This is a genomic window from Collinsella sp. CLA-AA-H302, from assembly GCF_040093305.1.
Lineage (GTDB): Bacteria > Actinomycetota > Coriobacteriia > Coriobacteriales > Coriobacteriaceae > Collinsella.
Window position 1 is genome coordinate 1 of the sequence record NZ_JBBNJW010000013.1, and the last position, 52,391, is coordinate 52,391.

A 52,391-nucleotide genomic window follows, 5' to 3' on the forward strand; every position below is an offset into this window, starting at 1 on the left:
CCGGTTCTCAAGGTGCACGCCTTCGCGGGTTCCCGGTCCGACCGGGCCGCGCGGCAAGGAGATATATTGCCAGACCGGAGGGGCGCCGGGGGCGGGAATCTGGGCGTACACATTTCCTACATATCTTGTGATCCGACTAACGTTTGCCAGCCGTTACCTACCGCTCGCCGAGCATCTCTTTATATAAGGCAGTCTCATGGTTAAAGCGGATACGTCCCCCTAGCTAAAGCACAGCCAGCATCGAGCAACTCATCACGTTCTTCCACCGAGAACCCCTCGGCGTAGACGCGCACCACTGGTTCGGTCCCGCTAGGACGGACCAGCAGCCACGTGTCATCCTCGAATGACAGACGCAAGCCGTCCATATGACTAACGTTTTGCGGCACCTTGCCACAAATAGACTTGGGGTTTACGCCCGGCAGCAGGGTTCGTAACGTTTCGGCATCTTCGGCCTCAAGGCGCAAATCGCGTCGACCGTAACTCGTCTTACCAAAACTGTCCTCGAGTTGGTCGACCAGAACGCCCAAAGGCGCGTCCGTCTTTGCCATAAGCTCGCACAGAATCAGACAGGCGAGGATTCCATCGCGCTCGGGCATATGCGCGGCGATGCCGATACCACCGGCTTCTTCGCCGCCCATGAGGACGCCGCCCTTCTTCATCTCCGCCGCTATATATTTGAAACCGACTGGTTTGACGGTCACGCGGCAGCCAAGCGCCTCGGCAATGCGACGCACGAGCGTCGAGCATGAAAGATTGACAACGACGCGCCCCTCCAAATTACGAAATTGAACCAAGTCGCCCAAAACGAGCGCCATGATCTGATGCGGATGTATATATCTGCCGCGCTCGTCAACCGCGCCGATACGGTCGGCGTCGCCGTCGGTCACCAGGCCAGCGCAAGCTCCGTCCTCGATAACCGTGCGCTCGCAAGCGTCCACCCACGGCTCAACGGGGTCGGGGCAGATATCTTCTTGGTCAGGTGCCTGCCCGGCATGAATCTCGTGCACCTCAACGCCAAGCTCGCGCAGCAAGTCGGCTAGATAGCCCTGGGCTGCGCCGCCCATGGGATCGACAACCACGCGCAGGTGCGCGGCGCGGATGGCTTCGGCATCAACAAACGATGCCACCGCCTGCATATAGTCAGGAATGATATCCGCGGTGCGATATTGCCCCTCGATCCCCATTGGCTCGGGAGCCATGGTCTCTTCGAGCTCTTCGATGACATCCTGGTTGGCGGTCGAGCCGTCACCCATGCGAATCTTGAGGCACAGATAACCCTGCGGATGATGGGACCCCGTCACCATGAGCGCGCCGCACGCCTCACCGTCATAAGCCGCCGCCCACGTAAGGGCAGGGGTCGGAACAGGTCGCGAAGCGAGCACGGCGTCTAGCCCGTGCGCTGCTAGCACACCCGCCGCAAGCTCAGCGAACTCGCGCGCCAGGGGCCGAGTGTCGAACCCTATATATACCGTTTTGCCCGGATTGGTCTTCTGCCACAACTCGCCGACGGCATCGGCGATACGGGCAACGTTATCGGCAGTGAAATCCTCATCGACGCGAGCGCGCCAACCGTCAGTTCCAAAATGAATTATCGCGCACACGCGCAGACACCTCACAGTGTTTGGATCATGGTACGCATGAGGTATACCCGCGATACACACTCGGCAACCTGCCGGCACCAGCATTCACCATTTGGGCAAATGCTGCCGAGGACATGCAAGCAATAAAAAAAACCGCCCCGTATGGAGCGGTTCTGCCCTTTATATATCGAGCGCCTCGGCCATCGCTGCCGTAGTGATTGCCGTGGTTCCACAGCAACTGCCCACCATTGCGGCACCGGCATGTCTCCATTCGATGCATGCGCGCGCGAAAGCCTCGGGGTTCTCGTGCCATACGGGGCCATCCTGAGTCTGGACCGGATCGCCCACGTTGGGACGCACCGTGACGGGAGTAGTCGCCGATGCAACCATCCTGGGCACTGCCGCGTTCGCAGCCGCAAGCGAACAGCAATTAACACCAACCGAGTTTGCGCCGTGTTTTTCGGCGTACAAAACGGCTGCCTCGATGTTGAGGCCATCGCCCAACAGGTCGCCTTTATCGTCAACGACAAAACTCACCAGGACAGGCATGCCGTCGGCGGCATCTCGGGCGCCGGCAAGCATGGGCTGCAAATTACGGATAGACGTCACCGTCTCGATCAGCAGACCGTCAACACCAGCATTGAGCAAGGCGTGCGCCTGTTCGCGCGCAATGCCTCGGATTTCACGATACTCGGCAGAGTCTTCGGCAAACCACTCAATACCGATCGGGCCCATCGAGCCCAGTAGCAGCTGAGGGTGCGCCTGGCGGGCATCGTCGACGGCTCCGCGATTGACCTCCGCCACGGACGGCGCAATCTGATCGTGCTTGAGGGCATAGCTTGATGCCTGAAAGGTGTTGGTAATGAGCACCTGCGCGCCGGCGGCGACATACAAGCGATGAATACGAGAAACGGTCTGCGGCTCTGCCAGATTCCAAAACGCCGGTGGAATGTCGGCGGCATCGTACTCACTCAACAGAACACTGCCCATGGGACCCTGCGCCAACAAGGTCTCGCTCGACAAGCGGCGCGTAAGCTCCTCGGCACCAAAGCGGTTGTAATAACTCGTATCCATATATATCCCGCTATTCCTCGACGCTGATTCCCTGCTTTTCGAGATAGGCGAGCCATCGGTTCATCGTGTCCTCGGAAAGCGCATGTTCCATCATGCAGGCCTCGGAATCGGCTCGCTCAAATTCGACACCGAGCTCCTGAACCAAAAACGTGCGGATGAGGCGATGACGGTACCAGATAGCCGTACCAACCTCGCGGCCGCGATCGGTCAGGACTACCTTGCCGTAGTGCGATTGCTCGACAAGTTCGGATGCCTTGAGCGCCGAAACCGCTTTATTGACCGATGCCTTGGAGACGCCAAGGCGCTGCGCGATGTCGACCGATCGCACGCCGTTGGTTTCCCCCTCTTCGCTTTCAATGCGAACCATGCACTCCAAGTAGTCTTCGTTCGCCACCGTCAGATGTAGTTCGCGCGAGCTATTTATCGTATCCATGATCTTCCGTCCCTTCTGCATTCATTGGCTGATTCTACCCCATCCAAGCGTCGCGGTATGCCGCGGCATACCGTGCTAGAGTTCTTGTTGCACACGACGACCAAGATTGGAGCGGTCTTTATGGAAAACACCACCACGAACCCCGATGTCCTCGAGCGCTTTTTGCGCTACGTCCAGATCAACACGCAGTCCGAGGATGCAAACTGCGACCAGGTACCCTCGAGCGCTGTTCAGTTTGATCTTGCCAACGTACTGGCTGAAGAACTGCGCGAGCTTGGTGCGGAAGATGCCCACGTGACCGAGCACGCCTATGTCTGCGCGCATATCCCCGCAAGTGCGGGCGCTGAGGACAAGCCCGCCCTGGGCCTGATCGCCCATCTCGACACCACCGAAGTTGCACCGGGCGCCGGCGTGAAACCGCACATCGTACACTACGAAGGCGGCGACCTGGTCTGCGGCACGGTTGACGGTAAGCCCGTTGCCATGAGTACCGCCAAGCTTCCCGCCCTGAACGACCTCGCGGGTGAGGACCTGGTCTGCAGCGATGGCACCACGCTGCTGGGCGCAGATGACAAGGCAGGCGTCGCCGAGATCATGTCGCTTGTCGCGCGTATCGCTCAGGACCCTTCTCTGCCCCATCCCGCACTCGGCATTTGCTTTTGCCCGGACGAGGAAATCGGCCACGGCGCCGAGCTGTTGGACATCGACGCTTTTGGCTGCAAGTACGCCTACACGGTCGACGGCGGCCCCATCGGCGAGCTTGAGTGGGAGTGCTTCAACGCCGCCGAGGCAACCGTTAGCTTTGAGGGCCAGTCCATCCACCCGGGCGACGCCAAGGGCCGCATGGTTAACGCGGGCAATCTGTTCTGCGACTTCAATGCCCTGCTCCCCTACGTGCAGCGCCCGGAATACACCGAGGGCTACGAGGGCTTCTATCACCTTGAGGGCGTGTCTGCTACCGTCGACCACGCTACGGCGCGCTATATCGTCCGCGACCACGACGCGGCGAAGTTCCAGCAGAAACTCGATCTGATTGATTCCGCCGCCGCCATGCTCAACCAGCGTTTGGGCGAGGAGCGCGTGACCGTGGAGATTAAGCAGCAGTACCGCAACATGGCCGAGATCGTATGCGATTACCCCGAGCTGATCGACGTCGCCAAGGAAGCCTACCTTGCTTGCGACGTTGAGCCTCAGGTGCTGCCGATTCGCGGTGGCACCGACGGTGCGCAGCTGTCGTTCCGCGGCCTGCCCTGCCCCAACCTTTCCATGGGCGGTTACTGCTACCACGGCGTTAACGAGTTTGTCCCGGTCAGCTCGCTCGTCAAGATGACCGACGTGCTCCAGGAGCTCGTCACCCGCTTTGCATAAGCCTGGCTGCACAAGTCCAAAAGACGAATCGCCCCGTCCTCAACCGAGAACGGGGCAATTTTTTTGCTGCAATGAGAACAGGTTGACGCACGCCAGCCTCTTAACGCAAGGAGTGTCCCAAACTGCCGGCACAAAAGGAACGTCCCCAAGTGCCGCAAAATGACGACATCCACTCTCGCTTTGTGGGTAGTCATTGGGGACGTTCTTGTTTGACTAGTCGTTTAAAAACGTCCCCAATGACTACCCAACGACTAGTCCGGACCAAGGCAACGCCGATGTTTTGGCAACGACAGCGAAAACCCGCCAGAGCGAGCAAGGTGCCTTTAAATGAGAGGGCGCTGACCTTCTGGTCGCGCCCTTGAAGTTGAACGTCAGATTGTCCAAATGCGGCCCGCGCAGCGTCGAGCCGTTACGGCGTTTGGCAAAACGCCGTAACTTAGTAGTTGGCTTCGTAGCCGTTACCGTCGCCGGTCGGCTCTTCGTAGTAGTCCGAATCGCTCGAATCGCTTGAGCCATCGGAATCGTCAGAGCTGACCGATGAGGTTGCGGTACCGTTTGCGTAGTCGTCAGACGTGTTGTTGTTCAGGTCGCCGATCGTAGAGCTGGAACCGTCGGAAAGACCCATGGTGTTTGGACCCTTGGGATCCTTGCCGGCATCGACGCGCTCCATCATTTCCTTGAGCTCGTCCTCGTAGACAAAGACGTAGCTCACACCGTCGATCATGGTGCTGTCGTCGGCGTACGAGGGCAGGTTGGCCGAGTAGATACCGTCGACATCCATACCGCGCATGGCGTTGACCGTAGAGACGATATCCTGAACGCTCATATCGGTTACGAGCATATCGGACAGCGAATTAACCAGACCAAAGATCTTCGTGGCATCGAAGTTATTGAGAATCTGGTTGGCAAGGGCGCCAAGCACCTGACGCTGGTGGCGCATGCGCGTGTAATCGCCGTCGGCATAGGTGTAGCGGCAGCGGGCATAGGTAAGGGCGGTGGCGCCGTCCATATGCTGCTGACCAGCGGTAATCTTAATATCCAGGTGCTCGGGGTCGTCAACATCATCGGTTGCGTTAATGTCGATACCGCCAACCGAATCAATCAGCGCCTGCATACCGTCGAAGCTGACCTCGGCATAGTGGGAAATCTGAACACCGCACAGCTCGTTGACCGCCTCGACCATGGCCTCGGCGCCGCCAACGGTATGGCAGGCGTTGATCTTCATGGTCTCGCCCTTGTACACGACCTTGGTGTCGCGCGGAACGGAAATGAGCGTCGCCTGCTTTTGCGTGGGGTCGATGCGTGCCAGGATAATCGAGTCGGCACGATACGTATCCTCGCCCGGACGGCCGTCGGTGCCAAGAAGCAGCACGTAGAACGGATCCTTTGCCTCATCGGTGTCAACCAGAACCCGACGCAGATTGTCGGTAATGACATTAGAATCGCCGAGCTTGCCCATAATGGTGGCAAACCACAGGCCGGCAGCGGTAGTGGCACTCAGCAGCACGCCAAGCACGACAATGAGCGCGACGTGACGAATCGTGTGGCTACGACGACGTTGGCGAGCGCGCTCGGAATAGCGAGCCACGTTATCGCGACTGTAGATCTTGGCCTGCGCACCAGTTGAGGGTCTTCGGGTGGTGGTATCCGCGAGGGGCTTTTTATTAAACATAGGCAACCTGTATTAGTAGATGACGGGATCGGGGACGGTAGCATGCTCGACATGCGCGCCGAGCGCCTGCAGCTTTTCGACAAACTGCTCGTAGCCGCGCTTGATGTGATGGATAGCCGAAACCTCGGTCGTCCCGTCGGCGATCAAGCCCGCTACGACGAGGGCCGCTCCGCCACGCAGATCGGGCGAGGTAACCTGTGCGCCCGAGAAGCCCTTGACGCCATGAATCATGGCATGATGGCTCTCGATACGAATGTCGGCACCCATGCGCACCAGCTCAGAGGCAAACATAAAGCGATTCTCGAAGATGTTTTCGGTAATAACGGAACTGCCGTCGGAGAGGGCGGAGAGCACCATAATCTGCGCCTGCATGTCGGTCGGGAAGCCGGGGAACGGAAGCGTCTGGATGTCGACCGGCTTGATATGCTCGGCACGGTTCACATGGACGCCATCCTCGACGCGCTCGCAGTCGATACCCATGAGCTCCATCTTCTTGAGCACCATGCCCAAGTGAATGGGGCAAAAGCCCGTGACATCGACACCGCGATCGTCTGCCATCAACGCACCGGCGACGATAAAGGTACCGGCCTCGATGCGGTCGCCCACTACGCGATGGGTAACAGGATGCAGCTCTTCCACGCCCTCGATGGTCACGACAGGCGTACCGGCGCCAACAATCTTGGCGCCCATTTCGTTGAGCATGTTGGCGAGATCGACGATCTCGGGCTCGCGGGCGGCATTGTCGATAACCGTGGTGCCCTGCGCGCGCACGGAGGCCATGATGAGGTTCTCGGTCGCACCGACGCTGGCGAACTCGAGCGTGACGGTGGTGCCGCGCAGGCCCTGAGGCGCGCTGGCGTTGATATAGCCGTGGGCGGTATCAAACTCGACGCCCAGGGCCTCAAGACCAAGAATGTGCATATCGATCTTGCGAGCACCCAGATTGCAGCCGCCCGGCATGGCGATCTTGGCGCGATGGAAGCGACCCAGCAGGGGCCCCATGACGGCGGTGGAAGCACGCATCTTGGCAACGAGCTCGTAGGGGGCCTCCCAGGAATCGACCTGAGAGGTATCAATCTCGAGCGTGTGCTCGTCGAGAACATCGATCGTAGCGCCCATGCCCTTGAGCACCTTGCCCATCACGTGGACATCGGAAATATCGGGCACGTTCTGCAGCGTCGTCTTGCCCGGCGCCAGAAGCGTTGCCGCCATGAGTTTGAGCGCAGAGTTCTTAGCACCCGAGACGGGCACGGAGCCTCCGATGGCGTGGCCACCCTCAACGCGGATAATATCCAAGGTCTACCCTTTCAAAAAGCATGCCCGGGGTGGCTAGGCCATCCCGGGCATGATGTGTTCGCAAATGGTCGAACGCTAAATCGTTTGACTATTGGGCAAGCTTGAGCTTACACCATGCGATTTCATTATAGAGGTAGGCGCGGCGTGCATCATCCTCCGACAAATTACCCAGCTTCTCTTCAAAACCTTGAATATCAGCTTTAACCTTGTCGGCATCGACGGTCGCCAAATCGCAAGCGCGCTCGGCGAGGACGGTCACGACATCGTCCGCAACCTGGGCATAGCCGCCGGCCACGGCAAACGTGTGGTCGACAGTGCCCATGGCCTTATCGGAAACGCGAACGTAACCGCGGTCGATCGTGCAGATCTCGCTGGAGTGAGCAGGCAGAACGCCAAACTCGCCATCCGTGGACGGAATCGACACAAACGCAGCGTCGCCCTCATAGGCGCAGCTCACGGGGCACACGATGCGGATACGCATAACCTACTTCTCCCCCATCTTGCGGGCGCGCTCGCGCACGTCCTCAATCGTGGAAGCATAGCGGAAAGCCTGCTCGGGCAGGTCATCGGCCTTGCCGTCGACAATCTCGGCGAAAGAGCGGACGGTATCCTCGACGCGGACGTAGACACCGGGGTTACCGGTGAACTTCTCTGCGACGTGGAAGGACTGCGAGAGGAACTGCTGAATCTTACGGGCACGGTTGACCGTAAGGCGCTGCTCCTCGGACAGCTCGTCCATACCCAGAATGGCGATGATGTCCTGAAGGTCGGAGTACTCCTGCAGGAGCTCCTGGACCTTGACGGCGACACGGTAGTGCTCCTCGCCGACGATCGAGGGATCGAGAGCGTCGGAGGAAGATGCGAGCGGGTCGATAGCCGGGAACAGGCCGAGCGACGAAATGCTACGCGAAAGAACCGTGGTGGCGTCGAGGTGCGTAAACGTCGTGGCAGGCGCCGGGTCGGTCAGGTCGTCTGCGGGGACGTAAACAGCCTGGACGGAGGTAATGGAGCCCGTCTTGGTCGAGGTAATGCGCTCCTGGAGGTCGCCCATCTCGGTTGCCAGCGTGGGCTGGTAACCAACGGCGGACGGCATACGGCCCAGCAGTGCGGAAACCTCGGAACCGGCCTGGGAGAAGCGGAAGATGTTGTCGATGAACAGCAGAACGTCCTGGCCGCGATCACGGAAATACTCAGCGGTGGTAAGGCCAGCCAGACCGATGCGCAGACGCGCTCCGGGCGGCTCGTTCATCTGACCATAGACCAAGCAGGTCTTGTCGATAACGCCAGACTCGCTCATCTCGAGGAACAGGTCGGTGCCCTCGCGGGTACGCTCGCCGACGCCGGTGAACACCGAGGTGCCGCCGTGCTCCTGGGCGAGGTTGTTGATGAGCTCCTGAATCAGAACGGTCTTGCCGACGCCGGCGCCGCCGAACAGGCCCGTCTTGCCGCCACGGATGTAGGGCTCGAGCAGGTCAACGGCCTTGATGCCGGTCTCGAAGATCTCGGTCTTGGTGGTGAGCTCGTCAAAGCGGGGCGCTGCATGGTGGATGGGGTAGAACTCCTCCACCTCGGGCATGGGCTTGCCGTCGACGGGCTTGCCCATAACGTTCCAGATTCGGCCGAGCGTCTTGGGGCCAACGGGCATCTTCATGGGCTCACCGGTATCGGTGGCGATGAGGCCGCGCTGCAGGCCGTCGGTCGAGGACATGGCGACCGTGCGGACGACGCCGCCCGGAAGCTGGCTCTCGACCTCGAGGATCGTGCTCAGATGACCGATCGGGGTCTCGGCCTCGACCGTGAGCGCGTTGTAGATCGGGGGCACCGCGCCGTCAAACTTGACGTCGACGACAGGGCCGATGATTCGCACGATGCGACCATCACCGGCAGTCGTCTTCTTGGTGGCTTCCTCGACCGCAAGCTTTACGGTGTTATTAGCCATTACTGTTCCTCCAATGCTGAGGCTCCGCCGACGATCTCGTTGATCTCGGTCGTGATCGAAGCCTGGCGCACGCGACTATACGTGCGGGTAAGGGTCGAGATGATCGCGGTGGCGTTTTCCGTTGCGGAGTGCATGGCCTTGCGGCGTGCACCCTGCTCGGCGGCCGCCGAATCGATCAGGGCCTGGTAGATGACCGTCAGGATATACGACGGTACAAGCTTGCCGAGAACATGCTCGGGAGAGGGCACGAACTCGAACGTGGACGAGATGCGCTTAGGGGCGTCGGTCTCGTTCTTACGCGGACCGTGGGCCATAGCGATCATCTCGGGATCGAGCGGCAGCAAGTGCTCGACGCGAAGCTCCTGATCCACGCGGTTCTTGGCGTGGTGGTAGACAAGCTCGACACGGTCAAGCTCACCGGCACGATACGCATCGCAGATATGAGAGGAAATCATGCGAGCCTGATTGAAATCGGGCTCGGAGGAATTGCCCTCAAAGTGCATGATGACGTTTGCGCGGTCGCGGAAATACGTGGCCGGCTTGCGTCCGCACGCGATGATCTCGCACTCGATGCCGTCGTTCGCCCAAGAAGCGGCGAGCTTTTCGGCTGTGCGCTCCACCGTCGTATTGAAACCGCCGGCAAGGCCGCGGTCCGAGGCAATGACGACAATCAGGCCACGCTTAACGCTCTCATGCTTCTGCAGCATGGGATCGGTGCCCGAACAGGAGGCGTCGCCGGCGACCGTCAACATGACGTCGGTCAGCGCCTCCTTATAGGGCTCGGCCTGCTTGGAGCGATCGAGGGCACGACGGATCTTGGCCGTAGAGACCATCTCCATCGTGCGCGTGATCTGCTTGGTCGTGGTAACCGAGGAGATTCGCTTCTTAATGTCGCGAAGGTTGGCCATAGGGCTTAGTTCTCCTCTGATCCAGTCGTATCGGCATGGTGCTTGGCCATGAACTGCTGCTTAAAGTCACCGATGACGCGCAGGAGCTCAGCCTTGGTGTCATCGTCGATCTTCTTGGCGCGAACCTTGTCGAGCAGCGAACCAAAGCCATTGTCCATGTACTCGATGAGCTCGGCACGGAAGGGCAGCACGTCGGCGATCTCCAGGTCATCCAGGAAGCCCTCGTTGCCAGCGAACAGCGTAACGATCTGCTCGCCAACCTCAAACGGCTTGTAACGCGGCTGCTTCAGGAGCTCGGTCATGCGAGCACCATGGGTCAGCTGCTTCTGAGTAGCCTCGTCGAGGTCGGAGCCGAACTGCGTAAAGCCAGCGAGCTCCTGGTACGAAGCGAGGTCCAGACGGAGGTTGCCGGCGACCTGCTTCATGGCCTTGGTCTGCGCATCGCCACCGACGCGGGACACGGAGATGCCCACGTCGACTGCCGGGCGCTGACCCTGGAAGAAGAGCTCGGACTGCAGGTAGATCTGACCATCGGTAATGGAAATGACGTTGGTCGGAATGTAGGCCGAGACGTCGCCGTCCTGGGTCTCGATGATCGGCAGTGCCGTCATGGAGCCGTAACCGTTCTTCTTGGACATCTTGACGGCACGCTCGAGCAGACGAGAGTGCAGGTAGAAGATGTCGCCAGGATAGGCCTCGCGTCCGGGCGGACGATGCAGCGTCAGCGACATCTGACGGTAGGCCACAGCCTGCTTGGACAGGTCGTCGTAGATGACGAGCACGTGACCGCCGGGGTTGGTCTCGCTGGCGGGCTTGCCGTCCTCGCCATTGTACATGAAGAACTCGCCGATAGCGGCACCGGCCATAGGCGCGATGTACTGCATAGGGGCGGAATCGGCAGCCGTGGCCGAAACGATGATGGTGTAGTCGAGCGCACCGTGCTGAGCGAGGGTCTCGCGGATGTTGGCAACCGTAGAGGCCTTCTGGCCGATGGCGACATAGATGCAGACCATGCCCTTGCCGCGCTGATTGAGGATAGCGTCGATGGCAATGGCGGTCTTACCGGTCTTACGGTCGCCGATGATGAGCTCACGCTGACCGCGGCCAATAGGCACCATGGAGTCGATAGCGAGCAGACCGGTCTGAACCGGCTCGCACACCGGGGTACGGTCGATGACGCCGGGGGCCTTGAACTCGATGGGGCGACGGTGCGTAGCGACGATGTCGCCTAGGCCGTCGATGGGCTGGCCGAGCGGATTGACGACGCGGCCGAGCATGGCGCGGCTCACGGGGATATCCATAATGCGGCCAGTGGTGCGGCACTCGTCGCCTTCCTTGATGGAGTCGACGGCACCGAACAGAACGGCGCCGACCTCGTCACGGTCAAGGTTCTGGGCAAGGCCGAAGACGGTCTCACCGGTATCGGAGCTCTTGAACTCCAGAAGCTCGCCTGCCATGGCGCTCTTGAGGCCGGAGACGCGCGCGATGCCGTCGCCTACCTCGTCGACCGTTGAAACCTCATGCGTATCGACCGTCGCGGAGAGGCTCGTGAGCTGCTCCTGCAGTTTCTTGGCGATATCCTGGGCATTGAGGGTTTCGGACATTAGGCTTCACCTCCGTACGAATTAGCAGAGTTTGCGAGGGTCTCCTGCGCGATGCGCAGCTGCGTCTTGACGGAAATGTCACGACGCTCGCCGCGGGCCTCGAGCACCAGGCCGCCCACGATAGACGGGTCGACCTGCTCGATAAGGAATACCTTGCGGCCGAAGTCCTGCTCGCATTTCTTAGTGATGGTTTGACGCAGCTCGTCGTCGAGCGGGATCGCCGTGGTGACGGTCACGCCCACTACATCCTCGTCTTCCTCGGCAACATACTTAAAGGCAGCTGCCACCTTGGGAAGAAGGTCGAGCTGGTCGCGCTTGGACATGGTGTCGAGCACGGCGATGATCTCGGGGCTGGCAGAAGCCAGGCGCTCGATCATCTCGAGGTCCTCGAACACATGGTTCTCGGCCTTAGCGGCTTCCAGAAGGGAGCGCGCGTAGGTCTCGAGCACCTTGTCCTGATAGCGGCTAGTCGGCATTCAGGCTACCTGCTTCCTGGATGTAGCGCTCGATGAGCTTCTTCTGCTCGGCATCGTCCTCGAGTGCCTCGCCCACGATCTTGGTGGCGACGGCAACGGACAGGTCGGCGATGGAGCTCGCGGCACCGGCGTAAATGGACTTGCGCTCGTCCTCGACGGTCGTATGGGCCTTGGCGATGATCTCCTCGGCCTCCTTGTGAGCAGCCTCGATGATACGGGCGCGCTCGGACTCGGCGTCCTTACGGGCCTCGAGGACGATGTCGGCAGCCTGACGACGGGCGTCGGTGACGATCGAGTCGGACTCAGCGCGCTTGGCGATAGCCTCCTGCTTGGTCTTCTCGGCCTCGTCGAGGCTCTCCTCGATCTTCTTGCCGCGCTCCTCCATGGTTTTCATGATGCCCGGCAGGGCGACCTTGGCCAGCACGATCCAGATAATCAGGAAGGCGATAAGCGCCGGGATGAACTCCGCCATCTTAGGGATGAGGATGTCCGCACCGGCGGCGCCGTCCTCGGCGAACGCGGAAACCGGCATGAGCAGCGCGGCCGCGGACGCGGAGAGTGCAATCGCGCTCTTCTGGGATGAAAGATTCATACTTGACGCTCCGTGCTATTTAACGATCAGCGCGACAACGAAGCCGATCAGAGCCAGAGCCTCGCCGAAGGCGGAGCCCATGATGAAGACGGTGAACACGCGGCCCTGGACCTCAGGCTGACGGGCCATAGCACCCGTAGCACCCAGAGCAGACAGGCCGATAGCAAGACCAGCGCCGATAACACCGAGACCGTAACCGATAACTCCCACGATTCCTCCTTTGTCGTGCGTGTCTTATTTCACGCAGGATAACCTTTTTATAACTGCCGGGCTCCATGGGTACGGGCACCGGCGGTTTAACGAATTGCTTACCTTTAAGGCGCGAACGGAAGACTACTCCTCCTCCGCGACCTCCTCTGCCTCGGAGACATACACGGCGGTAAGGACCGTGAAGACGTAAGCCTGGATGGCGCCGACCACAAGCTCGATCGCATAGATCAGGATGAGGATGGCAAGCCAGGCCAGCGAAGGCAGAGCGCCGACGGCGTGGGCCGCGGAAACCTGCTGAAGCAGCGGCTGCATGAACATGCTCGCCATGATGGCGAACGAACCCATGACCACGTGTCCTGCGAACATGTTGCAGAACAGACGGACGGCGAGCGTGATGAGGCGCAGGAAGGTCGAGAAGAGCTCGACGACCCACACGAGCACGTTCATCGGGAAGCTCACGCCCTGCGGGGCGAGGCTCTTGATGTAGCCGATCACGCCATGAGCCTTGCATCCGTAGTAGATGAAGTACACGAAGGCGAAGATGGCGAGCGCGGCGGTGGAGCCGATTGCGCCGGTGCCGGGCTTCATTCCCGGGATCAGGCCGATCATGTTATTGATCAGGATGAACAGGAAAAGCGAGCACAGGAACGGGAAGTGCTTCTTCCAGTTCTCACCCACGACGCCCTTGCCGATATCGTTCTCGACGTACTCGATGATGTACTCGAAACCGTTGACGAAGAAGCCCTTGGGAACCAGGGTCTGCTTCTTCTTGAACACGGCCAGGACGATCAGGAGCACGATCGTGGAGACGATCAGCCAAAACGAGTACTGCGTGATGCCGCAGCTCAGATCGCCCACGACAGGGGTGGAGCTGAACTCGCTGACCAGATGATTAATCTCATCAGGCAGCTTTTCAAAAATTTCCACGACTTACCTTTCGACCTCATGAGGATCTCGCAGCGCCTTGGCGACACGAACCGTGCAGGCGGCCATAAAGGCCACGAAGCCGATCGCCTCGCCCAGGAGGAACATGCGAAACGCCTCTCCGAACAACACAAACACAACCAAGGTAAAGACGAGCAGGGCGATTGCCGAGACCGCCAGACTCACCATACCCTTGAGCATGTCCGCATTCTGCTTATCGTCAAGAACCGGCTTGAGCGTAAAGACAAAGGGAAGAAAGGCAATCGCGCCCGCGATGGCGCCTGCAACGATAGCGAGCAGATCGGCTATCTGAAACACTGGCGTCCTCACTTTCCTTTTTTAACGCTTCCCAGAACAGTTCCCGCCAAACATTGGTGACTATTGTACGAGCCAATCGCTAAAGTACAACCGAAAAAGCATCGGTTAATACGCACCTGTTCGTTTTCTTAAGGCCTTCTTTATGCCGCAGGTAGGTAATACGTTTTTCTCGAACCCTGCAGGGCAAAACGTCCGTTAACAGGAGTGCGCGTGGACGTCTTTTGCTCGCCCGCGCGCACCATTTCTTCGTATTTGTGACCGTAGCCGACAAGGCCCGACGACTAGAGCGTGCCGTAGATGCGGTCGCCGGCGTCGCCCAGGCCGGGAACGATGTAGGCGGCCTTGTTGAGATGGTCATCGATGGCGCACGTATAAATATGTACGTCAGGATCCTTCTCGGTCAGCGACTTGAGGCCCTCGGGCGCGGCGACGATGCACAGCATGCGGATGTCCTTGACACCGCGCTCGCGCAGGTAGCTGATAGCCATCTCGGCCGAACCGCCCGTGGCGAGCATGGGGTCGGCAACCAGGCAGATACGCTGGTCGATATCCTTGGGCATCTTGCAGTAATACTCATGCGGCTCGTGGGTGACCTCGTCGCGCTCCATGCCGATATGGCCCACGCGGGCAGAGGGTACCAGGTCGAGGATGCCGTCGACCATGCCAAGACCCGCACGCAGGATGGGAACGATGGCGAGCTTCTTGCCGGCAAGCTGCTTAAACGTGGCGGTGGTGATGGGGGTCTCGACTTCGACGTCTTCCATGGGCAGGTCGCGCATGGCCTCGTAGCCGTCAAAGAGCGCAAGCTCGCGCACGAGCTGGCGGAACTGGTTGGTGCCGGTGTTTTTATCGCGCAGGATCGACAGCTTGTGCTGAACGAGCGGGTGATCGACAAGCGTCACACGGGACGCATCATAGGTGACGGTCATGGGTTGATTGCCCCTTTCGTTGCGGCCGCAAAACGGCCTTGCTGACAAGGCGCGCAGCAATGTCGCCACCGCACGCCATGCATTAGTTTAGCGGTTTGTTGTATCGAGCAGCCCATCGCGGCTCTACTGTGCAGTACTGAGCGAGCGCTTGACTGCATCACGCCAGCCCGTAAGGTTTTGCTCGCGGCGCGCGGCGGACATGTGGGGAAGGAAGGTCCTAACGATCTGGGCATTTTGCTCCAGCTCTTCCAGATCTTCCCAATAGCCGACGGCAAGACCCGCCAAGTACGCGGCACCGATTGCCGTGGTCTCCACCGTCTCACATTGCAGCACGGGGATATCCAGCAGGTCGGCCTGGAATTGCATGATGAACTCGTTGCGCGAGGCACCGCCATCGACAGACAGGCGCTCGATCGAAAGCCCCACGTCCTGCTCCATGGCGCGCAGCACGTCGTAGCTCTGATATGCCATGGATTCGCAGGCGGCGCGTACGATGGTCGCACGGCTCGAGGCGCCGGTCAGACCGCACACGATACCGCGGGCATGCGGGTCCCACCAGGGAGCGCCCAAACCCGCAAAGGCGGGAACGAAGTAGCAGCCCTCGTTGTCGCTAATCGAAGCGGCGAGTTGTGCCGACTCGCTCACGCTCGAGATGATGCCCATGTTGTTGCGAAGCCAGTTCATGGTGGAGCCGGCAGCAAAGATGGAGCCCTCGAGTGCATAGCTGATCTTCCCGTTCGCAGCGATACCGATGGTGGAAACCAAGCCGTTCTTGGATTCGACGATCTCGTCGCCGGTGTTCATGAGCATAAAGCAACCCGTGCCATAGGTGTTTTTGGTCTGGCCGGGACGGAAGCAGCAGTGGCCGAACAGCGACGCCTGCTGGTCGCCCGCCACGCCCATGATGGGCGGCATGTTGGTCATGATGTCGCTCGCGACGCGGCCGTAGTCACCCGAGCTCCAGCGAACCTCGGGCATCATGGAACGTGGAACGTCAAAGAGCGCCAGCAGGTCGTCGTCCCAATCGAGCGTATGGATATTAAAGAGCGCCGTGCGGCTGGCATTGGTGTAGTCGGTGGCAAAGACCTGGCCGCCAGTGAGGTTGTAGATGAGCCAAGTGTCGATGGTGCCAAACATGAGGTCGCCCGCCGCCGCGCTCTCGCGTGCGCCGTCGACGTTGTCGAGAATCCACTGCACCTTGGAGGCCGAGAAATACGGGTCGAGCGTGAGTCCCGTGCGGGAGCGCACCAGCTCTTCTGCGCCCTGCTCGACCAGCTCGTCGATCAGAGGTGCGGTGCGACGGCATTGCCACACGATGGCGTTATAGATGGGTTGGCCGCTTATGCGGTCCCACACCACCGTGGTCTCGCGCTGGTTGGAGATGCCGATGGCGGCAATGCGGTCGGAGTGGATACCGCTCTTAAACTGGACTTCCATCATGACGGCGATTTGACTGGCAAGGACCGCCATGGGGTCTTGCTCTACCCAACCGGGACGCGGAAAACTGGTTTTGACGCTGCGACGTGCCTGCGCGACGATGCATCCGTACTCGTCGACGATGGTCGCAAGTACCGAGGTGGTGCCGCAGTCGAGCGCCATGATGTAGGAACCGCCAAAGTTAAACGAGGCATCTTCCATGCCCAGGCTGCCCAGATTCAACGACATCGCTTACACCTTTCTATTGCATCGGGTCGGACAGGACCCGTTCGATCTCTGATGCGGGAAGTGCGCCTTGGCGCAGGATCTGGAGCCCGCCGTGCTGGAACGACACGATGGTCGAGGCGTCGCGACACGGGGTCTCACCGGCGTCGACGGCAACATCGACACCCTCCAGGATGCGACCCTCGACGGCGGCAAAGCTTGCCGGCGAGGGCGCACCGTGCGTGTTGGCACTCGTGCAGGCAAGGGGACTGCCGCAGGCGCGGATGAGCGCCTGCACCACAGGCGAGGCCGATGCGCGAAGAGCCACCGTGTCGTCGGCGGCACGCATAAAGGTCGGCACGCAGGGGGCTGCCTTAATCACAATAGTCAGGGCTCCCGGCCAGCATCGTCGCGCGAGCACGCGGGCATCTTCCGGGATATCCACGCCATAGCGGTCGAGTGCTTCGACGCCATCGACCAGCCAAGCGACGGTTTGCGTGAGTTCACGTTGCTTGAGAGTGAAGATACGGCGATAGCCGGTGCCGAGCGCAGGAACTGCGGCGCCATTGACGGCAGCCTGCGGATCGCGCGGCCACGATGGGAATTCGCTTGTATCTTGGGGCACGGCGTCCGAGAAGGCGTTGACTGCCACGGCGACACCGTAGACGGTCTCGGTCGGGATCAAAGCCAGGCCGCCGCGGCCGAGCACCTCGGCCGTGCGCTCGACGGCAAGCCGATGCGGCTCGCGCGTTCCCTCGTATACCCGATAGACCGTCTGCATGTGTATGCCAGCCCCTTACGCTCTGGTGCAAGTTTGTTTACTGTGGGGCATTCTCGCACGAAACGTTCAACCTATTTGCCCAGAGCGCATGTTGGTTTGGTGAGCGGCTCTAGTAGTCGGTGAAAGTGAGGGGGTTATTGGACTGCGACGAACTTCTTTGGCCTGCCGGCGTGGCGTTCTTGGGCGGCGTAGCGCTCGATGCTGTCTATCGTTATCATCCGACGGCCGTCGACGAGTTCAACATCGAGCTTTCCGGCTTTGACCAGCGCGGTAATCCGCGGAGCGGAGACTTTGAGGTCCAGCGCTGCGTCTTTAAATGTTCGGCACGCCGCTTCCCGAGCGTCCTCGTGGTCGATTTCGACTGAAAGGGCCACGACCTCGGCCGAGCGTTCGTACCCTGCCGGAGTCAAACCGTTGTTGAGGTCGTCGGCCAAAAACGCCATCAGTGCCTCGGTGGCATGGGCAATCGCTTCTTCGCGCGTATCGCCATCGGCAAAGGCGCCGGGAATCTGCGGGAAGCTAGCGCAGTAACCGTCGTCTTCTTTTATGAGAACGCAGTCATAGGTAAATCGCTGCCTCATTTTGCCTCCAACTACCATCCAGCTTGGCGACGAATACTTGCCCACGTGCCCTTCTTTGGTCGATCACCACCAGAGCCGTTCACGGTGACAACGCGGTCACCAGAAACATACTTAGCATGACTACCGACTTGCGCGACCTTCACGAATCCATCGTGCTTGAGTAGGGCAATGATTTCCCGAAAGGTAGGAGGTTGCATGGGCCGACCTCTTTCAGCCGTCCTAATTATAAACTAATTTATAATTTTTGCTAACCAGTTAATAAATATTACTGGCGTTGCTTGGGCTCGGTGACGATGGCTCGGACGATGCGGGGGCGATCGGTGAGGTCATGGACGATACGCACGTCCGAAAGGCCTGCCTGGCGACAGAGCTCGGCCGCGGCATCGAGGGCACCCTCGTAGAGCTCGCAGGCAAACAGGCCGCCGGCACGCAGCATATAGGGTGCCGCATTGAGCAGGCGGCGGAAGATGTCCAGGCCGTCGGCGCCGCCCTCGAGCGCCAGGTCGGGCTCAAAGTCCTTGACCTCGTGCGGCAGCGAGCGCATGACGCCGGTCGGGATGTAAGGCGGGTTGGAGACGAGCACATCAAAGGTGCCCCACTCGTCGTGGGGAATGGAGCTCACCAGGTTGGTGAGGCTGAAGGCAACCTCATCTGCCGCGAGGCCGAGCGCGTCGCGGTTTTTGGTGGCCAGATCGATGGCGCGCGGCTCGATATCGGTGGCGGTGCAGGTGACGTGGCCGCGACGCTCCCAGGCAAGGGAGAGCGAGATACAGCCCGTGCCGCAGCCGACCTCGAGAACGCGGGCGATGCGGGGCTCGGCCGGGGCAGGCGCAGCGGCATCCTGAGCTGAAGCCGTCTCCTGGTCGGCACCCTCGATGGCGATGCCGTATTCGTCGAGCTCGGGCTCGGCGGCTTCCGTGGCTTCGGCTTCTGCTGCTTGCGCGGCGGCTTCCTCGGCCTCGCGGTCGGCCAGCTCCTCGGCATAGGCACGGCTACCCAGCACGTCGCCGCCTAGCGCCGCCTCATCGGCAGCCGTGAGGTTAGCGGCACGGCGCTCGGCAGTCGCCCGTTCGTCTGCCAGCGCGGCCTCGGCCTTGCGTGCCTCCTCGACCTCATCGTTCCAGGGCAGCTCAACACGCTGGCGGGCAGCAACCTCGGGGCTCAGCACCTCGGCATCCAGATAATTGAGGACTTCCTCGACGAGCATCTCGGTTTCGGGGCGCGGAATGAGCACACCGGGGGCGCACGCGACGTCGATCATGCGGAACTGCGTGCTGCCGGTGATGTACTGCAGCGGCTCGCCTTTGGCGCGACGAACGACGGCCGCATGCATGGTCTCGAGCTGGGCCGCGTTAAGCGTCTCGTCCATGCGCATATATAAGTCGATGCGCGCCAGACCCGTAGCTGCGCACAGCAGCCACTCGGCAGAAAGACGTGGGTGCTCCTCGCCGCGCTCGGCCAGGTACTCCTTGGTCCACTCGAGACAACGCTTGATGGTCCAGATCTCGTTTGCCATGGGGTCCTCCCCTCTTAAGCGCCGGGCGGCGCGCGAATGTCGGAGCAGATTGTACGCGAGGGCGGCGCTTGGCAAGGGGCGATTGAAGGCGATTATCGAGAATCAGCCCAGATTTTTGCTTGGAGCCCACCTGAAGTGTTCATTCGTCGACGTCTAAATCTGCATCCGTCAAGTTTTTGGCAAGGTTGCCCCAAAACTAACCAATATCTAACCAAGAACTTGCCACATCACTTGACGCGCGACGCATCAAAAATCGCCCCGCGATTTCTTGGACGTTTTTTCGAGCAATATTTTCAAGTGCAGATGCATGCCGTTAATTGCTTTAAGCAGGTAAGCAGCTCAAAGGCCATCAAAACCGATTGAATAACATCTTAAAGCAATGTGCCCTGCCTAGTCATTTAAGAACGTCCCCAATGACTACCCAATGACTACCTCTAAGGCACCGCAGGTTGAGCATAAGTCAGCGAAAACGCCCCTAAGCGAGCAAGGTGACGTGAAAGAGGAGGGAAGCGTACTTCGGTACGCGACCGACGATTGAACGTCAGATTGCCGCTTAGGGGCGTTTGCAGCGTCGAGCCGTTACGCGGTTTGGTAAAACCGCGTAACCTACACAGCCTGTGCCAGCTTCTCGGCTCGCTCGGCGGCGGCAAGTGCCTCGATGACGGTGCCGAGCTGATCGCCCAGAAGGACGCCGTTGTAGGTGGAGTTGAAGCCGATACGGTGATCGGTCACGCGGTCCTGGGGCTGGTTGTAAGTACGGATCTTCTCGGAACGGTTGCCGTGGCCAATCTGGCTCTGGCGCTCGGCGCCGAGCTCGGCCTGCTGCTTCTCGAGTTCCATCTCGTACAGACGGGCACGCAGCATCTGCATGCAGACCTCGCGGTTCTGGATCTGGGAGCGCTGCTCCTGCGACTGCACCACGGTGTTGGTGGGCAGGTGGGTGATGCGCACGGCGGAGTAGGTGGTGTTAACGCACTGACCGCCAGGGCCGGAGGCACAGTAGGTATCGATGCGCAAGTCGGACTGGTTGATCTGAACGTCGATCTCCTCGGCCTCGGGAAGCACGGCGACGGTTGCCGTGGAGGTCTGGATGCGACCCTGGGACTCGGTCTTGGGGACGCGCTGGACGCGATGCACGCCGGACTCGTACTTCATGACGGAGTAGACGCGGTCACCCTCGACCTTGAACTCGATGGACTTAAAGCCGCCGGCCTCGCTGGGGCTGGAGTCGAGCACGGTGGTCTTCCAGCCGCGCGACTCGCAAAAGCGCTGATACATCTTGTACAGATCGCCGGCGAAGATGGCCGCCTCGTCGCCACCGGCGGCGGAGCGAATCTCGACGATGGTGTTCTTGTCGTCGTTGGGGTCGCTCGGGATGAGCATGTACTTAATGTCTTCCTCGAGCTGGGGAAGCTTGGCCTCGTTTTCGGAGATGTCCATCTGGAGCATCTCCTTCTCATCGGCATCGGTAGTATCGTGCAGCATTTCCTTGGCAGCCTCGATGTCATCGAGCGCGCCGATGTACTCGCGCGAGGCAGCGATGAGGTCGGACTGGTGCGCGTACTCCTTGTTGAGACGCGTGAACTCCTTGATATCGGAGGCGACGGCCGGGTCGGAAAGCTTCTTCTCGAGCTCCTCGTAGGCCTTGATAATCTTTTCGAGCTTGTCGCGCATGACGGACTCCTTTATATGCGTGAAGGCGAAAATCGGCAGAATTGATGGGGCGCGGGGCGCCGCTGCGGGGGTAAGTCCAGCTAGAGCATGTCGATCTTCAGATACATGCGCATCCCTTCGCGTATGGGGTACATAGTTGCGGTCTAACCCATACATGATAGCGTGCGCAGGCAAACCTGCATATAACCCGCACGGAATGAGTGGACGTAGCCGTTGGGTACGTTCCTTAACGACTAGTCGTTTAAGAGCGTCCCCAACGGCTAACAAAGGGACTGTCGCTTTGTCAGATTCTAAAGCGTGTGGAGTAGGGCGATGAGGAAGCGTACGCCCTGGAGGTAGGCGCGGCGGGTGATGCGCTCGTTGGTGCCGTGGACGCCGCGATCGCACTCGTCGTCATCAACCACAAAGGCCGAGAAGCGAATGCACTCAGGGCAAATACGCTGGTAGTTGGCAGCGTCGGTCGCGCCAATCACGGTCGAGGGGACAATCGTCAACGGCTCGGATGATCCGTTTTCCTCCATCCCCTTTGGATCACGAAAATAGCGGGCGGCGATGGGGCGAACCGCCTCGAGGCCGGAACCACCGATGCGCGGGGACGGCGAGGGTTCGGAACTGCCGGGGCCCAGCTCCACTTCGACACGACCGGCAAGGTCCGCCCCGGCAACCGCCTCACGGCAGCGCGCCACAACGTCGGCCACGCTCGTGCCCTCGAGCATGCGGAAGTTGATGTTGGCCCACATGTCCTGCGGCATTACGTTGGCGCCGGTGCTACCACCCTCGATCTGCGTGGGCGCGCAGGTGGTGGTCACGAGCGGATAGAGCTTTTTGCTGGCGAGGCAATCGCGGACAATGGCATCCCCGTTGACGGCAATTTCATCGGCCGTGTAGAGCCCCAACTCGACGAGCTGGGCGGCAAGCAAGTCGGTCACACGCGTCGGCCATTCGATATTGCAGATTGCGGCGATGGCGCGGCTCAGCACCTCGAGTGACGTGCCGCCGTAGGGGTTGGACGAATGCCCGCCCTCACTCTTCGTTTTGAGCACGATATCGGCATAGCCCTTCTCCGCGAGGTCGGCATGCATAAGCCAGCCCTCGCCCGCGCCATACTCGGCAGCCGAAACAATACGGTAGTCGCCCTCGTCGATCAGGTACTCAAGCTCAATGCCGCGCTCCTCGAGCGCGCGGCCGATGGCGCCTGCGCCGCACTGCGTAGTCTCCTCGTCCTGGCCAAAGGCGAGCAGCAGTGTGCGCTTGTGCTCCCAACCGTGCGCCAACGCGTACTCAACCGCCTCGAGAATACCCGCGACCTGGTCTTTCATGTCGATGGCGCCGCGACCCCAAATGTAGGTGTCGTCCACATGTCCGCTAAAGGGAGCGTGCGTCCAGTCAACCTCGGTGCCGGGAACCACGGGGACCACGTCCATGTGGCCCATGAGCATAACGGGCTTGAGGGCAGGGTCTGAACCGCCAAGCGTCACGAGCAGCGAATGGTCGATGAGCTCGACCTCGCCCGCCGCAAACACGCGCGGCCAGGCCTGCTGCATATAGGCGCGCAGGTCGTCGAAGGGCCGCCAGTCCACCGCCTCGGCATCCATGCTCGAGATGGTCGGAAACGACAGCACGCAACCCAAGCGCTCGCTCGCGCCAGCCTCGTCCAGATCGGCAAAATCGTCCTCATGCGCAAAGAAGCGCCAAACCTCGGCCATGACATCCTTTCGATTGTGATGACGAGGGCCGCCCCATCGGAGCGGCCCTGCCACGTAAGCGTTTGCAGTCGATTATTTGTCCTCGAGATAACGCGAGAGGAACTCGCGGGTGCGCTGGTGTTTGGGGTTGCCGAAGAGTTCGGCCGGCGCGGCATCCTCGAGCACCACGCCCTTGTCCATAAAGACCACGCGGTCGGACACCGTGCGGGCAAAGGCCATCTCGTGCGTGACGACAACCATGGTCATGCCGTCGGCCGCGAGCTTGCGCATGACCTCGAGCACCTCGCCCACGATCTCGGGGTCGAGTGCCGAGGTCGGCTCGTCAAACAGCATGATCTGCGGATTCATACATAGGGCACGAGCGATGGCCACGCGCTGTTTTTGACCACCGGACAGGCGACCAACGGCGGCGTGCACGAACTTTTCGAGTCCCACGCTCGTCAGATGCTCCATCGCGACCTTCTCGGCCTCGGCCTTGCTCATCTTTTTGAGCGTGACGGGCGCGAGCGTGCAGTTGTCGAGCACATCCATGTTGTTGAACAGGTTAAAGCCCTGGAACACCATGCCGATGTCCTCGCGCAATTTGTTGATGTTGCAGCGCTCGGCCGTGAGGTCCTGGCCGTGGAACCAGATGTGGCCCGCGTCCGGGGTCTCGAGCAGGTTGAGGCAGCGCAGGAAGGTCGATTTGCCCGAGCCCGAGGCGCCGATGATGGTAACGACCTCGCCGGAATTGATGGACAAGTCGATGCCCTTGAGTACCTCGAGTGAGCCAAAGCTCTTGCGCAGGCCCTCGACGCGGATAAGCGGCTCGTTGGTCTGTGCGGCGGCCGCGGCGCCGTTAGTGGCGGTATCTGTCATGATGATTCTCCTCGTCTTGCGCCTAGTTGGAGCTGGGCAGCGTGGCCGGAGCCTCGGCGCCGAGCTTTTTGCCGAAGGCCTCGAGCAGGCGGCTCGCCACGAGCGTCAGGATCAGGTAGACCACGAGCGCCACGCAGTAGACCTCCATCTGGCGGTAGTACACGCCGGCGACGGTGGTGGTGGCGTACATGAGGTCGAACACGCCGATGACCGAGAGCACCGACGAATCCTTGATGTTGATGATGAGCTCGTTGGTGAGCGCCGGAATAGCGTTTTTAATACCCTGGGGGAACACGACTTTGCGCATAGCCTGCCACTGCGACAGGCCCAGCGAGCGCGCTGCCTCGGCCTGGCCGGGATCGATGGACTCGATGCCGCCGCGCAGGACTTCCATCATGTAGGCGGTTGAGTTGAGCGAGATGGTGACGAGACCGGCGGTGAAGGTACTCCAAATCTGGTTGGCCTCGGCCGTGCTCAAGCCGGCGCCGCGCAGAACGGTAAAGCCCGCGTAATAGATGAGCAGGCCCTGGACCATCATGGGCGTGCCGCGCACGACGGTGGAATAGACGGTCGCAAAGCCTCGGCCAATGCTCTTAAAGAAGCGCACCAGGTCGTTGTCGACGCGATCGAAGGTCTGGGTGCGCAAGAACACAAAGAGCAGCGCCAAGAAGAAGGCGATGACCGTGCCGAAGGTGGCAAGCGCGATGGTGATCTCGATACCGCGGATAAAGAAGTCGCCGCTCTTGTAGGTCATGTAGACCAAGCTCGACAGAAAATCGCTGGGATTGGAGTCCGAGACAATGCTCACCTGCACCAGGTCGACAAACGACATGACGCAGCGGTCGATAAAGAAGATCGCCGCGATGGCAACCACGACATAACTGCCCAGGCGCGCGCCGCGACGGCAACGCTCGGATGCGAACGGCGACTTTTGGCGATAATCGTTCCAATGCATGAGCTTGGTGACGAGTGCTGCCGCCGATACGACAATCCAGGCCCAAAGAATCGCCCAGAGGCAGTCCTGGAACACGCCCGTGGGCGCCAAGAAGCTCAGCGGTGTGGGGTTGCGCTGGCTAAACGCCAGCCCGAGCGCCGCGATAACGCTCGTGCCCAGATACACATAACGGTGGTCGGCCTTGATAAAGGAGGCCAGACGATTGACGGTTTTCATGCTGCCTCCCTATGCCGGCTGACGGTCGAGGCACGCGTCCCACATCTGGTCGCGCTCCTCTTGGCTAATGCCCTTGAGCGTCTTGTCGATGAGCTTGAGCAGCTTGTCCGAGCCCTTGCGGCAGCCGACGTTTGCCGTGACCTCCTGCTTAAAGCCCTCGCCCTCCGCAAAGCGAATGGGCACGATGCCCGGGTTTTGGGCCATATAGCCCTTCTCGTTCTCGGTGTTGTAGGTCACGGCGTCGCACGTGCCCTGCAGCAGGTTCGAAAACACCGTGGGGACCGAATCGACCGGGTTCTTGTGCACAACGCCCGGAATCTCGTCGATGACGGTATCGAGCATGGTGTCCTTTTGGCCGAGCACCGTGGCACCACTGAAATCGCTGAGCTTGGTGGCGTTCTGGTAGGGCGAGCCCTCTTTTACGAACAGGCCAAAGTAGCCGATAAAGTACGGATCGGAAAAGCCGACGGACTCCTCGCGCTCGGGCGTGGCGCTCATGCCGGCAATGATGAGGTCGATCTGGCCATTGTTAAGTGAATCGATGAGGCCCGAGAAGCTCTGCTTGACGGCAACGGGCTCGCCGCCAAGGGCCTTGCAGACGATCTTGGCGATCTGCACGTCGTAGCCGTCGGCATAAGCGCCCTGCACGTTATCGATGGGGATGGTGTACTCACTGGCCTCGGATACCTGCCAGTTGTACGGGGCGTAGGCCGCCTCCATGCCGATGCGGATCTTGTCTTTGCCGATTACGGAATCGGACAGGTCGTCGCGACCGCCGCCCGTAGTGGGCTGGACCACTTTGAGCGTGGACGGGCGCTGGCAGCCGGCAAGCGCGCCGGCGACGACGGAAGCGCTCGCAGCGAGGGCGCTACCCAAGAAGATGCGACGACTGCACACCGGCTGGGCCTGCGCGTCGCGCTGTAGTCGAGGTTGCATCTGATGCCTTCCCTATGTCGTTTTGCTGACAATAAGACAGGATATACGTCAACAACCAGCAGCGCGGCATGTGCGCGAAAAATTAATAGACACACGAGGACGATTGGCGCAAAGCAGCCTGCCCCCATGTACCACTTGGCATGTAAAAGGCAAGGCATAGACCTTCTGGTCATGCCTTGCCTTTTGAATGACAAATTGTCGCTCTAGGCGGCGCGCAGCGTCGACCGTTCCGTCGTTCGTTAGAACGGCGGAACCTCTAGAGCAGGGTGACGCTAAAGGAGCGCTTATCGGTGGCGCCGGGGGCCAAGACGATGGTGTTGACCTTGTGCTCAAAGACGTCATCCTCGGTGTCCATGGTGGTGTGGCCGGTCCAGGGCTCGAGCGCCACAAACGGGGCATCGTTGGCGGCAGACCACACGCCGATGTACTTAAAGCCCTCAAAGTCGATCTTGACGCCGTGGCCCGACTTGCGATCGCGCAGCGTGAGCGTGGAGCCCGGGGTATCGGTGAACATGATGGCGTCGTTATCGAAGCTGCGGTGCGTGATGGGCAGCACGTCCGAGTTATCGGGGGCCTTGTAGCTACCCTCGAACGTCATGAGGCCATCGGGCGTGATGACGGGGGCCTCATTAGTCCAGGCCTCGGTAAACGCCAGCTCGTAATCCTCGAACGTCTCGTCCTCGGCACCGGGGGCGGGCACGTTAAATGCAGGATGGCCGCCCACCGAGAACGGCAGGTCCACGTCGCCGGTGTTGGTGACGGCAAAGGTCTGTGTGAGGGTGGCGTCGCCGGTCAGGGCATAGGTCATGTTGAGCTTAAAGTGGAACGGGAAGGCCTTGAGCGACTCGGGCGTGTCAGTGATCTCGTAGGTGACAGACGAGCCGTCATCCGAAACCTCGACCAGCTTGTGCTCGACAATACGTGCGAGGCCGTGGCGCGCCATCTCGCAGGTGCCAGCCGCAGACGTCGCCGTGTTGTTGCGCAGCGATCCCACGATGGGGAACAGAATAGGCGCATGCTTGCCCCAAAAGGCCGGGTCGCCCTGCCACAGATACTCGTTGCCGTTGAGGGCAAGGCTCGTGAGCTGGGCGCCCATGGAATCGATGGCCGCGGTAAGGCCGCCGCGCTTGATGGTGGTGACGGTGGACATGCTACTTCCTCCAATAGTAAACAACGGTGTCGAGGGCTATTGTCCCACTCTTGGCGGCGGGGTTGAGCGTCAGGCGCAGTTATTGAGCAATAGCGTAAAGGTCAAACCCGCCCTGTGGCGTGCTATCGACCGTATCGGGCGCCTGTGAATTAAAGCTCACCGGAACCATGCGCTTTGAGGCGCGGTAACGCGTGCCGTCGGTGGCGACGGGCGGCTCATCGACCGTGAGCTCGTAGTCGCCGGGCTTGAGCTCGATACCGTCACCTTCGGAGTTGACATATTGGTACTCGTCGATCGCTTGCCCCTTGAGCGTGCGGCCCACAATATGGACGAGCATCTGGCTGTCGCCGCGCGCGGTGTCCCACGTCGCGTCGTCCTTGACCTCGACCGACACATGCACCGAGCGCGTGCGGCTGAGCGATTGTTCGACGGACATCTCGACCTTGGCGGCGTCTTTGCGCTGCTGCTCAACGTGACTCCAGACACTGCCGATTGCCGAGCAGGCGATAACGCCGGCCATAAAGGCGATGAGGATGGGGCCGAGCGGAGAGCGGCGGCCCGCGTCTTCCTCGCGAGCCAGGTCGGGGCGATGCGTGGGCGCAGGCGCCTGGGCACCCTGCGCAGGCACGTCGAGGATGCTAAAGGACGCCGTACTGTCGGGATCGATGGTGTGGCGCGGTTGCGGAGTCTTTGCCGGCGAGATGGACATGTCGGCTGGCTCACCCAGCGTGGCCGTGGCATCGGCCTTTGCCTCGTCAGCCTCGGCCTGGGCCCAGGCCTGCTCAAAGGTCAGGGGCTCGGCGGGGGCGGAGTCGGTATCCGAGTCGAGCGCGCTTTCGGCATCGGCATCGCTGCCGGCTTCGGTGCCAGCGACAGCCTCGACCTCGGCACCGTCGCTCAACTCATCGCTTGGCAAAGGCTCGTCCCACTCCTCGTCCGGAGCCTCTCCCTCGCTATACCACCATTCAAAGTTATCGATATCCATACGGGGCGCCCCTTAGGCCTCGCAAATAAAACACTTGCTAGCCTTATACCCCCAGACGGCGCTGGAGCTCGCCGGCACAGACAGGAAAACCGTCACAACATTCGACGCTTTTCCTCGTTTTCGAAATTATCATCGAATGTTGTGATGGTTTGGGCGGCAGCAACACCACGAATGTGGCAAAGGGGCTGTCCCTTTGTCACATCTGGAGGGCGACGGGGATTTGGATGCAGCAGAAGTCCTCTTGGTGGGACTCGTCGTAGCTCGTGGTATCGAGGTAGCAAAAGTCGAAAGCGTTGCCGATGGGCTGGAGCGCATGTCTGTCCATGCAGGCCACGATGGCACGAATGCCCTCGGGTTCGTACGGCATGCCCCAGCGGCTCATGCACAGGTATGTGCCCTCGGGCAACACCTCGACGCCAATCTCTGCCAGCTCGGCAGGATCGCTCGGTAGCATTTCCTCGGCACCGCGCGGCAGCACGGCAAAGGAGCCGGCACCGGCAATGGGGTCGTCGGAATGCAGCGCCTCGCGACGCAGCATGGCGCCCCAGCCACGCATGGGGCGCGTGCCCGTCAACGCACGCATGCGCAAAATCGCCCGCATGAGCGTGGGGTGCAGCATCGAGCGGCCGCGTTCGATTTCGCCCGGAAACTCCTCAAAGACCACGTAGCGGCGCTCAAACTGCTTGAGCTCCGGTTTGCCCTCGCGCTCGCGCCAATAGACCGCCTCGTCGTAAAAGCTCAGGCGCTCCTGCACACTGGCGCGCTCGGCATTAAGCCCGGCAATCTTCTCGTTGAGCGCCTGCACCCGCGAGCGCAGGTGCTCGGTCATCTCGCCGATGTCGAACGTCGAGGTTAGGCGGTCAATCTCGTCGAGTTCGAGCCCTAGGTCGCGCAGCATGCAGATCAGACGCATGAGCGGGATCTGCGTGGGCGAATAGAAACGGTAGCCCTTTTCGTTAACCACGGCGGGCTTAAACAGACCGATCTTGTCGTAATAGATGAGCGTTTGGCGCGAAACGTTAAACAAGCTCGCCATCTCGCTAATCGCATACATGCCCGTCTGCATAGGTCCTCCCGACACATCCCTTTGATGCACAAAGCCCGCCGCCCACAGGGGCAGCGGGCTCAAACACTCCTCGTATCCTACCCTAAAGACGCCTACGACCAGCGCTTATAGTTTGCACACGACACGCCGACGGCCTCGAGCGCCTTGGCGGCGATGTGATGCACCGCGTCATCGAGCGTGGCGGGGCCGTTGTAAAACGTGAGCATGGGCGGCATGAGCATGACGCCCGGCACGCGTGCCAGGCGCGCCATGTTGTCGACATGAATGGCGCTGAAGGGCGTCTCGCGCACCATGAGCACCAGGCGGCGCTGCTCTTTCATCTGCACGTCGGCCGCACGCAGCAACAGGTTTTCGCTGTAGCCGCTCGCGATGCCGGCGAGCGTCTTCATGGAGCAGGGCGCCACGATCATACCGTCGACCGGATAGGTACCGCTTGCGATGGCGGCGCCGATGTTCTTGTTGTCGTAGACCACATCGGCGTGCGCGGCAAACTCGTCGAGCGTCATGCCGAGCTCCTGCTCGATGGTGATCTCTCCCCCGCGAGTTACGACAAGCGCCGACTCGGCACCGGCCTGACGCAGACACTTGAGACACTCGAGGCCCAGCGCAGCGCCGCTGGCGCCCGAAACGCCAACGACAATGCGACGAGAACGGACAGAAGACTCAGGCATGACAACTCCTTGACTACTTGGTAGGGCTACTTACTAGAAAGCGAGTTCAGCGGCCCACTTGTCCTTGTCGATCTCCATGAACTGCGAGCGGATGAAGTTCTTCTTGAGGTCGAACGGGACCGTGCAGTCGAAGATGGCCTTGCAGGCGATGCCGTGCTCGCGGATCGTGGGGTCGAACGCGGGGTCGTTGGACGGATCGAGCACGTGGCAGTGGCAGCCGGGGATGGTGATGAGGTCGACGTCGGCCTGGAAGCGCGTGGTCATGGCCCACATCACGTCGCTCATATCGAAGATGTCGACATCCTCGTCGACCAGAATCACATGCTTGAGCTCGGAGAATGCCGAGAAGGCGAGCATGGCGGCGTTGCGCTGACGGCCCTCGTCATTTTTGCTCGACTTCTTGAACTGCATGATGGCAACGAACTTGCCGCCGCCGCAGGGAGCAGCGTGGACGTTGAGCAGGCGGCCCGGGATAGCGGTCTCGACCATCTTGTAGATGGAAGCCTCGGTGGGGATACCGGCCATGGACACGTGCTCGTGCGAAGGGCCGATGCAGCTCTCCATAATGGGGTTGACACGCGTGGTGACGGCGGTGATCTTGATCACCGGGCAGACCTTGGCGCCGCCGGTGTAGCCGGGGAACTCGGGCATGGCGTAGCCGTGGCCGTTGACGTCCTCGTTGATGGTCTCGTCGTGCATGAGGTAGCCCTCGAGCACGTACTCGGCATTGGCGATGCACTTCTGCGGAACGGTGACGCAGTCGGCAAGCTCGACAGCGTGGCCGCGCAGGGCGCCGGCAATTTGCAGCTCGTTGAAGCCGAGCGGTGTGGTGGGAGCCTCAAAACCGCAGCACATGTACACGGCGGGGTCCAAACCGATGGAGATGGAGATGGGCATGTCTTCGCCGCGCTGGCAGTACTCGTCAAAGAACGCGCCCAGGTGACGGCTGCCGGGGGTAATCCACATGGCAAGCTTATCCTTGTCGACGCAGGAGAAGCGGTGGATGGTCACGTCGGACTGGGAGCCGTCGGGGCTCGTGCCGTAGGCGAGGCCCATGGTGATGTAGGGGCCGCCATCGACGGGCGTGTTGGTGGGAGCGGGAACGATCTTGCGCAGGTCAAAGCCCTCGTCGGTCGCCTTGTACACGACCTCCTGACAGTCGACGTGCGCACCCTCGGCGATCTGCTCGGGCGCGATCAGGTTCTCGAAGCGCTTGCCGATCTCGAGGCCCAGGTGCTCCTCGTCCAGGTCGAGCAGAGCGGCAACGCGCTTGCGGCTGGCAAGCATGCCGATGCAGACCTTGGCATCGTCAAAGCCCTTGACGTTGTTGAAGACCATCGCCGGGCCCTCTTTGGTCGGGCGCATAACGGTGCCGCCGGCACCGACGTGGCGATAGACGCCCGAGACCTCGGCATCGGGATCGACCTGGGTGTCGGTCTCGAGCAGCTGGCCCGGCATCTCGCGCAAAAAGTCGAGCGCGGAGCGCAGGTCGTGGATCTGGGAAGCATCGGTAGTGGACATAGCATGCTCCTTTCGGGAGAGTGCCCGGCGGCGAGGATGCCGCCGGGCTGGGTAACGTAGTGGGGCCGCGGCGCTCATAGATGGGACGCTCGGCCACTCGCAGTTCGAGCACTCGGCTGCTTACAGCCCAAGCGCTCGACCGCTTACATCAGGCCAAAGAGGTGGAACCAGGCGGCCTCGACCAGCACGACGATAAAGACGACCACAGTGAGGGGAATGCCCATGCGCATAGCCTCTTTGGAGGTGTAGCCGCCGGCGTCCTTGCCCTCGCCGATAAGGATCGGCAGGTTGTGGAACGGCAGAATGTAGTGGATGTTGATGGACGTGAAGACGATGAGCGCCACGGCGAGCGGGCTTACGCTGGAGCCGGCCGCGAAGCTGATGAACGCCGGCACGCACACGCCGAGCACGGCCATGACCGAGCCCATGAACATGTGGATGATCATGGAGAGCGCGGCGACAAGCAGGGCGAACAGGAAGATGTTCTCGGGCACGGAGCTGGGAAGCACGACATCGGCGATCCAGGCGTTCATGCCGGTGGCACCGCCCACAGAGCCCACGGCCATGGCGGCCGTCAGGAACATGAGAGACTTGATGTCGACAGCGTTCCAGCTGGCGGGAGTGAGGACCTCACCGATGATGGGCATGGCGAGCGCGACGCCGACGGCAAGTGTCACCCAGCCGATATAATCGCCCGAGACGGTGAGCCACAGCGCGATGGCGATGACAAGCCACACGATGGTGCGAATCTCCTTAACGGAGAGCTTGCCGAGCGCGGCCTGCTTGGCCACGATCTGCTCGCGATCGTAAACGAGCTCCTTGCTGGGCTTAAAGAGGAAGAGGCCCAAGAACAGGGTGCACAGCAGCGCGACCAGCATAGGCACGCTCATATACAGGAACCAGTCGACAAAGGACGGGCTCATGCCGCCGGCCTCGGCACTGTACTGCGCAACGAGCGGGTTGAGTGTGGAGTCGCCCGTCAGGAAGAACATGGAGCCCGGGGCGGCAGCGGCAAACACGAGGAAGCCGAGCTTGCCGCGATCATCGTCACCGTAGCCGGCGGACTCGGCGATAACCGAGACGACGGCGAGAATGAGGAAAGCGCGGGGGAACGGATGCGGGATCAGCAGCGACAGCACAAAGGTGAGCGCGAAGATCGAGATGATGAGCGACTTGGCGTCGCGCACGAACTTGAGCATAAAAGCATAGGCGATGCGCTCGCCCAGGCCCGACTCCTTGACCGCGCTGGCGATGAGATAAGCGCCGATGACGAGCCACATGGTGGCTTTGGTCCACGAGCTAAACGTGGAGGCGACCGTCGCCGAGATGCTCGCGGCGCCCGTGTCGTCCACGCACACCTTGAACAGAACGAGCAGCGCGCAATAGAGCAGGCCCACAAAGCCCGGCTGTGCCACGCCACACGCCCAGAACACCACCGTGGCGAGCGTCAGCGCCAGACAGGTCTGACCGCCGACCGCGAGCTCGACCGTCGAGCTCAGCTCCGCCAAAGGAAGAAACTTCACCAGCAAAAAGACAACGATACCCAGCACAAAGCCAATTTCGCGCTTGGTGATCTTAAACGCCTTCTTTTCCGCTTCCATCTCCCCACCTTTCTTGTTGAGGGCGCTCCGGATTCGCAGCCACGTTGCCGCTTAAAAAGGGGCGCCCGTTATCGGACACCCCTTACGTTGCGCTGTGTTGTTGCAATACAGTCAAGCGGGATTTTTTGGATAGGAAGCGATCCTCTGGGCAAAAACCGTCACAACATTCGACGCTTTTCCTCGATTTCGAGATTTTCATCGAATGTTGTGACGGTTTGGATATGGCAAAGGAACTGTACCTTTGTTACATAGCGAGGGCCGTACGGATGGATGGGTCGCTGAGGGCCTCGCGGAGCCAGGGGGCCAGCTGCTCGGGGCGACCCTGCAGGTAGCCATCGAGCTCGGACGGGGCCACGCGACGCACCTCCGAGATCTCCTCCTGGTTGATGTGCAGCTCGCCCGGCTCAACATGGGTCGCGTAGACCTCGCACCATTCGCACTCGCAGCGGCCGTCGCCGTGGTCCTCGCGGTACACCACGTGTCCGAGGTGCTTGAGCTGATCGGGCTCGCGCGTGATGCCAAGCTCTTCGTTGATGCGGCGCGCCGTGGCGGCCGCGACGTCTTCCCCGGGGAGCGGATGGCCAGCACAGCTATCGGCCAGCACCCCGCCCCACAGGCGTTTGAGCGGACTACGGCGACAGAGCAGCAGGCGCGCGTCTTCGCCCTGGCCCTCGACCAGAAGCGTCAGAAATGCCTGATGCAGGATTCCCTCGCCGGCATGGGCTTTGACGCGATCGACGGGAGCGAGCGCTTTGCCCGTCGCGGCATCGACCGCCACGACCTCGGCGCCTGCGCCGCCCTCATCCCAGCCGGCTCGCAGAATGCGGGCTGTAGCCTCCTCGAGCGCGGCGATGAGCTCTTTGGTGGTGTCGAGCACGCGCTTCAGGTCGTCCCCGCTCGCCTGCTCCACATGAAAACCCGTGCTTGCAACTACCGGCACGCCAAAGCGCGTGGCCAACGCCGCCGCGATATCGTGCGCTGGAATCTCGTCTCGATGGCACGGAACGGCCAGGATGCTCACGGTCGCCGTACGGCCGGGCTCGGGGCGCGGAATGGCCTGCGCCGTAGCGCCCAGGTGCGCGAACTCCGGCGAGCAGGCGTACACCGCCATGCCTCGCGGCGTCACCGTCAACTGGGCCTCGAGCACAAACTTGCCCTCGCCCACTGCAACCTTTGTCGTGTGCATACCCATGGGATCTCCTGTCGCCCGCGATGTACCTGAGACCATCTTCGCCTGTATTGCGACTATACAGGCAAGCTCTCCATGTGACAAAGGGGGCAGGCACCTGACTCATTCTGTTAGAGTTGCAGGGATTGAATCCCGCTTATTAATGCGACATTGGAGTGACAACCTTGACCGCCGCAACCACGTCTAAAAGTATGCCAACCGCCACCGCGCTCTCCCCCGCGCGCACCAAGCTCTGCCTGGCGCTGCTCGTGCTGTTGGGATTCTCGCTCGGCTGCTCCGAGTTCGTAGTCATCGGCATCGAAAGTGACTTGGCGACGGAACTCGGCGTATCGCTTGCCACAGCGGGCCAGCTCATCAGCGTGTTCGCGCTCGTCTACGCTATCGCTACGCCGGTGCTTGCGCTCAGCACGGGGCGGTTCCGCCGCTACCAGCTGCTCGTGTGCTACAGCATCGTCTTTGTGCTCGGCAACCTGGTCATGGCGTTGGCGCCCAACTTCCAGGTACTGTTTATCTCGCGCATTGTCCTGGGATCCGTCTCGGGTGCGCTGCTCGCCGTGGGCGTGACGTACATCCCTGAGCTTCTGTCCCCGCAGCAAACTTCGCTTGCCATCTCGGTGGTATATGGTGCGTTTTCCGTGGCGATGGTCTTTGTCACTTCGATCGGCAAGTTCGTAGCCGACACGCTCGACTGGCACGTTGCCATGTACGGCACGCTGGCCTTTGCCGTTTTGATCTGCAGCGCGCTCGTGGCGTTTATGCCTCGCGCCGGGCAGACCGATGAGCCCGCCACCTTCCGCGAGCAGGCGGGGCTGCTACGCGAGCCGAGCATCATCACCGGCATGCTCATCTTCTTGTTTGGCGTGGGTTCGGTCTATGTGTTCTACGGTTACGTGACGCCTTATCTGGAGCAGGTGCTGGGCATGGGCACCGTTCAGGCGAGCACCACGCTTATGGCCTACGGCGTGTTTTGCCTGATCTCGAACATCCTGGGCGGATGGATCGATGCGCGCTTTGGCATGAAGGCGCTGCTTGTGACGTTTGTGCTGCAGGCTGCGGCGTTACTCGGGCTGTTTGCTGTGGGCGGCACCATGCCGCTCGCGCTGGTCTTTGTCTTTAGCTTGGCGCTGCTCATGTACCTGTTCTCGGTCTCGTGCATCACGCACTTTATGGACGTGGCTCGCAGCCGCCATCCCAAGTCGATGGTGCTCGCAAGTTCGGTTGAGCCCATGGCGTTTAACGTCGGCATCTCGTTTGGCACCGCAGTGGGCGGCGCCGTGGTAAGCAGCGTTGGCATTGCGTACGTGGGCGCCGTGGGCGCCGCGTTCTCGCTTGTGGCCTGGGCGCTCACGCTGGTGACGATTAAGTTGGCACGATGGGAGCGCAAACAGGCGAGGGGATAGCAGCGCTTCCTGATGTGACAAAGGGGCTGTCCTTTTGCCACATTGTCCGGCCATGTTTCATGTATTCGAAGTACACGAAATTGTCGAGTGAGACCATTGGACGGCGGTTTCTCGTTCATGCCCTCTCCTTGCCTCTGTATTCTTTGAAATATATGTCGTAGGACGTTATTATGTAATTGTCTTACGAAAGGAGATAGCCATGAGTTCTGTTACCGTACGCGTCGACGAGCAGACCAAGCTCGACGCCTCCCGCATCGTCGAGGACTTTGGCTTCGACCTGTCTTCCGTCACCCGAGCTTTCTACCGCCAGATCGTGCGCGAGCGCCGCATACCCTTGAACCTAGCCTATCCGGAGCCCAACGAGGAGAGTCTGCGAAGCATCCGCGAAGCCGACGAGATCATCGCAAAAGGCGGGCATGGCTACAAAAACGCTGACGAGATGTTCTCCGCAATGGGACTCTAGCGATGCTGGAGATTCAGTTCACCCCGCAGTTCCAGAAGGATTCGAAGAGGCTGTCCAAGAAGCACTACAACCTTGACCTGCTCAAGGAGGTTATCGACCTCGTTGCAGAAGACACCGATGAATCCAGGAGCATTTTGAGGCAACGGCACAATATGCACACGCTCAAAGGAAACTGGTCCGGCAGCAACGAGTGCCACGTTGCCAATGCCGGCGACTGGCTTGTCATCTGGAGAACGGGCAACGGTCTTGCGGTCTTCCAGAGAACCGGTCCCCACGATGAGCTGTTTCGCTAAATGATTATTTATCGCTCAGAGCAACAGAGACGCCATCTCCACTCGGCGTTAATGCGCGCCTAATCGCACGTGCAGCAATTCCGATGGAAAGGAGCGCGTCGAATTCGGCATGCTCGACCAGATCGCATGAAGAGATGAGGAAAACGACAAGTTTTGACCGATTGCATATCAAGAGGTGGCGGTCGAAAAGAGCCCATAAATGAGGAGTTTCGGAACGTGATAAAAATCCTGTTTATCTGTCATGGGAACATCTGCAGGTCGACGATGGCTGAGTCGGTGTTTACCGAGCTGGTGCGCCGCGCCGGGCGCGAGAGCGAGTTCGTTATCGATTCTGCTGCGACTTCGACCGAGGAGATCGGCAACCCGCCGCACCATGGCACCGTGGAAAAGCTTGCCGAGGTCGGTATTCCCGTGGTGCCGCACCGCGCCCGCCAGGTGCGCCGCGAGGAGTACGACCATTGGGACCGCATTGTCTACATGGATGCCGAGAACGCCCGCGGGCTGCGCCGTATCTTTCGCTCCGACCCCACAGGCAAGATCAGCCGCCTGCTCGACTGGACCGATTGCCCCGGCGACGTAGCCGATCCCTGGTACACCGGCAATTTCGATGCCACCTACCGCGACGTGCTCGACGGTTGCACTGCTATGCTCGAGCAGCTGTAATCGACGAAATGCAGAGTTTTTAGAGCCACAAAGCGGATGAAATGTAGAAATTTGAGCTTACTCGGGCACAGAACAACGACGCGCGCGCCTAAGCATGGGCATAAGTGAGGTCGGAATTCTCGCATACAAATCGAGCGAGGACTATCTCCCACTTTGAGCGCTAAATGGCATCCAAAACGGGAGAAAATCCACGCTCATTATCTCGGTGGGAGAAAATCCACGCTCAACTACTCGTCGATGATCTCGGCGAGCCAGACGTTCAACGTGTCGACCTCGGGGCAGCAGAACTTTGCCGTACCAGGCTCGTTGCCAGGCACGGTTCCGCCATAGCGCAGGATATCGATATAGGGAAATCCCACATGGCAGGCCATGGCGCACATCTTGCCGCGATCTCGGTCGAAGTCGAAGACGTCACCCGGCTTGTGACCATGATGGCAGCGGCACGTTCCCAGCTGGTCCACGCAGCTAATGCGGATACGCGGACGCTTGCCACGCGGAGCGCCGAGCGGCTTGTTCTCGCCCGCAGGCTCGACGCCGCCCTCGCCAGCATTACTCATGGTCAATCACATCCAGGCAGGCCTCGATGGGAAGACCGGCCGACTTGTCCTCTTGGTCGGCGTTGCGCTCGATAAGCTCAGCCACCACGCGCATGGCATCGGACGTCGCGCGCTGCAGACTCCAACCTGCCATAACGCGGCCGACGAGCACCGCCGAGAACGTGTCGCCCGTGCCCGGGAAGTAGACCGGGATCAGGTCGAAGGGAATCGTGAAGTACTCCCCCGCCACATGGTCGTAACCGATAACCGCGTTCGTACCATTGACTACGGCGCTCGTAACGACCACCGACTTGGCGCCCAGGGCACGCACAGCATCCACAAGAGCGCGGCCCTCATCCGGCGTGATTTGCTCGGCAATGGGCGTATCGGTGAGCAGACATGCCTCGGTGTAGTTGGGCACCGCGTAGTCGGCGCACTCGAGCAGGCTGCGCATGAGGCCGATCGTGGACTCGGGCACGCCAGCGTAGAGCTTGCCGTTGTCGCCCATGATGGGGTCGACGAACACCTTGGTGCCCTTTTGCGCGCGGCGGTGGCAAAAGTCCGAGATGATGCGCGTCTCTTCCTCGGTCACGATAAAGCCGGTCGAGATGGCGTCGAACTCAAAGCCGAGCTCCTCCCAGATGGCGAGGCTCTGGCGGACATACTCCGTGGTGTCGTGGATGTAGAACTTGGGGTAGTTGAGCGTATCGGAAACGAGGGCCGTCGGCAGGTTGTGGATGCGATAGCCCATGTGCGACAGCACCGGCAGCATGGCAGAAAGCGCGACCTTGCCGTAGCCGCACATATCGTTAATCAGCAGCAGCTGAGTATTCTTCATGAGTGTCCCCCTTGGGTCGGGCGCGACGCGACGGCGCCATAGTGCGACTAAGTGTAGCGCAGGGGACGTTGTGAGCGGAGGCGAGCGGTGCGAAGTGCAAATTGTTGCGGAAAGGTTTCGGAAAATGATCTTTTTTCCTCCGTCCCCAAGGGATCACATGCACCGAAGCGGACCGTGGCGGAATCACAGGTTGAGGACGGACAGCGAAAGCGTTCCTAAGCGAGCAAGGTGACGTGAAAGAGGAGGGCATAGGCCTTGTGGCCATGCCCGACGATTGAACGTCAGATTGCCGCTTAGGAACGCTTGCAGCGTCGAGCGGTTACGGCGTTTGGTAAAACGCCGTAACTTAATAAGTTTGGTACCTTGACATTCTTGTGTGGCGCTCCTAGATTAGTTAGGCACAAAACAATTCAACTACCTAACTAAAGAAAGGAGCGAAGCTTAGATATGTGTGTTGAACCACTCGTCCTTCCGCATGAGCCCGGCGGTGACCCGTTGCAACCGGTAGACATGCCCGAAGCGGTCAGCGCCGAAGACAAACTCGCCAAGCGCATCCTCAGTGGCCTGGGCTTTTGCGGCCATTACATGCATTTTCATGGCGGAGGCGTGTCCGGCAAGGCGCCCATCATCTGCCTGCTGGCCAAACAGCCCGGCGGCGAGATGTCTCAGCAGGAACTCGGCATGCACTTTGACCTCAAGCCGGGGTCGCTTTCCGAGATCCTGTCCAAGCTCGAGCTCAACGGCCTCATCGAGCGCAGCCGTAACCCCAAGGATCGACGGCAGCTCACCATTCGCCTGACCGAAACCGGCCGGGAAAACGCCCGCATCGACCAGGCAGCCCGCATCCGCTTTAGAGAACGGGCCTTTAGCGCGCTCACCCACGACGAGCGCGAGGACCTCGCCGAAATGCTCGATAAAATCCGCGTAACCTGGGAGGAACTGGATGATTAAAACCCTCATGGGAAGCATCCGCGACTATATGAAAGTCACCGTTGCCACGCCGTTGCTCGTACTTGGCGAGGTACTCTGCGAGATGCTGATTCCATTTATCACCGCCAACCTGATCGACGCCATCAAAGACGGCGCCACCGTAGCCGAGATGCTTCCCACCGCAGGCTTTTTGGTGCTCATCGCGCTGACGTCGCTTGCTTTTGGCGCCGCGGCCGGCGTCACCTGCAGCCATGCGAGCTGCGGGTTCGCCAAGAACTTGCGTCACGACCTGTTCTACAAGATCCAGACGTTCAGCTTTGCCAACATCGATGAGTTCTCGAGCTCCTCGCTCGTCACGCGCCTGACCACCGATATCAACAACGTGCAGCAGGCCTTTATGATGATCATCCGCATCGCCGTGCGCGCGCCGCTGGTATTGATCTTCGCCTTTACCATGGCGTTTATCATGGGCGGCAGCGTCGCCATGGTCTACCTGGTCATCATTCCGCTGCTGGGCTTTGGACTGTTCTTTATCATCTTTAAGGTGCGCCCCATCTTCTCGCGCGTGTTCCACAAGTACGATGCCCTTAACGAGTCCGTCGAGGAAAACGTCACCGGCATGCGCGTGGTCAAGAGCTATGTGCGCGAAGACTTTGAGAAGGAGAAGTTCGCGACCGCCGCGCGCGACGTCCAGATGGACTTCACCCGCGCCGAGAAGCTGCTCGCCTTTAACAACCCCATGATGAACATCTGCGTCAACGGCGCGTTTGTCGTCATCATCTACCTGGGCTCCAAGCTCATCATCACGAGCCAGGGCACGCTGTTCGACGTGGGCCAGCTCTCCTCGACCTTTACCTATGGTTTCCAGATTCTCATGAGCCTGATGCAGCTGTCGATGATCTTTGTCATGGTGACCATGGCCGACGAATCGGCACACCGCATTGCCGAGGTGCTGGCCGCCGAGCCCACGATCGCCGATCCCGCCGAGCCCGTGCTCGAGGTTGCCGACGGTTCCATCGACTTTGACCACGTGAGCTTTAAGTATTCCAAGCATGCGAAGCGCCAGGCGCTCGACGATATCGACCTGCACATTAAGAGCGGCGAGACCATCGGCATCATCGGCGGCACCGGCTCGGCCAAGTCCACGCTCGTTAACCTCATCGCCCGCCTGTACGACACCACCGAAGGCGCTGTGCGCGTGGGCGGCGTGGACGTGCGCGACTACGACCTGGACACGCTGCGTCACCAGGTCGCCATGGTGCTGCAGAAAAACGTGCTGTTTAGCGGCACCATCGCCGAGAACCTGCGTTGGGGCGACCCGAACGCCACCGACGAGGAAGTCCGCGAGGCAGCGCATCTGGCCTGCGCCGACGAGTTTGTCGACGGCTTCCCCAAGGGCTACGACACCTGGATCGAGCAGGGCGGCTCTAATGTTTCGGGCGGTCAGAAGCAGCGCCTGTGCATTGCGCGTGCCCTGCTGCGCCGCCCCAAGATCTTGATCCTGGACGACTCCACCAGCGCCGTCGACACCAAGACCGACGCCAAGATCCGCGCAGGCCTGGCAAGCTATCTGCCCAACACGACCAAGCTCATCATCGCCCAGCGCATCAGCTCCGTGCAGGACGCAGACCGCATCATCGTCATGGAGGGTGGCCGCATCGCACAGATCGGCAACCACGAAGAGCTGCTCAAGACGAGCGAGATCTACCGAGAGACCTTTACCTCGCAAAACAAGATGTCTGCCGAAGGTACGCAAGACGCCGACAACGTCTCTGGCGACGCGAACACGGCGGCAGACAACACCGACATGACCGCAACGCAAGCTCAGACCCAGGAAGGAGGCGAGGCACATGAGTAAGGCAACGACCGCCGAGCGCGCGCTCAACCGCAAGGGCGGCACCATGTCGCGCCTCATCAAGACGCTCTTTGGCTTCTATCCTGTGCTTTTGCCCCTCGTCGTCGCCGGCGTGGTGCTCTGCGCCATCATCAACTCCATCGGCGCGACCTTCCTGCAGAGCGCCCTGCAAATTATTAGCGAATCGTGGCAGTCGGGCGATTGGGAAGCCGCGCAGCCCAAGATCGCACAGCTCGTGACCACCCTCGCCTGCATCTACGGCGTCGGCGTCCTGTCCTCGCTCTTCTGGAACCGCGCCATGGCTATCGTCACGCAAGGCTCGCTCGAGAAGCTGCGCGAGATGATGTTCAACCGCATGCAGGACCTGCCGATCCGCTACTTCGACACGCACCAGCGCGGCGATATCATGAGCCACTACACCAACGACATCGACACGCTGCGTCAGATGATCAGCCAGTCGCTGCCCAACCTGCTCATGACGATCATCATCATCGTCACGGTGTTCTTTATCATGCTGTACTACAGCGTGTGGATGTGCCTGGTCATCATCGCCGGCGTCGCCTTTATGACCTTTATGACCAAGCTGCTCGGCTCCAACTCCGCGCGCTTCTTCATTGCACAGCAGACCGAGCTCGGCGTGGTCGAGGGCCATATCGAGGAGGTCATGAACGGCCAGAAGGTCGTCAAGGCGTTCTGCCACGAGTCTGCCGCCGAGGCCGATTTTGACGAGCGCAACGAAAAGCTCTTCGAGGTCTCCCAGAAGGCCAACATGTACGCCAACATCCTCATGCCCATCCTTATGAACCTGGGCAACCTGCTCTACGTGCTGGTCGCACTGGCGGGCGGCATTTTCCTGGCGCTGGGCGTGCCCAACCTGAGCATCTCGGGCATGGCGCTGTCCATCGCCGTCGTGGTGCCGTTCCTCAACATGACCAAGCAGTTCTGCGGACAGATCGGCCAGATCTCGCAGCAGATCAACGCCGTGGTCATGGGCCTCGCCGGCGCCGACCGCATCTTTGAGCTCATCGACGAGGAGCCCGAGGCCGACGAAGGCTATGTGACGCTCGTCAACGCGCAGGTCAACCCCGACACCTGGCAGCTCGAGGAGGCCGACCACCACACCGGCATGTGGGCGTGGAAACATCCGCACCGCGCAACCGGCGAGATCGAGTACGTGCCGCTGCGCGGCGATCTGGTCATGGATAACGTCGACTTTGGTTACACGCCCGACCACGAGGTGCTGCACGGCGTGTCCGTGTTTGCCAAGCCGGGCCAGAAGGTCGCGTTTGTCGGCGCCACCGGTGCCGGTAAGACGACCATCACCAACCTCATCAACCGCTTCTATGACATCGCCGACGGCAAGATCCGCTACGACGGCATCAACGTCAACAAGATCCGCAAGGCCGACCTGCGCCGAAGCCTGGGCGTCGTGCTGCAGGACGTGAACCTGTTCACCGGTACCGTGATGGACAACATCCGCTACGGCAACCTGGATGCCACCGACGAGGAGTGCATCGCGGCGGCCAAGCTCGCCGGCGCCGACGACTTTATCACCCGCCTGCCCGACGGCTACGACACCATGCTCACCGGTAACGGTGCCCAGCTGTCGCAGGGCCAGCGCCAGCTGATTTCGATCGCGCGCGCCGCCGTCGCCGATCCGCCGGCGATGATTCTGGACGAGGCCACGTCGAGCATCGACACCCGCACCGAGGCTATCGTGCAGGCGGGCATGGACAAGCTCATGGAGGGTCGCACGACGTTTGTCATCGCGCACCGCCTGTCCACCGTGCGCAACTCCGACGCAATCATCTGTCTGGATCACGGCCGCATCATCGAGCGCGGCAACCACGACGAGCTGATCGCCAAGCGCGGGTACTACTACCAGCTGTACACCGGAGCGTTTGAGCTCGAGTAGGCAGGTTTGTTCCACGTAGGGTTCCCCGGGGCGGCGGGGTAGTTCCTCCGTGCTCAAACATTCTCGCTGCGCTGCGAAACTGCGCGCGGAGGAAATACCCCGCCGCCCCGGGGAACCCTCCTGCGCGCAATCAGCCCGTCATTTAGAAGGAAATAAAAGTTTGTGAAGCCCTGGCCAACTGGCCAGGGCCTCGTTTTGTAGCCGTCCTCTGTTACAGGCCTACCGGTCCTCGCGTTGCGGCCCGGCTGCCTCGGCCGTCTTTATGCGGTTCTTGTCGATGTACATGTTTTTGTCGGCCTGGGAAAAGAGCTCGCGCATCGTAGGCGGTTCATCATAATCACTGGAAAGCGCATAGCCCACCGCATAGCTGATAGGCATGTCGGGGTGAGCCTCGGAATACTCGTCCACGCTCACACGAATCCGAGCGAGACAGGACTCCACGGCAGCCCGATCGGCATCCCACAGCACCGCGATAAACTCATCGCCGCCGTCGCGGCCCACAAAGCAGGTCTCGGACGCCACGCGCCCCAGCTGCTGAGCAAAGGAACGGATGTACTCGTCGCCCTTCTCGTGGCCAAAACGGTTATTGACCGTATGCAGATTGTTCAGATCGAATACGCACAGCGCAACGGGCGCTTCGGCGGAAACGGGATGCTCCTGCCCCAAGATCTCCTCGCACTTGTTCTTGTTGGGCAGTCCCGTGGCTTCGTCGAGATAGACTTTATTCTGCAGCTCGCGATTGAGCGCGGCAGTGCGCACCGCGCGAGCAAGTTCGACCGCAAAGGTCGCCACCAAGCCCACGATGTCGATGATCACCAAGCCCTCGAGACGATTGAGCGCCGTCGCCTTCTCCTGGGAGTAGTCCTCAGCAAGCCTCGTGGCATCGTCACAAATCCCAAAGAATTCTTCGCTCATGGCGATGATGTCGGTGTTCTCGTAGCCGACTTCGCGCACACGGGCAATCTCGGTTTGGAGCTCGTCAAAATAGCTCGCGAGTTCGGTCATCTTTGCCTGATACTCATCGTCATCCAGACGGACGAGACTGAGGTCGTCGCTTCCGTAGCGCAAACCATTAATGTATGAATCAACGGCCTTGAGCAGGTCGTCTTGTGGCTGGCCCGCGTCCTCGAGCTTAACGATTCGCTGCGTGGTGCCGCGCACCAGACCGGCGTAGTTGACCACGCGTGCCGTGCCCTGGATATCGGAGACGAGCAGCATGACGTTGATGAAAAAGAAGATGAGAACTGCCGTGAGCACCATCATGAGCAGACGCAGCGCCCGGCTGGCCTTCTTGGCGACAATAGTATTCACAAGTTCACTCCCCAAAATGGCAAAAGCTCTGGTGGCACGCAGTGTGCTGAAATTCACGTGAGGCAAACTCTACCATAATGGACCAAGAGCCTCGAACTTGTGCAGTCTTTGGAGCGGAGCTTTGGGAGCGACTCGACCGCACCTCGTTTTGTGTGGGTGCTTTGGCTGGCAGGTACTGCATATTATTCGTATAATTTATCGTAAGTTCCCGTACATCGATTGGAGCCTTATATGCCTGCCATTAAGCCTGTTTCCGATTTGCGCAATTACAACGAGGTGCTCTCCGATGTCCACGAGGGCTCCCCGGTGTTCCTGACCAAAAACGGGCACGGTTGCTACGCGGTGCTCGACATGAAAGATTACGACCGGTTTTGCGCCATCAGCACGCTGATGTCGGAGCTTGAGCGCGGGCGCAGCTCGGGTGATGAGAGCGGATGGGTCTCGTCGGACAACGTCGCCGCACACTTCCGCCGCAAGGCCGCAAGCCATGCATAGTTGCGAGGTCGTTTACTCTCCGCTGGCTCTGCAAGATCTCGACGACATCTGGGACTACATTGCCGTCGAACAGGACAATCCCGCAGCAGCGGAGAGAATCGTAGAGGGCATCCTCGCTCGGATAGACCTGCTATCCAGCTTCCCAGAGTCGGGTACGCCACTATCTTCAATCTATCCCCTGCGCTCCGATTACCGGTTCGTGGTCTGTGACAACTATCTCGCGTTTTACCGTTTTCACCAGAAGGTCTATATCGACCGCGTCCTCCACAGAAAGCGCGATTACCTGCAGGTGCTGTTTGCCGAATAAACAGGCCCCGATATAATTCGACCCCTTATCCGGGACCATGCCCGATGCAGCTAAAAAAGCCCCGTCCTAAATTAGCTACTGAGGAGTTGGACCATGGCGTTGACGAATTTTTGTACTTGGAGGGCGGGCTCGAGCGGGTAGTGCAGAAAGACCGGCACCTCGCGGCCGCACAGGAACGGCACGCCCACAAAGGCCGGGTGTACCCCCGACCACGCGCCGCAGGTGAGCACCGCGTCACCCTTTTCCTCGGCTTCGTTAAAGAGCGCAAAGTCAAAACTGTCCACGTCGATCACGTCCACGCCGCCGTCAGCCAAAAGATCGATACGTAGGCTGTCCATGGCGTCGTTGCCGTGACGAAGCACGCGCAGGCGCATGCCCTCCAAGTCGGCGACCGTAATGCGTGTCTTGCGCGCCAGCGGGCTCGTGCGCGGCACGTCGATATAAAACGGCACGTTGACGATGCGGAGCTTTTGGCAGGCGTCGCCCCAGCGCGGGGTCGAAAAACTCGACTGCACCACATCCACTTCGCGACCAAGGCTGCGCATGACGGTCTCGCGCTCGTCGTAGAGGTCGCTTACCGGCACAATCTCAAATCGCAGCGATGGTTCCAGATCGTGGATGCCCGACCACATCGACAGCGTTTGGCGCCCCGGGCACATCATCGACACGCCCAGGCGCACCGCACCGCCATCGCCCGCCGCGCGTCGGGCGCGACGCAACGCATCCTCGGACTGGCGCATAATCGAGCGCGCGTCGTCCACCAGAAGCGCCCCCGCCGGCGTCACCTTGACGCCCGAATGCGAGCGCTCGAACAACGTGATGCCAAACTCGGCCTCAAAGCCCGACACCTGCTTGACGAGCGCCGGGGTCGACACGCGCAGTTTTGCCGCGGCGCGCGAGAAGCTTCCCAGCTCCGCGGCGGCCGCTATGGCCTCGAGTCGTCGATCGTACACGTCAATCTCCCGTTTCCAGACCTATGCCCATGCATGGCCATAGGGGGTCGTTTTGGCAGGTCACACACTCAATTAAGACCAAATCGTCTTGCAAGCTATTAACCAAAGGTTAACGCCATTCCAACAAATATGCAATTCACCTGCGCAAATGCAAAGCATACGATAACCAGCGAAAACCACGTGGGTCGGTTAATGGAAGCGACCCACCGGGAGGCACAAGAAGGGAAGTTCCTATGAGCAATTGGCTTAAGCTCGAGGGCGATGTCTGCGCCGTGACCGGCGCACTCGGCGGTATGGGCGTCGAGATTTGCCGCGAGTTCGCCCGCAACGGCGCCAACGTCGTCCTGCTCGACCTGGACGAGGAGAAGGTCAAGGCCGCAGCTGCCGACCTCGCCGCCGAGTTTGGCATCCACGCCGAGGGCTACAAGATGAACGCCACCGACGAGGCCGAGGTTCAGGCTGCCGTCGATGCCACCATCGCCAACTTCGGCCGCGTCGACGTCCTCGTCAACACTGCCGGCATCCTGCGCTTCGCAGCCATGGAGGACCTGCCGCTGAGTGACTGGAACGAGGTCCTCAACGTCAACCTCACCGGTTACTTCATCACCTCGCAGCGCTTTGGTCGCGAGATGATCAAGGCCGGCCAGGGTCGCCTGGTGCACATCTCGACCGTTGCCAGCCACTCCCCCGAGACGTTCTCGGGCGTGTACAGCTCCACCAAGGCGGGCGTCAACATGATGTCCAAGATGCTGGCTGCCGAGTGGGGCCCCTACGGCGTGCGCTCCAACTGCGTCGAGCCCTGCTTTGTCAAGACCCCCATGTCGGCGAGCTTTTACGCCGACCCCGAGGTCGAGAAGAGCCGCAGCCGCCTGATCGCCACGCGCCGCATCGGCGAGGTCAGCGATATCGCCAACGCCGTCATGTTCTTGGCATCCAAGCGCTCGGACTTTACCACCGGCGACGCCATCAAGGTCGATGGCGGTTTCTCCAATATGATGGGTGACCTCACCGCCAAGCCCGGCGGCCGCCGCGCCTTTGCCGACAACTACCTCAAGAACAAGGGTGTCGAGCTTTGGTCCGACGAGTCCGGCGTCGCAAAGCCGACTGACCAGTAAACCAGCCCGACAGGGAGGCTCGCGGTGACGCCCGCCCCTCCCCCGCATCGATTAGAAAGAGTCCAATGGCTTCCACCAACTCCAACAAGGGTCGCGCCGTCGTGCTTTCCGCCGCGTGCGTCACCATGTTCTTCATCAGCTCCATCGCGCTGTATTCCGTCGTGAGCAAGAACCTGCTCGCCGTCTACCCCGAGTGGTCGAGCGCCCTTACCTGGGCTTTCCCGGTCTTTCAGACCATCATGGCCGTGACGGGCATCTTCGCCGGCCGCATCTCCGATAAGATCGGCCCGCGCAACGTCGTGATCGCCGCCGCCGTGTGCTACGGTCTGGGCTGGTTCATGTCCGGCACCGTCACCGAGCCGTGGCAGTTCTACCTGTGGTTCTCGCTCGTCGCCGCCATCGGCAACGGCCTGGGCTACAACCCCGCGCTCACCACCGGCCAAAAGTGGTTCATCGACAAGAAGGGCCTCGCCTCCGGCATCACCCTGGCCGCTTCGACCGCCGGCCCCGCCGTGCTGTCCCCGGTGCTCGCCTCGCTGCTCATCCCGAGCCTGGGCATCTTTGGCGCCCTTAAGGCACTCGGCGTCATCTTCTTTGTGACAATCGCCGCCTCCGCCCTGTTCCTGAAGGCCCCCGAAGCTGGCTGGCTGCCCGAGGGCTTCGAGGCCCCCAAGGGTGGCGCCCACGCCGGCACCTTTGGTGACCTCACCCCGGGCGAGATGGTCAAGACCCCGCGCTTCTGGGTCCTCATCGTCACCTTCGCCTTTGCCGCCACCGCGGGCACCCTGCTTGTGGGCAAGGTTGCCTCCATCGCCGCCGTCCAGCTCTTCGCCGACCCCACGAGCGCCGCGGCCGTCGCCCTCGGCGGTGTGGTGGTCTCCGTCAACACCTGCGCCAACCTGGTCGGCCGTCTGTCCTTTGGCCAGATCATCGACAAGCTCGGCGCCTACAAGTCGCTGCTCATCAGCCTTATCGTCACCATCGTCGCGCTCGTCATCATGTCGATGAGCTTTACGCAGAGCATGTTCTTTGTGGCGCTCGCCCTGCTCGGCTTTAGCTTTGGCGCCCTGCTCGTCATTTACCCGCCGCTCACCGGTGGCGCCTTTGGCACCAGCAACATCGGCGTCAACTACGGCATCATGTTTTTGGGCTACGCCGCTTCTACCTGGATCAGCCAGCCCATTACCGCCGTGCTATATCACGCCGAGGCCGGCAGCGCCGCCTACCAGCAGTCCTTCTACGGCGCCATCGTGATCGCCGCCATCGCCGTCGTGCTCACCGTCTACATGATGGTCTCCGACAGCAAGAAGAAGTCCGCCTAGTTGTACCGATGTGACAAAGGGACAGTCCCTTTGTCACATTCCACCAGCCACCAGTATTAGGGAGTCGAAATGTCTGAGCTCAACCCCGTCCGCATTGCCGTCATCGGCGCCGGCGCCATGGGCCGCAACCACATCCGCTTTGTAACCGAGGAGCCCGAGGCCGAGCTCGTCGCCATCGCCGACGCCTTTGAGGGCGCCCGTGCCACGGCCGAGGCCGCCGGCGTGCCGTTCTTTACCGATCCCGCCCAGATGATGGACGAGGTCAAGCCCGAGGCCGTCATCATCGCCACCCCCAACGACCTGCACCTGGGCGTTGCCCGCGAGGCCGTGAAGCGCAACATCGTGCCGCTGGTCGAAAAGCCGATTTCCAACGATCTCGAGGACGCCCAGGCCTTCGCCGCCGAGGCCGAGACCGCCGGCGTGCCCGTGCTCGTGGGTCAGCACCGTCGCCACAACCCCTTCGTCAACAAGGCCAAGGAGATCATCGAGTCCGGCGAGCTGGGCAAGCTCACCGTGTCGAGCTTCCACTACATGATCTATAAGAACGACGAGTACTTTGATGTCGAGTGGCGCCGCAAGAAGGGTGCCGGCCCGATCCTGGTCAACCTGGTGCACGACGTCGACCTGCTCCGCTACCTGCTGGGCGAGCCCGTTGCCGTCCAGGGCATGCAGTCCAGCGCCGCCCGCGGTTTTGAGACCGAGGACTCCGCCGTGGTCAACGTTCGCTTTGCCGATGGCGCGCTCGCGAGCATGACCATCTCCGACGCCACCGCCAGCCCCTGGAACTGGGAGGCGACCGCTCGCGAGGATCCGCAGTACCGCCCCTTCGACGCCGATACCTACTTTATTGGCGGTACCAAGGGCGCCCTGTCGCTGCCCCGCCTGCACCAGTTCTCCTACGACGGCGCCTCCAACTGGCACAAGCCGCTGCAGATGGAGATCCCGGCCGTCGACCCGGCGCTTCCCCACAAGATGCAGCTCAAGCACTTTGTGAAGGTCGTCCGCCGCGAGGTCGAGCCCGTCGTGACGCCGGCCGACAACGTCAAGACGCTCACGCTTCTCAACGCTGTCAAGGAGGCCGCCGAGACCGGCCAGCTCGTCGAGCTGTAATGCCTTAAGAGCGGCCGCGACAGAAACCCATGCCGAGCCCCTCGGTCCGCCACAAATAAGCCCCTCTTCTTTGCCCCGCGGGCAGCCTCCTGCCCGCGGGGTATTTTGCTACGTTGCCGACGATTTTTCTGGGGCGGGGGCTATTTTGCACCTCGGCTTGATTCGTTCGTCCCAAAACAGTCTTTTGGGACGGGTGGTATCCTTGGTAGCCCTGTGCTGCAAACGCACCTCAAACGCAAGGAGTTCCATGGACCTGATCGCCCAGCTCGCCCGCGAGCTCAACCTTAAGGCTGCCAACGTCGAGGCGGCCGTCAAGCTCATCGACGAGGGCAACACCATCCCCTTTATCTCGCGCTACCGCAAGGAAGCCACGGGCGGCATGGACGACGTTGCCCTGCGCGCCCTCGACGAACGCCTGTCCTACCTGCGCAATCTTGAGCAGCGCAAAGAAGACGTCATGCTGCTCATCGACGCCCAGGGCAAACTCACACCCGAACTCGAGGCGCAGATTCGCGAGGCCACGCAGCTCCAGCGTGTCGATGACCTCTACAAGCCCTACCGCAAAAAGCGCATGACCCGCGCGCAGAAGGCCCGCGAGGCAGGCCTGGAGCCGCTTGCCAATATAATCATCATGCAGGCATCGGCCAAGGGCAGCGCACTCGACGCCGCTGCGGCATACGTCAACGAACAGGCCGGCTTCGACACGCCCGAGAAGGCGCTCGCCGGCGCCGCCGACATCGTGGCCGAGACGGTGGCCGAGGACCCCGAGAACGTCGCCGACCTGCGCGCCTTTACGCAAAACACCGCCGACATCGTCGTCGAGGCAACCGATCCCGCCGAGAAGACCCCCTACGAGCCGTACTACAGCTATGACGAGCCCCTGCGCCGCATCCCCAACCACCGCGTGCTGGCTATCGACCGCGGCGAGCGCGAGGGCAAGCTCCGCGTACGCGTGAACGTCGACGGCGCCGCTGCCACGGCACGCCTTGGCAGCCGTTGGCCCCGACGCCAGGGTGTCTTCGCCCCCATCTTTGACGCCGCCATCGCCGACGGCTACAAGCGCCTCATGGCCCCCTCGCTGGAGCGCGAGGCCCGCGCCAAGCTCACCGTTCGCGCCCAGACCGAGGCCATCAACGTCTTTGCCAAGAATCTCGAGGGTTTGCTCTCGGCACGCCCCGTCCGCGGCGCCCGTGTGCTCGCGCTCGATCCGGGCTACCGCACCGGCTGCAAGGTCGCCGTCATGGACGAGACCGGCAAGCTGCTCGACCACAGCGTGGTCTACCCCACCAAGCCGCGCCACGACGTCGCCGGCACCAAGCGCGAGCTCGCCCGCCTCGTCAAGAAGGACGGCGTCAACACCATCGTCATCGGCAACGGCACCGCCAGCCGCGAGACCGAAGAAGTCGTCTCGGAGTTCATTGCCGAGCAGGCGCTCAGCCTTCGCTACACCATCGTCAACGAAGCCGGCGCGTCGGTGTACTCCGCCTCCGAGCTCGCCAGCCAGGAATACCCCGACCTAGACGTCACCGTGCGTGGCGCCATGAGCCTGGGCCGCCGCCTGCAAGACCCGCTGGCAGAGCTCGTTAAGATTCCGCCCCAGTCCATCGGCGTAGGCCAGTACCAGCACGACCTTGACCAGGCCGAGCTCTCGCGCACGCTGGGCCACGTGGTGGAGGACGTCGTCAACCGCGTGGGCGTCGACGTAAACACCGCGAGCGCGAGCCTGCTGGGCTACGTGTCGGGTATTACGCCGAGCGTGGCCAAAAACATCGTGGCCTACCGCGAGGAAAACGGCGCCTTTACCGATCGCCGCCAGCTTAAGAAGGTCCCCAAGCTGGGACCCAAGGCATATCTCAACGCCGCGGGCTTCCTGCGCATCAGCGGCGGCAAGAACCCGCTCGACGCGACGAGCGTCCACCCCGAAAGCTACGAGGTGGCCACGTCCGTTCTAGAGCGCGCCGGTGTGGCGGCAAGCGAGCTCAGCCGCGGTGGCGTGCCCGACATCGAGCGCCGCCTGGGCAGCATCTCGACGCTGGCAAGCGATCTGGACTGCGGCACCCTGACGCTCATCGACATCGTCAACGAGCTCAAGAAGCCCGGCCGCGATCCGCGCGACGACGCGCCCGAGGTGGTCTTTAGCCGCTCGGCGCTTTCCATCGACGACCTGGAGCCCGGCATGGAGCTCAAGGGCACGGTGCGCAATGTCGTCGACTTTGGCGCCTTCGTCGACGTGGGCGTGCACCAGGACGGCCTCGTGCACATCTCCAAGCTGGCCAACCGCTTCGTCAAGCACCCGAGCGACGTGGTGCGCGTCGGCGACACGGTCAAGGTGTGGGTCGAAAAGGTCGATCGCGACCGCAAGAAGATCTCGCTCACCATGGTGCAGGGGAAGTAAACCGCCAAAGCGGATATCCCCTCTTCGCGGCAAGTGTCGCAAAGGTTGATTTCCGATCTCAGCCGAACACATTGAGCAAATAGGCCGTTCCCGCACCTAGCCGAACGCTCCCGCGGCCCC

The 52,391-nt window shown here is 61.1% G+C and carries 50 protein-coding genes; 15 read left to right on the plus strand and 35 right to left on the minus strand.

Features of this window, described 5'->3' with window-relative positions:
* Positions 1-200: 200 nt before the first annotated feature.
* The 3 genes from AAAV21_RS08865 to AAAV21_RS08875 all read right to left on the minus strand — a co-directional run bounded on the left by AAAV21_RS08865 (position 201) and on the right by AAAV21_RS08875 (position 3,087).
* Positions 201-1,601 (minus strand): phosphoglucomutase/phosphomannomutase family protein, encoded by a 1,401-nt coding sequence (locus AAAV21_RS08865; RefSeq protein WP_349109017.1) that lies wholly within the window; start codon positions 1,599-1,601, stop codon positions 201-203.
* 159 nt (positions 1,602-1,760) lie between these two features.
* Positions 1,761-2,654 (minus strand): homocysteine S-methyltransferase family protein, encoded by an 894-nt coding sequence (locus AAAV21_RS08870; RefSeq protein ID WP_035138801.1) that lies wholly within the window; start codon positions 2,652-2,654, stop codon positions 1,761-1,763.
* A gap of 10 nt (positions 2,655-2,664) precedes the next feature.
* Positions 2,665-3,087 carry a metal-dependent transcriptional regulator gene (locus AAAV21_RS08875; protein WP_349109020.1) on the minus strand — a complete coding sequence of 141 codons (423 nt, stop codon included), beginning with the start codon at positions 3,085-3,087 and terminating at the stop codon, positions 2,665-2,667.
* Between the two features lie 120 nt (positions 3,088-3,207).
* Between AAAV21_RS08875 and pepT the strand changes: the two genes are divergently transcribed.
* Positions 3,208-4,455: a peptidase T gene (gene pepT / locus AAAV21_RS08880; protein WP_349109023.1), complete on the plus strand. Its 1,248-nt coding sequence runs from the start codon at positions 3,208-3,210 to the stop codon at positions 4,453-4,455.
* Between the two features lie 436 nt (positions 4,456-4,891).
* Here the strand turns inward: pepT and AAAV21_RS08885 are convergent, their stop codons facing one another.
* From AAAV21_RS08885 to AAAV21_RS08960, 16 genes are all read right to left on the minus strand, one after another.
* Positions 4,892-6,127, minus strand: coding sequence for an LCP family protein (locus AAAV21_RS08885; RefSeq protein WP_349109025.1), 1,236 nt, complete (start codon positions 6,125-6,127; stop codon positions 4,892-4,894).
* 12 nt (positions 6,128-6,139) lie between these two features.
* On the minus strand, positions 6,140-7,423 hold the full coding sequence (murA, locus tag AAAV21_RS08890; RefSeq protein ID WP_349109027.1) for a UDP-N-acetylglucosamine 1-carboxyvinyltransferase: 1,284 nt from the start codon (positions 7,421-7,423) through the stop codon (positions 6,140-6,142).
* A gap of 88 nt (positions 7,424-7,511) precedes the next feature.
* Positions 7,512-7,904, minus strand: a complete 393-nt coding sequence (atpC, locus tag AAAV21_RS08895) for an ATP synthase F1 subunit epsilon (protein WP_117630038.1) — start codon at positions 7,902-7,904, stop codon at positions 7,512-7,514.
* Positions 7,905-7,907: 3 nt separating this feature from the next.
* On the minus strand, positions 7,908-9,362 hold the full coding sequence (gene atpD, locus AAAV21_RS08900; RefSeq protein WP_006235717.1) for a F0F1 ATP synthase subunit beta: 1,455 nt from the start codon (positions 9,360-9,362) through the stop codon (positions 7,908-7,910).
* Positions 9,362-10,270 (minus strand): ATP synthase F1 subunit gamma, encoded by a 909-nt coding sequence (gene atpG, locus AAAV21_RS08905; RefSeq protein WP_349109029.1) that lies wholly within the window; start codon positions 10,268-10,270, stop codon positions 9,362-9,364. Before atpG ends, atpD begins: the two co-directional genes overlap by 1 nt.
* 5 nt (positions 10,271-10,275) lie before the next feature.
* A complete protein-coding gene (gene atpA, locus AAAV21_RS08910; RefSeq protein ID WP_117736599.1) occupies positions 10,276-11,874 on the minus strand; it encodes a F0F1 ATP synthase subunit alpha in 1,599 nt (532 codons plus the stop codon).
* Positions 11,874-12,350 carry a F0F1 ATP synthase subunit delta gene (locus AAAV21_RS08915; protein WP_006235713.1) on the minus strand — a complete coding sequence of 159 codons (477 nt, stop codon included), beginning with the start codon at positions 12,348-12,350 and terminating at the stop codon, positions 11,874-11,876. Before AAAV21_RS08915 ends, atpA begins: the two co-directional genes overlap by 1 nt.
* Positions 12,340-12,942, minus strand: a complete 603-nt coding sequence (gene atpF, locus AAAV21_RS08920) for a F0F1 ATP synthase subunit B (protein WP_006235712.1) — start codon at positions 12,940-12,942, stop codon at positions 12,340-12,342. The genes AAAV21_RS08915 and atpF overlap by 11 nt, the downstream gene beginning before the upstream one ends.
* Before the next feature lie 15 nt (positions 12,943-12,957).
* Positions 12,958-13,152 (minus strand): ATP synthase subunit C, encoded by a 195-nt coding sequence (locus AAAV21_RS08925; RefSeq protein WP_022094262.1) that lies wholly within the window; start codon positions 13,150-13,152, stop codon positions 12,958-12,960.
* A 123-nt stretch (positions 13,153-13,275) separates the two neighbouring features.
* On the minus strand, positions 13,276-14,079 hold the full coding sequence (gene atpB, locus AAAV21_RS08930) for a F0F1 ATP synthase subunit A (protein WP_022094263.1): 804 nt from the start codon (positions 14,077-14,079) through the stop codon (positions 13,276-13,278).
* 3 nt (positions 14,080-14,082) lie between these two features.
* Complete coding sequence (locus AAAV21_RS08935) at positions 14,083-14,394, minus strand: hypothetical protein (RefSeq protein ID WP_022094264.1); 312 nt, start codon at positions 14,392-14,394, stop codon at positions 14,083-14,085.
* Between the two features lie 281 nt (positions 14,395-14,675).
* The gene (gene upp / locus AAAV21_RS08940; RefSeq protein ID WP_349109031.1) at positions 14,676-15,323 is read right to left on the minus strand and encodes a uracil phosphoribosyltransferase; all 648 of its coding nucleotides are present in this window, start codon (positions 15,321-15,323) and stop codon (positions 14,676-14,678) included.
* Positions 15,324-15,446: 123 nt separating this feature from the next.
* Positions 15,447-16,988, minus strand: a complete 1,542-nt coding sequence (gene glpK, locus AAAV21_RS08945) for a glycerol kinase GlpK (RefSeq protein WP_349109033.1) — start codon at positions 16,986-16,988, stop codon at positions 15,447-15,449.
* A gap of 13 nt (positions 16,989-17,001) precedes the next feature.
* Positions 17,002-17,745, minus strand: a complete 744-nt coding sequence (locus tag AAAV21_RS08950) for an L-threonylcarbamoyladenylate synthase (protein ID WP_349109035.1) — start codon at positions 17,743-17,745, stop codon at positions 17,002-17,004.
* Positions 17,746-17,879: 134 nt separating this feature from the next.
* On the minus strand, positions 17,880-18,326 hold the full coding sequence (locus tag AAAV21_RS08955) for a type II toxin-antitoxin system HicB family antitoxin (protein ID WP_118260181.1): 447 nt from the start codon (positions 18,324-18,326) through the stop codon (positions 17,880-17,882).
* Positions 18,327-18,591: 265 nt separating this feature from the next.
* Positions 18,592-19,842 carry a HemK/PrmC family methyltransferase gene (locus AAAV21_RS08960; protein ID WP_349109039.1) on the minus strand — a complete coding sequence of 417 codons (1,251 nt, stop codon included), beginning with the start codon at positions 19,840-19,842 and terminating at the stop codon, positions 18,592-18,594.
* A gap of 36 nt (positions 19,843-19,878) precedes the next feature.
* Between AAAV21_RS08960 and AAAV21_RS08965 the strand changes: the two genes are divergently transcribed.
* On the plus strand, positions 19,879-20,205 hold the full coding sequence (locus AAAV21_RS08965) for a hypothetical protein (protein ID WP_349109041.1): 327 nt from the start codon (positions 19,879-19,881) through the stop codon (positions 20,203-20,205).
* A 243-nt stretch (positions 20,206-20,448) separates the two neighbouring features.
* On the opposite strand, the gene prfA is transcribed toward AAAV21_RS08965, so the two are convergent.
* From prfA to AAAV21_RS09025, 12 genes are all read right to left on the minus strand, one after another.
* Complete coding sequence (prfA, locus tag AAAV21_RS08970) at positions 20,449-21,516, minus strand: peptide chain release factor 1 (RefSeq protein WP_035138783.1); 1,068 nt, start codon at positions 21,514-21,516, stop codon at positions 20,449-20,451.
* 290 nt (positions 21,517-21,806) lie between these two features.
* On the minus strand, positions 21,807-23,222 hold the full coding sequence (locus AAAV21_RS08975; RefSeq protein ID WP_349109044.1) for a M20/M25/M40 family metallo-hydrolase: 1,416 nt from the start codon (positions 23,220-23,222) through the stop codon (positions 21,807-21,809).
* A 72-nt stretch (positions 23,223-23,294) separates the two neighbouring features.
* Positions 23,295-24,080 carry an amino acid ABC transporter ATP-binding protein gene (locus AAAV21_RS08980; protein ID WP_349109047.1) on the minus strand — a complete coding sequence of 262 codons (786 nt, stop codon included), beginning with the start codon at positions 24,078-24,080 and terminating at the stop codon, positions 23,295-23,297.
* 22 nt (positions 24,081-24,102) lie between these two features.
* Entirely contained in the window at positions 24,103-25,251 is a 1,149-nt protein-coding gene (locus tag AAAV21_RS08985; protein ID WP_349109050.1) for an amino acid ABC transporter permease, read from the minus strand.
* Positions 25,252-25,260: 9 nt separating this feature from the next.
* A complete protein-coding gene (locus AAAV21_RS08990; RefSeq protein ID WP_349109053.1) occupies positions 25,261-26,187 on the minus strand; it encodes a transporter substrate-binding domain-containing protein in 927 nt (308 codons plus the stop codon).
* A gap of 256 nt (positions 26,188-26,443) precedes the next feature.
* On the minus strand, positions 26,444-27,337 hold the full coding sequence (locus AAAV21_RS08995; protein ID WP_349109056.1) for an aldose 1-epimerase family protein: 894 nt from the start codon (positions 27,335-27,337) through the stop codon (positions 26,444-26,446).
* A 79-nt stretch (positions 27,338-27,416) separates the two neighbouring features.
* Positions 27,417-28,322, minus strand: a complete 906-nt coding sequence (locus AAAV21_RS09000; RefSeq protein ID WP_349109059.1) for a hypothetical protein — start codon at positions 28,320-28,322, stop codon at positions 27,417-27,419.
* A 196-nt stretch (positions 28,323-28,518) separates the two neighbouring features.
* Positions 28,519-29,388, minus strand: coding sequence for a MerR family transcriptional regulator (locus AAAV21_RS09005; RefSeq protein WP_349109062.1), 870 nt, complete (start codon positions 29,386-29,388; stop codon positions 28,519-28,521).
* A gap of 92 nt (positions 29,389-29,480) precedes the next feature.
* On the minus strand, positions 29,481-30,059 hold the full coding sequence (locus AAAV21_RS09010) for a UbiX family flavin prenyltransferase (protein WP_349109065.1): 579 nt from the start codon (positions 30,057-30,059) through the stop codon (positions 29,481-29,483).
* Positions 30,060-30,092: 33 nt separating this feature from the next.
* Positions 30,093-31,580, minus strand: a complete 1,488-nt coding sequence (locus tag AAAV21_RS09015) for a UbiD family decarboxylase (RefSeq protein WP_349109067.1) — start codon at positions 31,578-31,580, stop codon at positions 30,093-30,095.
* A gap of 143 nt (positions 31,581-31,723) precedes the next feature.
* Positions 31,724-33,181, minus strand: a complete 1,458-nt coding sequence (locus AAAV21_RS09020; protein WP_349109069.1) for an SLC13 family permease — start codon at positions 33,179-33,181, stop codon at positions 31,724-31,726.
* A gap of 244 nt (positions 33,182-33,425) precedes the next feature.
* The gene (locus AAAV21_RS09025; protein WP_349109070.1) at positions 33,426-34,373 is read right to left on the minus strand and encodes an NUDIX domain-containing protein; all 948 of its coding nucleotides are present in this window, start codon (positions 34,371-34,373) and stop codon (positions 33,426-33,428) included.
* Between the two features lie 161 nt (positions 34,374-34,534).
* Here AAAV21_RS09025 and AAAV21_RS09030 point away from each other — a divergent pair, with 161 nt between their 5' ends.
* The 4 genes from AAAV21_RS09030 to AAAV21_RS09045 all read left to right on the plus strand — a co-directional run bounded on the left by AAAV21_RS09030 (position 34,535) and on the right by AAAV21_RS09045 (position 37,189).
* A complete protein-coding gene (locus tag AAAV21_RS09030) occupies positions 34,535-35,770 on the plus strand; it encodes an MFS transporter (protein WP_349109073.1) in 1,236 nt (411 codons plus the stop codon).
* 199 nt (positions 35,771-35,969) lie between these two features.
* Positions 35,970-36,233: a type II toxin-antitoxin system RelB/DinJ family antitoxin gene (locus AAAV21_RS09035; protein WP_271807179.1), complete on the plus strand. Its 264-nt coding sequence runs from the start codon at positions 35,970-35,972 to the stop codon at positions 36,231-36,233.
* Between the two features lie 2 nt (positions 36,234-36,235).
* Entirely contained in the window at positions 36,236-36,526 is a 291-nt protein-coding gene (locus tag AAAV21_RS09040) for a type II toxin-antitoxin system YafQ family toxin (RefSeq protein WP_271807178.1), read from the plus strand.
* Positions 36,527-36,742: 216 nt separating this feature from the next.
* A complete protein-coding gene (locus tag AAAV21_RS09045; protein WP_349109077.1) occupies positions 36,743-37,189 on the plus strand; it encodes a low molecular weight protein-tyrosine-phosphatase in 447 nt (148 codons plus the stop codon).
* A 227-nt stretch (positions 37,190-37,416) separates the two neighbouring features.
* Here the strand turns inward: AAAV21_RS09045 and AAAV21_RS09050 are convergent, their stop codons facing one another.
* Both AAAV21_RS09050 and AAAV21_RS09055 read right to left on the minus strand, forming a co-directional pair.
* Positions 37,417-37,746: a TIGR04076 family protein gene (locus AAAV21_RS09050; protein ID WP_349109079.1), complete on the minus strand. Its 330-nt coding sequence runs from the start codon at positions 37,744-37,746 to the stop codon at positions 37,417-37,419.
* A complete protein-coding gene (locus AAAV21_RS09055) occupies positions 37,739-38,563 on the minus strand; it encodes a PfkB family carbohydrate kinase (RefSeq protein ID WP_117840438.1) in 825 nt (274 codons plus the stop codon). The genes AAAV21_RS09050 and AAAV21_RS09055 overlap by 8 nt, the downstream gene beginning before the upstream one ends.
* Positions 38,564-39,010: 447 nt before the next feature.
* Between AAAV21_RS09055 and AAAV21_RS09060 the strand changes: the two genes are divergently transcribed.
* From AAAV21_RS09060 to AAAV21_RS09070, 3 genes are read left to right on the plus strand one after another with little or no spacing between them, the layout of a single operon-like run.
* Complete coding sequence (locus AAAV21_RS09060; protein WP_349109082.1) at positions 39,011-39,514, plus strand: MarR family winged helix-turn-helix transcriptional regulator; 504 nt, start codon at positions 39,011-39,013, stop codon at positions 39,512-39,514.
* Positions 39,507-41,351 (plus strand): ABC transporter ATP-binding protein, encoded by a 1,845-nt coding sequence (locus tag AAAV21_RS09065; RefSeq protein ID WP_349109084.1) that lies wholly within the window; start codon positions 39,507-39,509, stop codon positions 41,349-41,351. The genes AAAV21_RS09060 and AAAV21_RS09065 overlap by 8 nt, the downstream gene beginning before the upstream one ends.
* Positions 41,344-43,263 carry an ABC transporter ATP-binding protein gene (locus AAAV21_RS09070; RefSeq protein WP_349109087.1) on the plus strand — a complete coding sequence of 640 codons (1,920 nt, stop codon included), beginning with the start codon at positions 41,344-41,346 and terminating at the stop codon, positions 43,261-43,263. Before AAAV21_RS09065 ends, AAAV21_RS09070 begins: the two co-directional genes overlap by 8 nt.
* Before the next feature lie 219 nt (positions 43,264-43,482).
* On the opposite strand, the gene AAAV21_RS09075 is transcribed toward AAAV21_RS09070, so the two are convergent.
* A complete protein-coding gene (locus AAAV21_RS09075; RefSeq protein ID WP_349109090.1) occupies positions 43,483-44,574 on the minus strand; it encodes a GGDEF domain-containing protein in 1,092 nt (363 codons plus the stop codon).
* Positions 44,575-44,805: 231 nt separating this feature from the next.
* Here AAAV21_RS09075 and AAAV21_RS09080 point away from each other — a divergent pair, with 231 nt between their 5' ends.
* Entirely contained in the window at positions 44,806-45,069 is a 264-nt protein-coding gene (locus tag AAAV21_RS09080) for a prevent-host-death protein (protein WP_349109093.1), read from the plus strand.
* A complete protein-coding gene (locus tag AAAV21_RS09085; RefSeq protein WP_349109096.1) occupies positions 45,062-45,376 on the plus strand; it encodes a type II toxin-antitoxin system RelE/ParE family toxin in 315 nt (104 codons plus the stop codon). Before AAAV21_RS09080 ends, AAAV21_RS09085 begins: the two co-directional genes overlap by 8 nt.
* A 71-nt stretch (positions 45,377-45,447) precedes the next feature.
* Here AAAV21_RS09085 and AAAV21_RS09090 read toward each other — a convergent pair whose 3' ends face one another.
* On the minus strand, positions 45,448-46,329 hold the full coding sequence (locus tag AAAV21_RS09090) for a LysR family transcriptional regulator (protein ID WP_349109099.1): 882 nt from the start codon (positions 46,327-46,329) through the stop codon (positions 45,448-45,450).
* 233 nt (positions 46,330-46,562) lie between these two features.
* Between AAAV21_RS09090 and AAAV21_RS09095 the strand changes: the two genes are divergently transcribed.
* The 4 genes from AAAV21_RS09095 (at position 46,563) to AAAV21_RS09110 (ending at position 52,271) form a co-directional block, all read left to right on the plus strand.
* On the plus strand, positions 46,563-47,444 hold the full coding sequence (locus AAAV21_RS09095) for an SDR family oxidoreductase (protein ID WP_349109102.1): 882 nt from the start codon (positions 46,563-46,565) through the stop codon (positions 47,442-47,444).
* Positions 47,445-47,509: 65 nt separating this feature from the next.
* Positions 47,510-48,766: an MFS transporter gene (locus AAAV21_RS09100; protein WP_349109103.1), complete on the plus strand. Its 1,257-nt coding sequence runs from the start codon at positions 47,510-47,512 to the stop codon at positions 48,764-48,766.
* Between the two features lie 69 nt (positions 48,767-48,835).
* Positions 48,836-49,876, plus strand: coding sequence for a Gfo/Idh/MocA family oxidoreductase (locus tag AAAV21_RS09105; protein WP_349109105.1), 1,041 nt, complete (start codon positions 48,836-48,838; stop codon positions 49,874-49,876).
* Positions 49,877-50,123: 247 nt separating this feature from the next.
* On the plus strand, positions 50,124-52,271 hold the full coding sequence (locus AAAV21_RS09110; RefSeq protein WP_349109108.1) for a Tex family protein: 2,148 nt from the start codon (positions 50,124-50,126) through the stop codon (positions 52,269-52,271).
* Positions 52,272-52,391: the final 120 nt, after the last annotated feature.

Excerpts from the sequence above, each read along its gene's own strand:
- AAAV21_RS08870 (WP_035138801.1), bottom strand. The coding sequence starts at position 2,654 with ATGGATACGAGTTATTACAACCGCTTTGGTGCCGAGGAGCTTACGCGC.
- AAAV21_RS08875 (WP_349109020.1), bottom strand. The coding sequence starts at position 3,087 with ATGGATACGATAAATAGCTCGCGCGAACTACATCTGACGGTGGCGAAC.
- pepT (WP_349109023.1), top strand. The coding sequence starts at position 3,208 with ATGGAAAACACCACCACGAACCCCGATGTCCTCGAGCGCTTTTTGCGC.
- AAAV21_RS08885 (WP_349109025.1), bottom strand. The coding sequence starts at position 6,127 with ATGTTTAATAAAAAGCCCCTCGCGGATACCACCACCCGAAGACCCTCA.
- atpC (WP_117630038.1), bottom strand. The coding sequence starts at position 7,904 with ATGCGTATCCGCATCGTGTGCCCCGTGAGCTGCGCCTATGAGGGCGAC.
- atpD (WP_006235717.1), bottom strand. The coding sequence starts at position 9,362 with ATGGCTAATAACACCGTAAAGCTTGCGGTCGAGGAAGCCACCAAGAAG.
- atpG (WP_349109029.1), bottom strand. The coding sequence starts at position 10,270 with ATGGCCAACCTTCGCGACATTAAGAAGCGAATCTCCTCGGTTACCACG.
- atpA (WP_117736599.1), bottom strand. The coding sequence starts at position 11,874 with ATGTCCGAAACCCTCAATGCCCAGGATATCGCCAAGAAACTGCAGGAG.
- AAAV21_RS08915 (WP_006235713.1), bottom strand. The coding sequence starts at position 12,350 with ATGCCGACTAGCCGCTATCAGGACAAGGTGCTCGAGACCTACGCGCGC.
- atpF (WP_006235712.1), bottom strand. The coding sequence starts at position 12,942 with ATGAATCTTTCATCCCAGAAGAGCGCGATTGCACTCTCCGCGTCCGCG.
- upp (WP_349109031.1), bottom strand. The coding sequence starts at position 15,323 with ATGACCGTCACCTATGATGCGTCCCGTGTGACGCTTGTCGATCACCCG.
- glpK (WP_349109033.1), bottom strand. The coding sequence starts at position 16,988 with ATGTCGTTGAATCTGGGCAGCCTGGGCATGGAAGATGCCTCGTTTAAC.
- AAAV21_RS08950 (WP_349109035.1), bottom strand. The coding sequence starts at position 17,745 with ATGCAGACGGTCTATCGGGTATACGAGGGAACGCGCGAGCCGCATCGG.
- AAAV21_RS08955 (WP_118260181.1), bottom strand. The coding sequence starts at position 18,326 with ATGAGGCAGCGATTTACCTATGACTGCGTTCTCATAAAAGAAGACGAC.
- AAAV21_RS08960 (WP_349109039.1), bottom strand. The coding sequence starts at position 19,842 with ATGGCAAACGAGATCTGGACCATCAAGCGTTGTCTCGAGTGGACCAAG.
- AAAV21_RS08965 (WP_349109041.1), top strand. The coding sequence starts at position 19,879 with ATGTCGGAGCAGATTGTACGCGAGGGCGGCGCTTGGCAAGGGGCGATT.
- prfA (WP_035138783.1), bottom strand. The coding sequence starts at position 21,516 with ATGCGCGACAAGCTCGAAAAGATTATCAAGGCCTACGAGGAGCTCGAG.
- AAAV21_RS08975 (WP_349109044.1), bottom strand. The coding sequence starts at position 23,222 with ATGGCCGAGGTTTGGCGCTTCTTTGCGCATGAGGACGATTTTGCCGAT.
- AAAV21_RS08980 (WP_349109047.1), bottom strand. The coding sequence starts at position 24,080 with ATGACAGATACCGCCACTAACGGCGCCGCGGCCGCCGCACAGACCAAC.
- AAAV21_RS08985 (WP_349109050.1), bottom strand. The coding sequence starts at position 25,251 with ATGAAAACCGTCAATCGTCTGGCCTCCTTTATCAAGGCCGACCACCGT.
- AAAV21_RS08990 (WP_349109053.1), bottom strand. The coding sequence starts at position 26,187 with ATGCAACCTCGACTACAGCGCGACGCGCAGGCCCAGCCGGTGTGCAGT.
- AAAV21_RS08995 (WP_349109056.1), bottom strand. The coding sequence starts at position 27,337 with ATGTCCACCGTCACCACCATCAAGCGCGGCGGCCTTACCGCGGCCATC.
- AAAV21_RS09000 (WP_349109059.1), bottom strand. The coding sequence starts at position 28,322 with ATGGATATCGATAACTTTGAATGGTGGTATAGCGAGGGAGAGGCTCCG.
- AAAV21_RS09005 (WP_349109062.1), bottom strand. The coding sequence starts at position 29,388 with ATGCAGACGGGCATGTATGCGATTAGCGAGATGGCGAGCTTGTTTAAC.
- AAAV21_RS09010 (WP_349109065.1), bottom strand. The coding sequence starts at position 30,059 with ATGCCTGAGTCTTCTGTCCGTTCTCGTCGCATTGTCGTTGGCGTTTCG.
- AAAV21_RS09015 (WP_349109067.1), bottom strand. The coding sequence starts at position 31,580 with ATGTCCACTACCGATGCTTCCCAGATCCACGACCTGCGCTCCGCGCTC.
- AAAV21_RS09020 (WP_349109069.1), bottom strand. The coding sequence starts at position 33,181 with ATGGAAGCGGAAAAGAAGGCGTTTAAGATCACCAAGCGCGAAATTGGC.
- AAAV21_RS09025 (WP_349109070.1), bottom strand. The coding sequence starts at position 34,373 with ATGGGTATGCACACGACAAAGGTTGCAGTGGGCGAGGGCAAGTTTGTG.
- AAAV21_RS09035 (WP_271807179.1), top strand. The coding sequence starts at position 35,970 with ATGAGTTCTGTTACCGTACGCGTCGACGAGCAGACCAAGCTCGACGCC.
- AAAV21_RS09040 (WP_271807178.1), top strand. The coding sequence starts at position 36,236 with ATGCTGGAGATTCAGTTCACCCCGCAGTTCCAGAAGGATTCGAAGAGG.
- AAAV21_RS09050 (WP_349109079.1), bottom strand. The coding sequence starts at position 37,746 with ATGAGTAATGCTGGCGAGGGCGGCGTCGAGCCTGCGGGCGAGAACAAG.
- AAAV21_RS09055 (WP_117840438.1), bottom strand. The coding sequence starts at position 38,563 with ATGAAGAATACTCAGCTGCTGCTGATTAACGATATGTGCGGCTACGGC.
- AAAV21_RS09060 (WP_349109082.1), top strand. The coding sequence starts at position 39,011 with ATGTGTGTTGAACCACTCGTCCTTCCGCATGAGCCCGGCGGTGACCCG.
- AAAV21_RS09065 (WP_349109084.1), top strand. The coding sequence starts at position 39,507 with ATGATTAAAACCCTCATGGGAAGCATCCGCGACTATATGAAAGTCACC.
- AAAV21_RS09070 (WP_349109087.1), top strand. The coding sequence starts at position 41,344 with ATGAGTAAGGCAACGACCGCCGAGCGCGCGCTCAACCGCAAGGGCGGC.
- AAAV21_RS09080 (WP_349109093.1), top strand. The coding sequence starts at position 44,806 with ATGCCTGCCATTAAGCCTGTTTCCGATTTGCGCAATTACAACGAGGTG.
- AAAV21_RS09085 (WP_349109096.1), top strand. The coding sequence starts at position 45,062 with ATGCATAGTTGCGAGGTCGTTTACTCTCCGCTGGCTCTGCAAGATCTC.
- AAAV21_RS09095 (WP_349109102.1), top strand. The coding sequence starts at position 46,563 with ATGAGCAATTGGCTTAAGCTCGAGGGCGATGTCTGCGCCGTGACCGGC.
- AAAV21_RS09100 (WP_349109103.1), top strand. The coding sequence starts at position 47,510 with ATGGCTTCCACCAACTCCAACAAGGGTCGCGCCGTCGTGCTTTCCGCC.
- AAAV21_RS09105 (WP_349109105.1), top strand. The coding sequence starts at position 48,836 with ATGTCTGAGCTCAACCCCGTCCGCATTGCCGTCATCGGCGCCGGCGCC.
- AAAV21_RS09110 (WP_349109108.1), top strand. The coding sequence starts at position 50,124 with ATGGACCTGATCGCCCAGCTCGCCCGCGAGCTCAACCTTAAGGCTGCC.